The sequence below is a fragment of the Acinetobacter sp. TG2027 genome, assembly GCF_000302435.1.
GTDB lineage: Bacteria > Pseudomonadota > Gammaproteobacteria > Pseudomonadales > Moraxellaceae > Acinetobacter > Acinetobacter pittii.
Genome location: NZ_AMJN01000048.1, coordinates 57,672 through 115,342, shown reverse-complemented (window position 1 = coordinate 115,342; position 57,671 = coordinate 57,672). Strand labels below are relative to the sequence as shown.

Here is a 57,671-nt window from a genome sequence, read left to right as displayed (position 1 = left end):
TTTTAGATGCAGGCGCATTACCCACTTTGCATGATCGATATGGTATTTCAACTGAAGCAGTTAAAGAGAAGATTAAGTCACATTTGAAGTAGATTAATTTCTGTTTAGGATAGAATCCAAAATAGATTATTTAAAATCTCCTAATATTAAAAGTTGGGGGATTTTTTGTTTAAATTCAATAATAAAATATAATAGGTAGCTAAGAATATTTAAAATTTTAATTTTAACAGAATTGAGGTGAATTTTATTTTTATTTAATGTATATTTGTTTGTTAAATACAAATAGAATTTTCAAAATATTAAATATTTATAGGGTTGATTGGAGTATATAGGATTGTTTTATATATATTCTATTATTAAATGAAAATTTTTTATGGTATAAACTTTTATTTTTATAATTATATTAAATGAGGGCGGTCTATTGAGTTTAATTAAAAATATATGCATTTTATTATTAAGTTTTTTATTGGCATCATGCTTATATTCTCCATATACTAAGCCAGACGCAATTTACGTATTTAGTGCTGTCACCAAAACTCCAGAAGGTGTTGTATTTTTTAATAAAAATAAACGTCATCAAGGAATGATTTTTTATAAAAAATCATTATCACTCCTATATAATCTTGGATTATTTTCTAAACTTAATTTTAATTTTAGAGGTTGTTCAGAGTATGTTGAAATTACAAGATGTGTGTGGTCTGCGGATATTGTATTAAATCATTCGGAGGCTGCAAGTTATGGGAGCTTGTTATTGAATGATTATTGGGAAGTAGAAGATAAAGATGGACTATTTTATATACGTACTATAGATGCCGCCAAACGGTTTAAACGATTATTAAATACAAACCAGTCTTATATTAAATTTTTTTATACGGCTCCAGATGGGAATTCTGAGAATGTTGGTAGATTTGTATCTGCCAAGAATATAAAAAATAATTATATTGAAATTATACCTCAGAAAGTTTTAATTTTTAAAAAACCTAGCAGGGTTAGTCGCATACTTCATGTCGATATGAGATAAACATAAAGTAAGAGTTCAATTAAGTTAAATAAATCCATTCATTCCCGAACAAGCGGGAATGAATGGATTTATTTTGATTTTAAACAATCGAATCATCTAAATTCGGCGCTAACCAACGCTTCGCTTCATCCAGTGTCCAACCTTTACGTTTTGCATAATCTTCAAGTTGGTCTTGTGAGATTTTACCCACGTTAAAGTATTCACTTTGTGGATGAGAATAATAGAAACCACTCACCGAAGATGGTGGCATCATTGCAAAGTGTTCAGTCAGTTTAGTACCGATTTTGTCGGTAGAACCTAACCAGTCGAACAACACCGCTTTTTCAGAGTGCTCTGGGCAAGCAGGGTAACCCGGTGCAGGGCGAATACCGACATATTTCTCTTTAATCAGTTCTTCATTGCTAAGCTGTTCATCCGCTTTATAGCCCCAGAACTCTTTACGAATGCGTTCATGTAAGTGTTCGGCAAAAGCTTCAGCAAAACGGTCTGCCAATGACTGAACTAAAATTGCAGAGTAGTCATCACCTTTAGCTTTGTATTCATTTGCCAGTTCTTCTGCACCAAAAATCGATACAGTGAATCCGCCTAAGTAGTCCTGTTGTTCACGGTCAGTACGAATATAATCTGCCAAAGACAAGTTTGGTTTACCTGTCACTTTGTCAGATTGCTGACGTAAGTGCTCAAAAGTATGCGTAACATTTTGACCAGCTTCATCAAATACGCTCACTGTGTCTGCATCAGTGCGCTGTGCAGGGAACATACCGAATACGGCACGAGCATCAAAACGATTGTTGTCGATAATATCTTTCAACATCGCTTGAGCTTGGTTATACAAATCTGTTGCAGCTTCGCCGACCACTTCATCTTCTAAAATTTTCGGGAATTTACCTGCCAAGCTCCAAGAAATGAAGAATGGTGTCCAGTCAAAATACTCTACAATGGTTGCAAGAGGGTAGTTAGTGAGAACTTGTGTTCCTAAAAGATTTGGTTTTGGTGGTACATAGCTTTCGTCAATTTTAAAACCGTTTTCAACTGACTCAGCATAGGTCAATTTTGCAGCTTTTGGCTGTTTGTTGGCTAAGCGCTCGCGAATCTTGGCATATTCAGCACGGTGCTCTGCAATAAAGTTTCCACGCATTTCTTTCGAAAGGAGAGTGGTTGCAACACCCACCGCACGTGAAGCATCGGCAACATAAATCACAGCATCGTTTTGGTACTGAGGATCAATTTTTACTGCAGTGTGTGCTTTAGAAGTAGTCGCACCACCAATTAATAAAGGAATGTTAAAGCCTTTGCGCTGCATTTCTTTCGCAACAAATACCATCTCATCTAAAGATGGAGTAATCAGACCTGACAAGCCGATGATGTCACATTTTTCATCAATTGCAGTTTGTAAGATTTTCTCGCAAGGGACCATCACGCCAAGATCAACAATGTCATAACCATTACAGCCGAGTACTACACCTACAATATTTTTACCAATATCGTGTACGTCGCCCTTAACAGTTGCCATCAGGACTTTACCTTTAGATTGGCTACCTGTTTTTTCAGCTTCAATGTACGGGTTGAGCCAAGCCACAGCTTGCTTCATAACACGTGCAGATTTCACAACTTGTGGTAAGAACATTTTGCCCGAACCGAACAAGTCACCAACCACGTTCATACCGTCCATCAAAGCGCCTTCGATTACATCTAAAGGACGTTTGGCTTTGAGGCGAGCTTCTTCGGTATCTTCATCAATGTAAGTGGTAATACCTTTGACTAACGCATATTCAAGACGTTTTTCTACAGATTCATTACGCCATTCAAGGTTCTCGGCTTCTTTTGTAGCACCGCCTTGGCCACGGTATTTTTCAGCCACTTCAAGCAATTTTTCAGTCGCCGCCTGACCAGACTCACCTTGGTTTTGGTTTAAGATGACATCTTCAACAGCTTCTTTTAGCTCGGCTGGAATATCATCATAAATTGCCATTTGGCCAGCATTCACAATACCCATGGTCATGCCTTGCTTGATGGCATGGTACAAGAACACAGAGTGAATGGCTTCACGAACAGGCTCGTTACCACGGAACGAGAACGAAACATTCGACACACCACCAGAAATCATAGCGTGCGGTAAGTTTTGTTTAATCCAACCTGTGGCCTCAATGAAATCGACGCCATAATTGTTGTGTTCTTCAATACCTGTTGCTACTGCAAATACGTTTGGGTCAAAAATAATATCTTCAGCAGGGAAGCCGACATCATTAACCAAAACATCATAAGAACGTTTACAGATTTCACGTTTACGTTCAGCAGTGTCGGCCTGACCTTTTTCATCAAATGCCATGACAATAATCGCAGCACCATATTGACGGCACAGGCGAGCTTTTTCTACAAACTCGTCATAACCTTCTTTTAAAGAAATCGAGTTAACAACGGGTTTACCTTGTACGCATTTTAAGCCAGCTTCAATGATTTCCCATTTTGATGAGTCAATCATGATTGGCACACGTGAAATATCTGGTTCAGAAGCCACAAGGTTTAAGAAATGCACCATCGCATTTTGCGAATCGAGCATCCCTTCATCCATGTTAATGTCGATAATCTGTGCGCCAGCTTCCACTTGTTGCTGTGCAACTTCTAAAGCTTCAGCAAAGTTTTCTTCACGGATTAAGCGTAAGAATTTTTTCGAACCTGTAACGTTAGTACGTTCACCCACGTTAACGAACAATGAGTCATCATAAATATTAAATGGTTCTAAACCACTCAAACGGCATGCAGGTACAGTTTCAGGAACTTGACGAGGGGCAATGTCTTTTACCGCATTGGCAATCGCACGGATATGGTCTGGTGTTGTACCACAGCAACCACCAGTAATATTAATTAAGCCACTTTCTGCAAATTCTTTTAAGAATGCTGCAGTTTGCTCTGGCGTTTCATCATATTCACCAAAAGCGTTTGGTAAGCCCGCATTTGGGTGCGCTGAAACAAAGGTATCTGCGACATCGGAAATGGTTTTTACGTGAGGACGCATGGCATCTGCACCAAGCGCACAGTTAAAACCAATCGATAGCAAGTCACCATGACGTACAGAGTTCCAGAACGCTTCGGCAGTTTGACCTGTTAAGGTACGACCCGATGCATCGGTAATGGTCCCTGAAATCATAATTGGTAATTCGCGACCAATCTGTTTAAAGACTTCTTTTACCGCAAAAATCGCAGCTTTACAGTTTAATGTGTCAAATACGGTTTCAATCAAAATGATATCTGCACCGCCTTCAATCAACGCATGAGTCGCTTCAATATAGTTTTCTTTTAGCTCATCAAAGGTAATGTTACGAAAGGCAGGGTCATTTACATTAGGTGAAATTGAACAAGTACGTGATGTTGGCCCAAGCACGCCTGCAACAAAACGCGGTTTATCTGGAGTCGAATACTTCTCACACGCTGCTTTGGCCAAACGTGCTGCTTCACGGTTAATCTCTGGAACAAGATCTTCCATGTGGTAATCCGACATAGAAACACGTGTGCCGTTAAAGCTGTTGGTTTCAATAATGTCTGCACCAGCATCAAGATAAGCTTCATGAATACCTTGAATGATTTGAGGTTGTGTCAGAACTAGAAGGTCATTGTTACCTTTTAAGTCATGTGCCCAATCGGCAAAACGCTCACCACGGTAGTCAGCTTCTTCCAATTTATGGCGCTGGATCATAGTTCCCATTGCACCATCAATAATCAGAATGCGTTTAGCAAGAAGCGCTTTTAGGGTGGCAAGCGTAGACATAGAAAACCCCGATCTTTTATATGAATTTAAAAATGCGGCGCTATTGTAACAGAATAGTTGCGCAATTGATGACCTATAACGACCCATCATTCACTGTAATAGATTCATTAAAAAACGGCTTTTATGACAAATGAAGACTGTTTTTTCATCAAATATTCATAAAATGATCATGATATTGAAATATTTTATCTCCAATATTCGGTTTTATGACAGTTTCGGTGTTTAAAAAGTAGTCGTTCAGGTAATTTTTTAGATATTCTTGCTTCAAAAATAGTCATAAAATAGATGGGTGGGGATTTATGTAAATTATTGTATTTAAATAAAAAAATAAAAATCATAGAGGAAAGGTGCATCAAATGAGGTCAAAATGTGAAAAATTGACTTCATCAGGCGCCGCTTTGTCATATAATTGTCATAATTTAATTTAAGAATACAGAGGATTTTTTTATCCTCTTACCGTCTGCATGAATTCTAATCTACCCCCTGTTTCGGATTCAAAACTTGCGGCAAACCTGCAAGTCAAATCGACGAATGTACATGTCCCGACACCTAAATTTTTTATGCCGGTGTTTCTGACGATTATTGTTGCAACACTTATTTATATTGGATTTCAGGTGAGTGCGGATTTAGCGCATGTACCACCTTTGAGTCTTTATTCAGTTATTCTTTTATCAACTGCACTCTTGATTGCTTTAGGCTTTGAGTTTGTAAATGGCTTCCACGATACTGCAAATGCAGTGGCAACAGTGATTTACACCAATGCTTTACCAGCACCGGTTGCAGTCATGTGGGCTGGTTTTTGTAATTTCCTTGGGGTAATGGTTGCAAGCGGCGCAGTCGCTTACGGCATTATTGCATTGTTACCTGTTGAATTGATCATGAATATGGGTAGCGGTGCAGGTTTCGCAATGGTTTTTGCGCTTCTTATTGCTGCGATTCTCTGGAACTTGGGTACTTGGTTCTTAGGTATTCCTGCATCTAGCTCACATACCTTGATTGGTTCAATCTTGGGTGTGGGCATTATGAACCATCTATTGAGTGCATCGACTGGCGTGACGACCAGTGGCGTTGATATGGATCAGGTGATTAAAGTCGGTAAGGCATTATTATTTTCACCTTTAATTGGTTTCGCTTTTGCAGCGATTGTATTCTTGTTGGTTAAAACTATTTTTAAACGCCAATTAGAATTATTCCAGCCACCTGAAGGGAATAAACCACCACCAGCAATCATTCGTGCAATTTTGATCTTTACCTGTACAGGTGTGAGTTTTGCACATGGTTCTAATGACGGTCAAAAGGGTATGGGACTCATCATGCTGATTTTGGTTGGTCTGGTGCCGTTGGCTTATTCATTAAATAAAAATCTTGATACTCAGCAAGTTCAATCATTCCATCAGCTTTCTTCTCAAACTGCCGTATTTTTGAATCAAAATCAGCCAGAATTAACCGATGAAAAAGCACGTGTTATTCTGACTAAATATATTCAAACTAAACAGCAAACTCCGGAAGTTGTGCCTGCATTGGCAAGTATGACTGATCACTTGGGTGAGCGAGTTTCTAGCTATAGCAACTTAAAAGATATTCCTGAAGCTGCAATTAGCGAAATTCGTAATGACATGTATTTAAGCACCACGACGTTTAAGCGTTTGGATAAAGCAGATGCTTTACCAAAAATGGATGACTCACAGAAAAAGCTTGTGAAAGAATACCGTAGTAGCTTAGATTCATTCTTACAATACATTCCGACTTGGGTAAAAGTGGCTGTTGCTTTAGCACTTGGTCTAGGCACAATGGTGGGTTGGAAACGTATCGTTGTGACTGTAGGTGAGCGTATTGGTAAGCATCACATGACTTATGGTCAAGGGATGTCTGCTGAGCTTGTTGCAATGAGTACAATTGCAGCTGCTGATGGTTTAGGTATGCCAGTTTCAACAACACACGTTTTAAACAGTGCTGTTGCGGGTACGATGGTCGCGAATAAATCAGGTTTAAACTTTAATACTGTGAAGACAATTCTCTCTGCATGGGTATTTACTCTTCCTGCAACAATCTGCTTGTCAGGTGGTTTGTACTGGTTATTCTTACAGTTTGTATAAAAGCATTTAAAAAATTAAAGCCACTGTTCACAGTGGCTTTTTTATTTGTTTAGTTTTTAAAGTTGAGACTATTTTTCATATACATTCATCTATAAATTAATAGGTTGTTATAGGCCATCAAACAGCTTTATAGATTGGGCTTAAAATTTTATATCAGGATATATTATGAATGCGGTTCAAATAGATCAGCTAAAACAACAATTTCCACTTATTGAAACACTTCAAGCCTATCAAGAAACATTTTGGTTTACACCTCATCGCTATCCTTTAAAAGAAGCTTTAGAAAAAGTTGGACTAACCGCTAAGGATGTAAGTGAAGCAGAAGCAAGACTAGCGCGTTTCGCACCTTATTTGGCAAAAGTATTTCCTGAAACTCAAGCACAACAGGGAAAAATTGAATCAGATATTGTTGAAATTGCTCATATGCAACAAGCACTTTCTTCAGCAAAACAAGTACAGCTTAATGGAAGATTCTGGCTGAAAAAGGATAGTCATCTACCTATTTCAGGCTCTATCAAAGCACGTGGTGGCATTTATGAAGTGCTCACACATGCTGAAAAACTTGCCATGCAGGCAGGGTTACTCAAACCAGAAGATGATTATAGTAAATTAGATCAAGATTCATTTAGGGCATTCTTTTCTAAGTATCAAATTGCAGTAGGTTCTACAGGCAACCTTGGGCTTTCTATTGGCATTATGAGCGCCAAACTCGGCTTTAGAGTCACTGTTCATATGTCGGCTGATGCTAGACAGTGGAAAAAAGACAAACTACGTTCACTCGGCGTTAACGTTGTAGAATATGCTAGTGATTACGGCGTAGCTGTTGAAGAGGGACGAAAAGCCGCAGAGCAAGATCCACACTGCTTTTTCATTGATGATGAAAACTCAACAACATTATTTTTAGGTTATGCCGTTGCAGGAATACGCTTAAAACAGCAATTTGAGCAAAAACAAATTAAAGTCGATGCTGAACACCCATTATTTGTTTATTTGCCGTGTGGCGTCGGTGGTGGGCCTGGTGGGGTGAGTTTTGGACTAAAACTGGCTTTTGGTGAGCATGTACACTGTATCTTTGCAGAACCAACACATTCGCCGTGTATGTTACTTGGTGTCCACACAGGTTTGCATGATCAGATTTCAGTTAATGACATTGGCATTGATAACGTTACTGCGGCAGACGGACTTGCGGTAGGGCGTGCTTCAGGTTTTGTCGGGCGTGCTATGCAACAATTAATCGATGGCTACTACACCATTCACGATGAACGTTTATATGAGCTTATTGCGCTTTTAAATCAAACTGAGAATATTCAGCTTGAGCCTTCTGCGGTAGCAGGCATGATGGGACCGTATTACGTACAGACGAGTCCTGATTACTTGGCTTTACACCAGTTTACAGCTGAGCAGTTTCAGCAGGTAACTCATGTAATATGGGCTACTGGGGGCGGCATGGTGCCACCTGATGAAATGCAAAAATATCTATCGCACTTTCAAGATAAATAAAGAAACTTTAGAAAAAAGCCCAATTCTAAGATTGGGCTTTAATCAAATTATTTTTTAGATGATTTTCTAAAAGGAAGTTTTTCGGTAGCAAAACCATAAATTGCGGCAAAAGGTAGGGCAGTTCGTGCTAAATAAGCCACACGCCATAATCCACCATGATTGGCACCTTCCATCATAAGTTCAAGCGGATGGTCTAAGACAGTTTCAGGATTCGCCACAGAAGACTCATTTCTTAAGTCATGAATCCAGAGCGCCGCCATAATGGCATTGGTGGTTTCAGGGCTAAATGCTTCTACATCGAAAAGTTCTGCGCCGTTAAAAGCTGCTTTCAATAATGGATTTTTAGTCACTGAATGAGTGGTTGTCGATGGTGCAATATTAATGCTGACACGTTGTCCTTGATGGCGGGCCAAAATAGCACGCCATTGTTGAATACGTTTTGCCAAAGCATAGTTTGGACCTTGTTCAACCACTAAGCAGTCGGCAATACCATAAGTTTTTCCATTTTCACATGTAATCAAGTCTTGGTATGGCGCTTGAAAAAAACGATTGAGCGAAAGAGCAGAAACGCCTTTTATTGCCAATTTTTGCATTTTTCTGCGGGATTTAAATTTCTCTTGAGCAGCCTCTGCAACTTCTTTTGGTACTGCATAAACATCGGTTGGAGTACACATAAACATAAGGCTTGTATCAGGCTTATGCTCGCTCACAAATTGCATAATGCTATCCATTGCCATGGAAACGCGGACATGCTTTTCACCATCTAAATAGGCGATTGCTGCCAAATCTAACTTTTGTGGAAACTGCACCAGCCACTGTGATATTTCTGGTAATTGAGTCAGTAAATTTGCACCCAGCTTATCTTTTAAATCAGAAGCTTTTGCTGACGAATCAACGGCTTCAACACATGGTGCAATGAGTGTTGCATTCCCTTGTTGAATCGTATTTAAGATTTTGCCCCAGACTCGTGAGTTTGGTAAATCTACGGCAACAATATTTGCTTTCCATTTGGCTAACCAAGGCAGTGGTCCTGCTTCTGAGGCTGCACCAAACAGCACCATCGTACGGTCAGACAAATCGAACCATTCAGGATGAGCAATAGCTTCACGCAAAGCCTTTGCATGACTTGGTTCAATAATACCAGCTTCTTCCCAGCGTTGAATTTGGTCCAGTAAGCTTTGTCCACTCAGCTTTTGTCCTTTATAAGGAACATACCACTCTGGTGCTGCGTCACTTTCACCTTTAAGTTTTACTGTATAAAGAGGAGTTGATGAAGCAATATGAACTGCATCTTTTAAAAGGTAGTGTTTACCATCACGATAATAATCAAAAATATGGTGAGCTTTATGCAACCCTTGCTTCGCAATAGTAATTGGGTTGTTGATATTAGAAATCCCTTGTTTAACAAGAGCTTTAAAATATAAAGGATAGTTTTTTCGCCAGTTTTTTTCATTCAACACTTGTTGTGCGGTTTTATTATCTACAATAGATAAGGCCTCTGACAAAATCTCTTGGCCTGTAAGAGATGTACTTTGTTTTTTTGTTGGGGCGTGTACCGGAAATTGTAGACCTTCGACTTGACTTGTGCTGGACATAAAATATCTCGTTTATACGACTGGGTTAATATACATGTGTATACATTATCTATGCCAATGAAAGGAAACGAGTGGCAATAACTGACAAAATAATATTGATTATTTATGTGATGAAACGTGAAAGAGAAAGTTATTATGATAAATTCATCTCATTTTGGCCTTAATTTTTTCACATTTTTAGAACATTTTTATAGACTTACGTTACATAAATGTTTATTTTGTATTAAGCAAATACATCAGTATTAACCTGAAGGTAAAATGTTCAAAATGTATCAATAATAGAGATACAGAAATGATTAAAAACTAGACTTTTTTCTTAAGCGGTAAGAAAAGTCAAACGGAATAAGAAAGAATTGGGGTGAAACTAGATAGAAGACAACGTAAGATTGTCTTTTAAAAATCTTGGGGATATGGTGATTTTTTTACACCATAATTTTCTAGTTTCATCCCATCTATTTTTGGGCTGGAACCCTCCATTTAGTATTCAATTCATCACTTGATTGAAGCCTATTTCTTTAGATTAACTTCAAAATTACTTTAAAAGAGGGTATTTCTAACAACGTCCTTTTTTAGCTTGTCCTGGTGGGCAAAAGCCTCCTGGATGTCCGTAATATGGTGAATCAGGGTCAATCACAATACTACCTTCAGGTGTATGGACCGCACAGGCTGATAGTGACATTGTGAAAATTGCTGCGGCACAAAGAAGTAAAGTTTTCATCTTGTTCTCACTTTTTTATCATTCTCATTTGTACTATAAAAACATTTTGATTATTTTTCGATCTAATTTTGGTTAAAAAATATCTTTAATCAGTCGAATTAAGTAGAAATTAAGGAGACCGTAAAATAGTCCGAAATCCAACATGTGTTGCAGCTAAATCAAAATCTTGTGGATAACGGCTACTGCTACGATAACGTGAACAATAATTTTGTGCACAAAGAAAAGATCCACCTTTAATTACATATTGAGTGCTGGTGATTTCTTGTTGACGTAAATCAGAATAATTTCCCATATGCTGGTCATGAGCACCTTGATAAGGAGAAGATGTCCATTCCCATACATTTCCAATCATATCAAATAGTTTGAATTTATTTGCCGCAAAACATCCAACGGGTGCAACACCTTTAAAGTGATCTTGATTTAGGTTTTGAAAAGGGAATTCGCCTTGCCAGTAATTGGCTTGCGGATGTTGATGTTCATCAGTAGGGGCCTGATGTAAAGGCGTATCAGTTTTTGAATTGGCTTTAGCTGCATATTCCCATTCTAGTTCTGTTGGTAAGTCACGTCCTAGCCACACTGCATAATGTTCAGCATCATTTTTACTCACATACCTTACAGGCTCATTAGGAGTTGCTATAGTACCCGTACTGCCGTTTGGAGTTTTCCATGTATATCCAGATTTTAGTTGCCACCATTGCTGTGGATGATCAGGATCTGGTGAAAAAACAGCAGCCTGTTTTTGTTTTTCGGCATCTGTAATATAGCCAGTTGCTTTTACAAAACTTGCAAATTGAGCGACCGTAACTTCAGTTTGGTCAATCCAAAATCCTTTGACTTCGCGCTGCTTTTTTCCAAAATTAAGTTCATCAGGATAGGCCTTTTCAGAACCAAAGTTAAAATCTCCATCGGCAATTAAAACCATTCCTGCTGTCGTCTGTTTGAGCCAACCCTGAGGCAGACCAGTATAGTTTTGACACTTTTCAATAGATCCTAAATCAGCTAAAGAAGTTTGCTGTTGCATCGAAGGCCTAGATTCAGAAACTTTTGAAGATTGGCTACAGCCCGTCATAATAGACAGGCTGATTGTGGTAACTAAAAATGGCTTCAATTTCATTTGGCGTTATATTCCTGCACACCATTTTTTTCAGTATATTTTTGATAGACCGATAAAAGTTCTTGAACTTTTGCAGGATAAAGCTGAGCAACGTTTTGTCTTTCACCGCGATCTAATTTAATGTTGTATAGCTCCCAAGTCCCTGTGCCTAATTCAGGCCGCCCTTGAAGTGCGATTTTCCATTCACCTTGTTTTGCATATTTGCTGCCATGTAACTCATCGGCAAAGCTAAAATTTGCAGGGCGAATAGTATCGGTTTTGTTTTCAAGCAAAGGTTTCCATGAAATTCCAGATGGCGTATTAATGGCCCGGCCATTATATTGACCTTGTGGTACTGGAATATGAGCATATTCTAGTAAGGTAGGGAAAACATCGAGTACAGATGCAAAGCTATGATTGGTTGCTTCTGCTTTTTTCTGATTTGGTAATTTCACAATAGCAGGGGCAGTCGTTGCGCCTTCGCCCGCCGTATCTTTCCATAAGTGGAAAGGTGCCGCACTGACTTCGGCCCAACGTGGCCCAATATAGTGATATGAAGTAGGTGTGCCAACATTGGCTACCGAGTTATCAAAACCAGATTCACTGCCATATCCGCCACGTACAAAACCTTCTGCGCCATTGTCTGAAACAAAGAAAATTAAAGTATTGTCATAAAGATTATTTTGTTTGAGATATTGAATAATGCGGCCGACATTGGCATCAAGATTTTCTACCATACCCGCATAGATTTCCATCTTACGAGCTTCTAGTGCCTTTTGTTCGGCTGTTAACTCATCCCATTTCCCATATTTTTGTGGAGCATTTTGAGTCGCAATTGGTTCTGCTGCATCAAAGTTTGCAGGAATAATTCCAAGCTGTTTTTGTCTAGAAATGCGGGCATTACGAATTGCATCGTAACCTACATCATAAACTCCGCGATATTTTTCACGATATTCGGCTGGGGCTTGAATTGGCCAGTGAGGCGCCGTATAGGCAGCATAAGCAAAGAACGGTTTGCCACTATTTTTGCCTGAATCTAAGTAGCTGAGTAATTTATCGGTAAAATAGTTGGTAGAGAAAAAGTCATCAGGTAATGCCGAAATTGGAATAATTTGCCCATCTTCTGTATAAGTTGAATTTCGTTTAAAGGCACTTGGAGCTTGTTTAAAATGATGGTCTAAACCTTGTAATAAGGTAAATGAATGATCAAAACCCTTAGCATGTGCATTGCTTTCAGGGGTTAAGCCTAAATGCCATTTACCACTAATATACGTGCGGTAACCATTGTCTTTAAGTACTTGGGCAATCGATAAAGAACGTTCGTTTAAATAGCCTTCATAACCTGGTTGTCCCTTTAAATGCTCTGGGGTGAGTTCCGCCATTGCACCAATACCAGCTAAATGATGATCAGTACCGGAAATAAGTTGAGAGCGTGTTGGCGAACAGGTCGGGGCAGTATGATAATCCGTTAAAAGTCGACCTTCTTGAGCCAGATTATCAATATTAGGGGTGTGAATTTCGCCACCAAAAGCCCCTAAATCTGAATAGCCTAAGTCATCAGCCATAATAAATAAGATATTGGGTTGCTTAGGCGTGCTTACGACATTTTCTTGATTATCGTTGTCATTACATCCAGCCAGAGATAAGCTAAATAAGGCAATGGAAAGGCTAGATAAAATTGCTCTGTACTTCATTGTATCGTCTGAATTATTAAAAGAATTGGCATGAGTTTAATCAGATGGTTTTTGCAAACAAAACAACGAATTGATCAAAGAAAATCAGAAAAAAGACTGAGAATTTATGCAGATAAATAAATCACAAAAAAAGAAAAGCCCATAACGGGCTTTTCTTTGATTTATATCGTTTAGAAAGGAAGACGGGTAAGCTGGTCTAAGAAATGTGGAATAACTTTAGGTTCAAGTAAAATGGTTACGATGATCCCGTAAGCTGCACCCCACAAATGAGCGCTATGGTTGATATTACTATTACCTCGCTTACCAGCCCAAATACTGTACGCCACATATAAAATCGCAAAAATAATAGCGGGTACAGGAATGAAGAATACAAAAATCAGCTTCCATGGCTGAAACAGAATATAAGCAAATAAAACGGCTGAAACAGCACCTGAAGCACCTAGGCTGGCCCAATTCGCATCATTTTTATGTTGTAAATAGCTTGGTAAAATCGCAAAGATTAAGCCACCTAAATAGAACAACACAAAACCCATGTCATAGAAATATTGGCGGTAAAAACTTTCAATGATACTGCCAAAGAAAAACAGGGTAATCATGTTGAACAGTAAATGTGTTCCATCGGCATGGATAAAGCCATGTGTAATGAATCGATCAATTTGTCCACGTTGCATTGCAGGCGGCCAAAAAATCAATCGGTTCATTACATTTTGATTGCTAAAAGCAAGTAAAGAAATAATGACCGTAATAATAATAAGAGTAACTGTATGGTTAAACGGCAAATGCAACATAAGAAATATTTAAAAAATGATCAATACTGAGCTCAATAATGCCATTAAAAACTTAACTTGAAACCCTGTTGTGTATAAATCCGACAAATTTAGTTGATTTTTTTTAAATCCACCTCATCTTCGGTTAATATAAAGGCATCAGCTTGAGGAATATTGTTATGTCGACTGAGAACACCAACACTGCTGTTGCAGAAGAAATTCCAAACCTTTTGATTACACCATCTGCACAAGAGTATTTGCACGATTTACTAACGAAGCAAAATACTCCGGGAATTGGCGTTCGAATTTTTGTTGAGCATCCGGGTACGCCACGTGCGGAATGCTGTATGGCATATAGTGCGCCAGAAGAAGTGATCCCAACGGATTATAAACAGGACTATCCTGATTTTCCTGCATATATTGATGCGCCATCTATTCCTTATCTTTTAGATGCCGTAATCGATTACAACAAGGACCGTTTTGGTGGTCAGCTCACTTTCCGTGCTCCAAATTCTAAAGTTCCACGTGTTGGTCCAGATGCTTCGATTGAAGAACGTATTACTTACATTCTTCAAGCAGAAATTAACCCAGGTCTTGCAGGGCATGGCGGAAATTGTAGCTTGGTAGAAGTACAAGATGATCCAGAACACGGTTTAACTGCTGTATTGAAATTTGGTGGTGGTTGCCAAGGTTGTTCTGCAATTGATGTTACCTTGAAACAAGGTGTAGAAACTACTTTAAGAGAGAACATTCCTGAGCTTCAACGTGTGGTTGACCAAACAGACCATACACAAGCTGAAGGTGCTTACTTCAAATAATTAAATTATTTGAAAAGTGAAATAAAAAAGCCTCGCAATGAGGTTTTTTTATTATTCAATATAAATAATGATAATTATTATCAATATCATTTGTAATTTTATTTATCTTTGTTACAATGCGGAACTGAAAATGAGAGATGTTTAATAAATCAATATATTGGGAATACTTATGTCGAAGCGTATTATCCAGTCAGTGCTTTCTGTTTCAGTACTGGCAAGTATGATGTCTATGGCTTATGCTGCACAAAATGAGCAAGAACAAGCTGAAAAAGCATTAGAAAAGCCTGCTGAACCTGTGAAATTGGAAACAATTTTTGTAACAGCTGAAGAGCAGGTGAAGCAGTCGCTCGGTGTATCAGTAATCACCCAAGAAGATTTAGAAAAACTACCAGTTCGTAATGATATTTCTGATTATGTGCGCCGTATGCCTGGTGTCAACTTAACAGGTAACAGCGCAACAGGTCAGCGTGGCAATAATAGACAAATTGATATCCGTGGAATGGGGCCCGAAAACACGCTTATTTTAGTGGATGGAAAACCAATTAATTCTCGTAATTCAGTCCGTTATGGCTGGAAAGGAGAGCGTGATACACGAGGTGACTCAAACTGGGTGCCAGCAGAAGCAATCGAATCGATTGAGGTTTTACGTGGTCCAGCAGCAGCTCGTTATGGATCTGGTGCGGCAGGTGGTGTGGTTAACATCATTACTAAAAAAGTGACTAATGAAACCCATGGCTCAGTAGAGTTTTATACGTCACAGCCTGAAGACTCTAAAGAAGGTGCATCAAATCGTGTTGGTTTTAACGTAAGTGGGCCACTGATTAAAGACGTTTTGTCTTATCGTTTATATGGTAATTACAATAAAACAGAAGCTGACGATGTTGATATTAATAAATCAATTGGTAGTACCGCAGCTGGGCGTGAAGGCGTTAAAAATAAAGATATTTCAGGTCGTTTAGCTTGGCAGGCAACAGATCAGCAAACTGTTTTGCTTGATGTCTCTTCTAGCAAACAAGGTAATATTTATTCTGGTGACTCTCAGTTAAATGCAAATGCTGAGGCGGATGCGATTCTTTCAGAACTTATTGGTAAAGAAACCAATACTATGTACCGTGATAGCTATGCATTAACACATGAGGGGGATTGGTCTTGGGGTAAGAGTAAACTCGTTGCTCAATATGACAAAACGCATAATAAACGCCTTCCAGAAGGCCTGGGCGGTAGTACAGAAGGAAAAATTAATAACCTTGATGATAAAGCCACTTCACGTTTAGAAACTCTTCGATTTAATGGTGAAGCCAATATTCCTTTTGAATATTATGTACCACATGTATTAACACTTGGTACCGAATGGGTTGAAGACAGATTTAAAGATAATGTGTCGACAAATCAAGGGAAAGACAGTAGTGGTTCAGGCTATGGCGATCAATTGGCTAAAGGCGATCGCAGTAAAATGGAGTCACGTATTGCTTCTGCATATATTGAAGATAACTTGAAACTCACAGAGAGCACAGATGTCGTGTTAGGTCTGCGTTTTGATGACCATAGTAAATCTGGTTCTAACTGGAGTCCAAGCTTAAATATTACCCAAAGACTTAACGATTATTTCACTTTAAAAGGTGGGGTAGCAAAAGCTTATAAAGCACCGAATATGTATCAAAATGCCGAAGGGTATTTATTAAGTACAAATGGGAATGGTTGTCCGGCCAATATTGAGTCACGTTGCTTGTTGCAAGGTAATGGTGATTTAAAACCAGAAACTTCGGTAAACAAAGAGCTTGGTATCCAGTTCCAAAAAGATATCGTGAATGCAAGCTTAACTTGGTTCCGCAATGACTATAAAGATAAAATTGTGGCTGGTACAAATGTGGTTGGAACAGTTGATGGTTCAAGCACGAATGCAAATACAGGAGCTGTGACCAGTACCAAGTGGAATATCTTACGTTGGGAAAATACGCCTAAAGCATTAATTCAAGGTTTTGAAGGAAGCTTAGGATTAGATTTCGGTGATATCCGCTGGACTAATAACTTTACGTATATGATGGATTCAAAAGATAAACAAACAGGTAATCCATTATCTTTAGTTCCAATCTATACAATTAACTCAATTTTTGATTATGACATCACAGATCAGTTAGATGTAAATTTTGTATTTACTCAATATGGTCGTCAAAAATCACGTCAGTTTGCAGAAAGTAGAATCGAATCTGGTATTGGTTCAGGTGGAGCAAATTCTGCGCTTAAACCAAGTACTGTAAAAAGTTATAGTACCGCTGGAATTAATCTCGGTTATAAATTTTCAGACAATATAAGTACACGTGTTGGTGTAAGTAACTTGTTTGATAAACAAATTTTAAGAGATAGTAATTCAATCAGCCAAACTTATAATGAACCAGGTCGAGCTTATTACGCTTCTTTAAAATATTCTTTCTAATCAACATAAATAACAAAGGCGCTCTAAGCGCCTTTGTTATTTAAAATATCTAATGCTTTTTCAGAATAATAAAACTTCTCTAAGTACACACGGGCACGACGTCTTAAATGTCCTGTTGTAATTAACTGCTGTAATACAGGCACAAGTAACGTGGTCAGCTCATGTTGCACTAAGCTTTCATCGATATTGAGGTCACGAAGTAACAAGTCAAAACTACGCTCTTGATTACGTGCATACCAAGTATAGATACCATCATGTACTTGTTGTTTTAAATAATCAGTTTGGCGAATGTGGTCCCAGATTTCATGCCCTAACCCAACCGTTTTTGATAAATCTTGAGTTTCTATATAATTTTTTAAAACAGAAAGTGGCATAGTTTTAACTTTATGCCAAACATTTGCCTGAAAATGGTAGAGCTTATCATTGTCAAAATGTTGGTTTAAAACACGCTCACTCATTTGGCTGAGTTTTAAAATATTCTTTTGCAAATAATGATTAATCGTATCGTCCAGATTTGAATCGGTTACTGTTTCTAAAACAGATTTCCCCATTTTCATAAAACGACCTACACCGGGCACGCGTTTTGACATGGATTCATCTAAATAATCATGCATTGTTTGCTGAATCAGTTGCGTGAGCAGGGCCGAAAAAGCAGGGTTATTCACAATCGTTTTAATCAGTTTTTTACGGTGCTGTTCCTTACTTGCAACGTATTGTGCAATTCGGTCAATCGTTAGAACAGGAATAACATCTTCAACAGTTGCGGTTTCATTTGCAGGATGAATCAATGCAAAGCGAATATGCTCAGCAATTTGTTCAATCAGGAAATCAGAAGCAGACGTATCTAAAATCTGCTTTTGAATGAGCTGTTGAATTTGTTCAAAAGTCCACAGATGTTGTAATTGCCGACTCCCCAACCAATGATAAAATTGCTCAAACTCTTGCTGGATCACCTGAGTCTGAGCAAATTGCTCATCTAAAAAATCTAGATGAGCTTCAATAAGTTTTTCAATAAGTGGTTGGGTAGACATAAGGTCTCACAAGTCCGAAGTTTTATTTAAGGTGTGGTCGTTTTTGACGACTGATTTGTTTCTACTTTAAGTAAAAACGGTAGATATTGTTGCATAACCAACTGTTCAGCTTCCAATATCGGCATATGGCCTACATTTTCTAAAATAACTGGAGGCTGAGCATTCTTTAAAAGTCGTTTTAGTTCACTTGCTACTTCGACATTAATAATCTTATCTTGTTTACCCCATAGAATGAGCGTCGGTGCATCGATCGTTTTGGTAAGTACCGCAAAGGAGTCTGGTGTATAGACTTTATTAAGTGCAATCAATTGATCAACCAGTTTTTGTGTTTGAGGTGCCTGATCAATCATCAACTTTTCTTGAGCTTGAAGAAACTCTTTAGGAATAAACGGAGGATTAAACATGGTTTGTTTTAATAAATAATTAAAGTCACCTTTTTTAGACACTAAAAGTTGTTTGAGGTAAGCAGGATCTTTTAAATAAATTGTATTGGCTGAGCGAAAAATACCGCCGCTATCTACTAAAAATAAACTTTTGGTTTCAAATGGATACTGTCCAGCATAGAGTAGGGCAATAGAGCCACCAAGTGAGTGCCCAGCAATATGAATTGGACCTTTTAAATTTGCAGCCTCAACAAAGCGACGTAATTTTTCAGCAAGATTTGGTACAGAATAATCGAAATCTTGGGAAACGATAGTTTCGCCACTACCCGGCAAATCAGGAATAATGACATGATAATTTGTGGTGAGATAACGAGCCACTCGGTTCCAGTTATCACGGCTACCCGCTAAACCATGAATAAGGAGTAAAGTCGGTTTTGTTGTAGAGCCGCCTTCGCTATATGACCAAGTCACATCACCGACTTTTAAGCTTTTGCTTTGTAGGCCTGCCCAGCTACGTTCTTGCTGTAGTACATTCTGGAATGTCACATCAATATTATCGGCTGCCTGTGTTTGAGAAATACTCATCACTGACAATACGCTACAAGCCAAAGTCAGGGCGGTAGCAGTTTTTTTCATAGAGGCCATAATTGATGTGGACAGCCTTGTCATAGATTTCATCCTTGAAGCTTAAGCGAGTTTGAAAAATTATTGAAAAACTTTGCCAATGAGTCATTTGCCAAATGTTTAGAATGAAGAAAATTATAGTCAATCCGAGAACCAAAGTATGTCTATTTTTTCACTAAACAGTAGCGAATATGCAGTGAGCTCTACATTAAAGCAGGTTAAGTATTTTTAAATTTTTTCATAGAAAAGGATTTATTTTTTGTCAGTGACATTCAAATTTTGACACATTAAAATGATTTCCAACCTTGAAAAAACAATGGAAATATAAAATGCCTACTGCGCAAGAAGTTTTAGATCGTCTGAAAGCCGGTAATCAACGATTTGTAAATGGAAATACTTCCCTTGCAAAAACCTTATCTCATCAGGAACGCGCTGAAATGGCAAAGGATCAAAATCCGTTTGCAATTGTACTTGGCTGCTCAGATTCTCGTGTTCCAGCAGAGATGGTATTTGACCAAGGTCTTGGTGACTTATTCGTAATCCGTGTAGCTGGTAATGTGGTTGCACCTTCACAAGTCGGTAGTGTTGAGTTCGCAGCAGAGCGTTATGACTGCCCAGTTGTAGTTGTATTAGGACACAGCCATTGTGGTGCGATTCAAGCAACAATTGATACGTTAATGAATCCTGATCACCCGCCATCATCTAACCTAATGTCGATTGTGAACCGCGTTCGTCCATCAGTTGAAATTTTAATGCAGACTGACTTAAAAAATGATTTGAAAAAATTATCATGTCATGCGGTGCGTTCAAACGTTTTTGCTTCGGTAAATCAATTACGCCATGGTTCAGCGGTGTTAGAGAGCCTGATTGCAAAAGGTGAATTAATTGTTGTCGGTGCAGAATATTCACTCGAAACTGGTGAAGTTACTTTTTTTGATTTCTGATCATATTAAAAAGAATACTTAAAGATAAAAGGTGCCTATAGGGCACCTTTTATATATGGGTAAGCTAAATTAAGTAGTTTTGACTGCGCTTGAGCATTGGGATGAATTAAATCATTTTGCATAAGCTGTTTTTGACCAGCAACACCATCTAGAAAAAACGGTAGTAGTTTCACCTGATATTTTTGACTTACAACTTTATAATTATTTTCAAAAGCTTTGCTATACGCAGCCCCATAATTTGGCGGAATCTTCATGCCAAAAAGAATAACTTTGGCTTTTTGTTTCTGGCTTAATTGAATGAGCTGATCCAGATTTTTTTGAATCATTTGAGGTGGTTGCCCACGCAAGCCGTCATTTCCACCTAATTCAATCACGACCACATTTGGCTTATAGGTCTGTAATAACTTAGGTAATCGGGCTAAAGCGCCGCTTGTTGTTTCTCCACTAACACTTGCATTGACCACTTTGTGTTGTTTGGGATACTGTTGGTCTAAGCGTTTTTGCAGTAATTGTACCCAACCTTGTTTGGGATCAATTCCGTAACCGGCACTAATACTATCTCCTAAAATTAAAATAGTTTTCGCCGATACAAACATAGGCAGCATACTTAATGAGATGAGCATGATGCTTTTAGAACCAATCAAAAAAGATTTAGACATTTGTACTTCGACCCTGATTCTGAATACATAGGACTTTTCACATCATGCCACAACCCATCATTGCTGCCCATCAAGTTACACAAACTATTCAGATTAACCAAAATCAGTTTACGATTTTAAAAGATATTGATTTAGAGATTTTTGAAGGGGAACAGGTAGCAATTACGGGACGTTCCGGCTCAGGTAAATCAACCTTACTAGGAATTTTGGCGACTTTAGATCAACCGTCTGAAGGAGAAGTCTGGTTGTGTGGTCAAGCTGTTCATCAGTTAACAGAGGAACAACGTGCCCAAATCAGAATGCAGCATATTGGTTTTGTATTTCAGTCTTTTCAACTTCTGCCTCAGTTGAGTGCGCTTGAAAATGTGATGTTACCTTTACGATTACGTAAAGACTTTGATTATAAAACAGCTGAGAAAAAAGCTTTAGATTGGTTGCATCGAGTAGGGCTCAGTCGTCAAGTTGAACAAACGCCTAAAGTCTTATCTGGTGGCGAGCAGCAGCGTGTAGCCATTGCACGCGCTCTCATTGCAGAACCACAAATTATTTTTGCGGATGAACCGACTGGAAACCTAGATGGTCAGACAGCACAAGAAATTGAAAGCTTGCTCTTTGATTTAAACCGAGAGTTAGGTACGACTCTGATTTTAGTCACCCATGATCGTAATTTAGCATCCCTTTGTCAGCGTCATGTTGAGTTAGATGATGGCCGACTAAAGACAGTACAGGGTGGTTAAACTATGCGTAATCTTCTCAAACCACTTTTGCTACAGAGTTTTCGTACGGGTGGATTATATCTACTCATTATTGCTTTATCGCTTGCGATTAGCGCAACGACAGCCCTGAAATTTAGTAATGACCAAGTTAAAAATGCAGTCAGTCTGCAAGCTTCACAAATGCTGGGTGCTGATTTAGTTCTGTCGAATAACGAGCCTATCGAACAGCAGTGGAAAAAGAAAGCTGAGCAGCTTGGTTTAAAGCAAACTAATGTCACTATATTTAGCTCGATGGCACATACCCAAGATCAGTTTGTCATGGTGAATGTAAAGGCAATTGAGCCTTTATTTCCACTCAGAGGACAGTTGGAAATTGAACCAAGCGCTAAAGCGATTCAATCTGGGGAAGTTTGGCTAAGTCAAAGAGCAGCCGATTTACTTAAAGTAAAGCTAGGAGATACTGTTTCTATTGCTGATGGTACCTTCCGTTTTAGTGGCGTGATTGTGCGTGATTCAAATCAGGAACTTGGTTTTTCAGGCTTTTCGCCAACCGTTATTATTCATCAAGCCGATATTGCTAAGACTCATGCGATTCAGACAGGCAGCAGAATTGACTATCGTTTATTAATGGCAGGTAGCCCTGAACAGGTTCAGTCATTTTCAAAGCAACTTAAGCAACAGCATCAACCTTCTAAAGATGTAGATGAAGCGGCTGGCTTGCGTTTACGTGATGCAAGTGAATCGAACAGTAGGTTATTACGTCCGCTTGAAAATTTAGATACCTTTTTGCAATTGGCCAATATTTTAACGATTTTATTGTGTGGTATTGCCATCGCTTTAACGAGTCAAAGATATGTTCAACAAAACCAAGATCACATTGCACTTATTAGATGCTTAGGCGCCAGTAAGTTCCAAATCTTGTGGGCATATATTGGATTGCTTTGTATTGTCAGTGCGATTTCAATTGTGCTAGGAAGCCTATTAGGTTTAATCATGGGGTTTGGTCTGCTGCAACTTATGCTGCAATTGATCCCTCAATTAGAGTTAAGTTTTTCGGTTGTACCTCTTTTAATCGGGCCTTTACCAATTGCGATTTTTACCAGCGTGATTGTGCTGCTTGGTTTTATTTTGCCAAGCATTTGGGAGCTTTTAAATACACCTCCAATTCGTGTTATTCGGGAGCAAGCCAAATCTCGCAAATCTTTATTTTTTATGTTTTTTGCAGGAATCACTAGCCTAGTTGTTTTTAGTTTGGTATTGAGTGAAAACTTAATGCTCAGCATTCTGGTTTTAGCGGCAATTATTATTCTTTGTATTTTGCTTTACACCGTTGTTTGGCTATTGCTTCGTAGCTTAAAAAAGCTGAAAAATCGATTGTCTTTTTATATTCGTTCGCCATCACAAAGCGCCTTACAAATTACTGCATTGGCTTTAGGCTTAAGCCTCATTACGGTACTCAGTGTATTAAGAACAGATTTATTAGAGCGTTGGCAGCAACAACTTCCAGAAGGGACACCGAATCAATTTGTTTATGGATTACCTCCATTTGATTTAAAAGCATTTGAGCAACAATTAAAGCAGAATGGCTGGCAAAGCACGCCGTTATATCCAAATATTCGTGGCCGATTGTTAGCTAAGAATGATGTGCCTTTTTCAGAAGAGGCTATAAAGCAAAACAATTCTTTACGCCGTGAACTGAATTTGACTCAATCAAATCTACTACCAAATGACAATGTCATTACAAGTGGTCAAGCCCAGTTTGATGGTGTGGGACAAGTTTCAGTCGAAAGTAAAACTGCCGAAAGTTTAGGAATTCAAATTGGAGATAAGCTTACTTTTAGTTTGCCCGAAGGCAACTTACAGGCCAAAGTTGTGAACTTCCGGAGTGTAGAGTGGGAAAGTTTTAGCCCTAACTTTTTCTTTATTTTTTCACCTAAAACCTTAGATGAAAATGCTGGAAGTTATTTAGGTAGTTTCTATGTGCCTAAGCAAGATCAACCAAAAATGATTACTATTATTCAGCAGTTCTCAAATACAGTATTTATTGATGTTGACCGGATTTTAGATGAAGTAAAACGCTTAATGAATGTTTTGGTCAAAATAGTAACTGTTCTAGCGGCATTAGTTGGTTTTTCTGGAATACTCGTTTTAATTGCATGTCTAAATTTATTAATGGATGAGCGACGCCGTGAAGTTGCTTTACTACGCTCATTTGGTTTATCTAAAAATAAAATGAAGCAAATGCTCAGTTTTGAGATTGGGTTTTTAGGTTTGTTAGCAGGCATAGTTGCCTGCTGTTTTGCAGAAGTGATTAGTGCGATCGCAAGCTATAAAATGAATATGGCAATACAGTGGCATATTGAAATCTGGCTGATTTTACCTTTTGGCATGATGCTGGTTTGTGCTCTGATTGGTCGTTATCGACTAGGCTATCTCTGTAATTTACCACCTTTACAAAGTTTAAGAGAATTAAACCAATTGTAGTTTAAGGAATAATGTCAGGGTTCTGGATGATGATTTCATGCCATAGTGGAAGTAACGGTGAGTTGATTTGTACACAGTACATATAAAAACCACCTGTAATAATTACTGCGCCTAATAAACCTAAAATTTGAAGTATAGTTTTTAACTTGCTGACATAGCTTAAGTACCAGATTAGTGCAAGGAATGCTCCTATAATCATGCCGCCAATATGCGCGGCATTATTAATACCCGTTGCGACAAAACCAAAAATAAGGTTGATTGCCATAACCATTAATAAAGCTTTTTTATCGAGTATGTAGGCCTGATGCGGAAGCGGGGGAAATAGAGAAAGTACTGTTAACGCAGCACCTAATCCCATCACGGCACCTGAAGCACCTGCACTGACATGAGGAAGTAAGCTCTGATCAAAATGTTGTAGTAATTCATGCCCATTTTGAATGGTCATATAGCTACTAAGAAGGCTACCAAATAAGCCAGCAATTAAATACAGGCATATAAAATAGAAGCGACCAAATAGAGACTCTGCAACATTACCGAAAATATAGAGGGCCCACATGTTAAGCATGAGGTGCACAAGACCAAAATGAAAAAACATGCTGGTAAATAAGCGTTCAGGCTGCCCAGAAAAAGTAAGTGGTGTAAAATCAGCACCCCAATGAATAGCATCTTTCATGGCTGGGTCGCTAATATCGACGCCAGTTGCAATTTGCCAGACAAACAAACCTACATTAATCAAGATCAATAAGGCGGTCAGCCACCAAGTTTGTACATTGAGTTTACGATTAATGTGCGGAGGCTGATATTGAGTCATGCTATGCTTTTGTTATATATGAACATGCTTAACAGCTTAACATGAAAAAAGTTGAATACAGGAGATCAGGACGAACATGAAAGCTTTTATTGTTCGCGTGTTGTTAATTTTTATTGGGGCAATTCTCCTTATTCAACTTTGGATTTTCTCAAGTTTGGTTTGGTGGCGTACACATGAAGTTGATACCACCATGTTTATGCGAATTGATTATTGGTCAGATACTTCAGAGCCGATCATTCATGAATGGCTTGACTATGATGATATTAGCGACAATTTCAAGCATGCGATTTTAGCTGGGGAAGATGCAAAATTTATTCATCACCATGGTTTTGACTGGGATGGCATTCGTTTTGCTCTAGAGCGGAATAATGAAGAAGGAGAGGTTGTTGCGGGTGGTTCTACTGTGTCTCAACAACTGGCAAAGAACTTGTTTTTATACAATAAGCGTTCGTTTATTCGAAAAGGCCAAGAAACTATCGCAACTTGGATGATGGAGCGAATGTGGTCAAAACGCCGAATTCTTGAGGTATATATGAACTCTGTTGAATTTGGCAAAAATCGATATGGTGTAGAAGCAGCCGCGCAATATTATTATGGTAAAAGTGCGAGAAGCTTAACGCGCGAACAAGCTGCTTTTTTGGCCGCATTATTGCCTGATCCGAAATATTATCAAGATCACCGCAACGATCGTAAACTACAATATAGAAAACGCGTTATTCTACGTTATATGAATAGCACCCAGATTCCTGAATAATGATGTTTTAAAGATGTGTAAATTTTTTAGTTTTTACCAAATTGTCATATTTTTGCAGCATACTGTTTTATAGAGATTTTGGCTGGATAGAGAATTGAGTTAGACATGAATACAGCGATTACACCAACGACCCCAACAGAATATAGTTATAATGACCGTTATATAAATCGTGAACTGTCTATTCTTGACTTCCATTTGCGTGTATTGGAGCAAGCGGTAGACCCTTTACATCCATTACTTGAGCGAATGAATTTCTTGCTCATTTTTTCACGTAATCTAGACGAGTTTTTCGAAATTCGTGTTGCGGGGGTGATGGAGCAATTTTCTCTGGGCAATGAGAGTCGTAGCCCTGATGGTTTGACGCCAAGACAAGTCTTACAAAAAATCTCTGAAACTGCTCATGCTGCGATTGAACGTCAATATCGTATTTTAAATGAAGAAATCTTACTTAAGTTACGTGAAGAAGATATTTGCTTCCTCCGTCGTGGTGAACTAACGCCAGCACAGTCAGCTTGGATTAAGAAGTATTTTCAAGAACAAGTTGCACCTGTATTAACCCCAATTAGCTTAGATCCAGCGCATCCGTTCCCACGTCTCGTAAACAAGAGCTTAAACTTTATTATTACCTTAGAAGGTAAAGATGCTTTTGGCCGTCAAATTGATTTAGCCGTGGTTCCAGCCCCACGTTCATTACCTCGCGTTGTACGACTGCCAGATGAGTTAACAGGTGGTAAAGAACATCACGTCATGCTATCTGCAATTATTCATGAACATGTGTCCGATTTGTTCCCTGGCATGACAGCAACAGGATGCTATCAATTCCGTGTTACACGTAATGCTGACTTGGCATTAAATGAAGATGTTGAAGATTTAGCAAAAGCTTTAAAAGGTGAATTAAGTTCTCGACGTTTTGGTCGTGCTGTTCGCTTAGAAGTAACTCATAACTGTCCGCAGCATATTTACGAGTACTTATTAGAAGAATTTGATTTAACCGATGAGCAATTATACAAAGTTGATGGCCCTGTAAACTTGGCTCGTCTGGTTTCAAATTTTAAACGCCCTCATTTGCGTTATGACTCACATACGCCGGTTGTGCCTAAAGTGTTTAAAAAGACCGAGAGCATTTTCTCTGCAATGCAGAAGCAAGATATTTTGCTTCATCATCCGTTTGAATCTTTCGCTCCCGTGATTCAGCTACTTCGTGAAGCTGCTCGCGATCCACAAGTATTGGCAATCAAGCAGACACTTTACCGTAGTGGTGCTGACTCTGAAATTGTACAGATTTTGGCGGAAGCTGCGCGTAATGGAAAAGAAGTGACCGCGGTTATTGAATTACGTGCCCGCTTTGATGAAGAATCAAATATTGAAGTGGCTAACGTTTTACAAGAAGCAGGGGCTGTGGTTGTTTACGGTATTGTTGGTTATAAAACTCACGCCAAAATGATTATGGTGGTACGCCGTGAAAATAACAAACTTGTGCGTTACGTTCATTTAGGCACTGGTAACTACCATGCAATGAATGCTCGAATTTATACCGATTATGGTCTCATGACGACTGATAAAGATCTGTGTGAAGATGTGCACCGTATCTTCCAAGAGTTGACTGGTATGGGCAAAATGGCGAAATTGAAAAAGCTATTACATGCACCATTTACCTTACATGCTCAGCTCATCAACTTTATTGATGAAGAAATTGCCAATGCTAAGGCGGGGCGTAAAGCTCAAATTATTGTGAAAGTGAATGCCTTAACGGAAGTTCAATTAATCAATAAATTATATGAAGCATCTCAAGCGGGTGTTCAGATTGATCTGATTATTCGTTCTATTTGCTGTTTACGTCCAGGTTTACCGAACCTATCGGAAAATATTCGGGTACGTTCAATTGTAGGACGTTTCCTTGAACATACCCGTGTTTATTACTTCAGCAATAATGGCGATGCGCGTATTTACTGCTCAAGCGCAGACTGGATGGATCGTAATTTATTTAACCGTGTTGAAGCATGTTTCCCTGTGGAAGATCCTGCATTGAAAAAGCGTATTTATCAACAAGGACTAGTGAACTATTTGCAAGATAACCAGCAAGCTTGGTTGTTACAGTCAGATGGTACGTGGGTGCGTGCTGAGCCAGCAGAGGGTGAAAAATTGCATAATGCTCAAAGGGCACTATTAGAAATTATTAAATAATAAGTTTTAAATTTAATTAAAAAAGCCGACAGAATGTCGGCTTTTTTAATTCACTGAAATTCAAAATAATTTAATTAGTTTTTCTAAATGGTTGTTGGGTAAACGATAATAATTTGAAACATAGCAAGATGTTTTTAAAATATGTGATTTTTTCCATAAAACATTGAATTTTAAAAATATACAAATCATGTGAAATCTACTTTAATACGCCGCATTAAATATACTTAACTTCGGTAAATGAATAAGATGCAATGCTTTATTAGAAATTTACTTATTAGAATACTTTTGGGGATAATGCCAGTGACCGCCTACGCAGATCAGAAGTGTTATGGGGATATCATCGTATTTCAAAGGTTTGATGATCAAGCGATATATCCTTATTTTGCGCCCATTTCCAATGATAAAACTAAAAAGAGTGAGGTAAGGAATAAAACAATAATCATCCAAAAAAGAAAACAAAAGCAAGATGAGTTTTTAGCGCAAAAGAAAAATGAGGAAGTTCACACAAAAGAAGAAAAGAAAAATTCTGAAAATAAAAAACAACTTGATGCTGCGATCGCTAAAGAAATTTTAGAAAATGGTGAAAAAAAATGGATGGTACAAGTTGCGCTAGCTTCTAATCAAAATAAAGCAAATAGGATTCAGTCACAGCTTGAAGCAAAGGGCTATAAGGTTGTAACCAGCTCAACGACTAAAGGAATACGAGTCATGATAGATCCAGCCAACGACTATGCTATAGCACAGATTATTAGAGAAAAAATTATTTCTGATAATAGTTTGAATATGCAATCTGCTTGGGTGTTTAAGTGGGCATCCCTTACACCTCAATAAAATAAAAAGGAGTCCGAAGACTCCTTTTTTTATTCATGTAGGTTTGTCGTGATTTTCTGCATAATTTGCAGTAACACGTCAAATTCACTTTGTAGCGGCGTACTTTTACGAGTGACTAGTGCTAAAGTGCGACTCGGGGCATCTTCAATTGGTTTTGCAGTAATTTGATCATTAAACTTGATCATACTATTTTCAATTGCAATTTCTGGTAAAAGGGTAAAACCTAAATCAGAAGAAACCATTTCAACTAAAGTTGGTAAAGAGCTTGCTTTTAAACGGTTGTCGTTTTTACGTTCACCGATAGGGCATGCACTTAAAACGTGGTCACGTAAACAGTGGCCTTCTTCAAGCAAAATTAATCTCGATAAATCAAGATCATCTAGTGAGTTTGCTTGCAAAGCATTTGTATCTTGCTTACTACATACAAGGTACAAATTTTCTTTCGAGATTTCAGCGACTTTTAGACCTCTAGTATCAAACGGTAGAGCAAGAACAATCATGTCTAGATTACCGTGTTCTAGACGCTCTACAATTTTTTCACTTTGAGCTTCATGTAGATGCAACTGAATTTTAGGTAACTGCTGATGCACTTCATCAAGTAACCGTGTCAGGATAAAAGGTGCAATGGTTGGGATAACTCCCAAATGCAAATCACCTGTTAACGGTTCACTCATTTCACGGCTCAATCGCATTAAATCTTGAGCATCTGCTAGTAGTACACGGGCACGAGCAACAACTTGTTCACCCAATGGTGTTAAACGCACATTCTGACGGTCACGCTCTACCAGAACGCCACCTAACAATCGTTCAAGCTCCATGATGCCGCCTGATAACGTCGATTGCGTGACAAAAGAGCGGCGTGCTGCTTCAGTAAAATGCAAAGTTTCCGACAACGTAACTAAATATGATAGCTGTCTTAGTGAGGGTAATGCAGCCATAGTGTCCTAGTATGATGATTTAAAATGATGCGCAAATAAACCGCTAAGCTGAGGAATAAAATGTGCAGGGATATCATGCCCCATTCCATCAATTAATTCAAACTTAGCACCGGAAATTGCTTTTGCTACAGCCTTACCATGACTAGGTGGAAGTAAGCGATCACGAGAGCCATGTAAGACTAACGCAGGTTGCTTAATTTCACGGTCCAGTTGAAGTAAGGAGCCTGTACATAATATTGCTAAAAACTGTTGAAGTACACCAGCAGGATAATAGCTACGTTGATAAAGTTTGCGTGCAGTTTGCATTGCTTCAATCTGGTTGACGTAACCAGGTGAACCAATCAATTGAAATAGTTTTAAACTGTGATTAACAATACCTTCTTCGTCACGTGACTCAGGTTTGCCAATTAAACTCAAAAGCTGTTTCGGAAAAGGAGGGGGTAAAAAAGGCTGATTATTACTGGTAAACATGAGCCCCAATTTTTCAACCTTTTCAGGATATTTTGCTGCAAGAATTTGAGCAATCATACCGCCCATTGATGCACCAATGACATGTGTTTTAGTCACGCCTAAGCGGTCAATAAGCATTGATACATCATCTGCCATATCATGCAGAGTGTAAGGCGCCCCTTGGTTACTTAACCCCAGCGCAAAGCGACCCATCAATTTAACCGTATTTAACCGTTTACCTTCATGACGTACTTTTGAAGAAAGGCCAATATCACGGTTATCAAAACGAATAACACGAAAACCTTGATCAATGAGTGATTTACAGAAAAAATCCGGCCAGAAAAGCATTTGAGCCCCAAGACCCATAATCAGCAAAATGGTTGGATGTTCCGGTTTTCCACCTACTTCTACATGTAGCTCAATACCATTGCCTAAGTTGACCTTGGTTTCTTGCATGAAAGATGTGTACGGCGAAATATTAAACTGTAAGGCACTATTCATGTTATTCATTCCTTAAAGGAATACTCACAAAAGAGTATTCCTGATTCAAACCTTATGCTTGGGCTGGAATAAGATCTGGAACAAGCTTTGTTAAAGTTAAGCGTTGTTTACCTGCTGTTGCACCTAACAATACGAAACCACGCAATGTTCCTTCATTGTCAATTGCTTTAGCAAGCATACCATCGTCGAACTCTTCTGTTTCCCAGTTCACTTCTACATCTACTGGAGCTGGTAACACTGTAAGTGGAGCTGCAGGAGTTTTTACTGCAACTGGCATAGCAGGGTAGTGCACCGCAGTTTGTTGTCCGCTGAGGGTTTTTGCAAGAGCACGCGCTTGCTGCATAATTGGCATTACATATGGAAGTAGTGTGCCATTTACTTCTGCACAATCGCCAATCGCATAAATATCGGCTTGATTTGTTTCAAGTAAACTATTAGTAATAATTCCACGGCTTGTTTGAATATCTGCACTTTTAGCAAGTGAAATATTTGGCTGTAAACCAATCGCTGAAAGAACGATGTCGGCTACCAAAGTTTGGCCGTTTGCGAGTGTAATCGCATAATCTTCGCCGTTATTAATTTTGCTGACTTTTTCAACTGTTGTGCCTAATGCAAATTTAACACCAGCCTCTTCGAGATTTTGCTGGAATGCAGAAGCAATATGACCTGGCAATAAGCGACCTAATGGTTGAGGTGCCAAATCAATGACAGTGATGTCATATTCACTGTGAAGTAAGTCATTGGCAAATTCACAACCAATTAAACCAGCACCTAAAATAACAACACGTTTGTCTTTACGTTGAGCTAGATTTTCACGGAAAGCACAGTAATCAATTAGCGAGTTCACTACATGAATGTCATCGCTACCATCGCCTGCAATTGCCAAACGAATTGGGTTAGCACCCACAGCTAAAATCAGTTTTGAATAGGGTTGATTCGAAGTTACCCCATCTTTCTCAAGAACAAGCTCATGACGTTCAGCTAAAATTTCTTTTACAAAAGTGAAAGGCTCAATACGCATATTGAGCTGGGTACCCATTTTAGCAGCATCACCTAAAGCAATCTGTTCAGGTGCTTTTTTACCTGCAAATGCATTTGATAATGTTGGTTTTGCATAATTCACTGCATCATCCGCACAAATCATCACAAGTTCTTGCTCTGGGCTAAGTTTACGAAACTCACGTGCTAAGGTATAACCCGCCATGCCTGATCCGATAATGACGATAGGATGCATTTTTCTCTCCAGAGTTAGAATTGTTTATTTAATACGGTAATAGGTAATATACGTAAAAAAGACCATGTCAATCATGGCCTTTTACTGTAAGTCATTAGATTTCGATCATTTCGAAGTCAGCTTTTGAAACGCCGCAATCAGGGCAAGTCCAGTCATCAGGGATATCTTCCCATTTTGTTCCAGCTGCAATGCCGTCTTGTGGCCAACCTTCTGCTTCATCATAAATCCATCCACAAACGATACATTGATATTTTTTCATGAGACTCTCCGCACTGATAAGTTTGCTCAAAGCTGCCTTTCAGTAAAACTATTCCATCTATTAATAATGTAACCACGATCCGGTCAATAATAACCAATGTGCCTTTGATCGGATATCAAATTTTTACGCAGTTCTACATTTAATGTAAAGCAAATAACGGAGTTTAATCATTCGTAAGCAAAGATGAATGGCAGGTTAGGACAAATAAGTGGTTTTTTAGGCAAAACTTGAGCACAAACTAATAATAACTAATACATTCTTAACGTTAATTTTAAACTTAATCTTGTTTGTGAAATTATTGAGAGATAAAAAGTATCTGATCATTTAAAAGATTTATATAATAAGAAAGCTAAATAACAACAAATAAAGATTCAACAGATGTCATTATTAAACACGAAAATTAAAATTCGACAGTATAAGAACGGAATAAATCAGGGAACTTAAGTATGGAAAATTTAGTATACGAAGTAGAAATTGAGGCGCCTATAGAAAAAGTATGGGAATTACTTTGGAATAAAGAGACATATAATGCTTGGACAAAATTCTTTGCTCCAGATTCCTCAATGCGTACCGATTGGCAAATCGGTGGTAAAACTTATTTCCTAGATGGTGAAGGCAATGGCATGGTCTCCACCATTGAAGAATTGAAAAAGCCAGAAATCTTGATTTTTAAACATTTAGGAATGATTAAGGATGGTAAGGAAGATTTAGAAAGTGAAGAAGTTAAAGGCTGGAGTGGTTCCCAAGAAAAATATTTTTTAAGCCAACACGATAATATAACTACTTTAAGAGTCGAATTGGCCACCTTACCTGAATATATGGGGATGTTGAAAAGTGGCTTCGTTCAAGGATTTGATGTCATCAAGAAATTGGCAGAAGAAAAATAGGCAATCGGCATCAATTTAAGCCAAATATTTTTTATAAATTTTCATAATCAAATCATTGAGGCGAGAAGGATAGGCCAAACGATGATGCCCGCCTTCAAAGGTTTCAATATTCATGTAGGGCGCAAGTGTTTCTTGAACCTGATACATATCAAGTTGCTCATCTCCTAATTCTAAATAAGCCATTTTAGGATTAGAGAGGGTAAGTTCCTCTTCGGAAAGCTGAGGATAATCAGGTCGAAAACTAGGCGTAAGACTTGGATTTGCCACAATCACAGCTAATTTATGTTGAGCGGCAGTTTTTAAGGCCCAATATCCTCCAAGGCTGTGACCAACCAGTAAATCTGGTTTGATCGTCTGAATAGCTTGGTGATAAAAGTACTCAACAGATGCATAACTTAGGTTGCGATAATCAACGTCAATACAAAACTTTTCAGGATGTAAAATGGCGTGGAACTTTGTTGATTCACGAGAAGAATCCAAGCCATGTAAAAATAGAATTTTCATTATTTACGACACAATCTCATTGATAAAATACAAGGCAAAAGGGCCTTTGAATATCGAGGTTATTTGGATTTTTTTCTATTTTACTAAAAGCTTTAAAAAATGATCTTAGCGATTGGTCTAAGTCATTTTGCCTTTAAAAAGTACTGCTCGTTTCTATAAATTGTCTTTTTTCATTTTTGTTTGATTGAAATCATTCGAAAAACTCCTGCAATCTGTTAAGCTATGCCACTTCATTTTTACTTAATCGAGGCAGAGATGACGCAACAAAACGCTCAATCGACTTCTGAACCAACTATTTCCGAAAACGATTTAATTGCACAGCGTCATGCCAAATTAAAGCAAATCCAAGATGTTGCGAAGGAAACTGGAAAGAGTCCTTGGCCAAATACTTTTAAGCGTGAACATTACGCTGCTGATCTACAAGAACAATTTAAAGATCAGTCGAAAGAACAAATTGAAAGCGCTGAGCATGTCTATGTAAAAGTGGCTGGCCGTGTCATGTTAAACCGTGGTTCTTTCATGGTGATTCAAGACATGACAGGTCGTATTCAGTTATATGTTGACCGTAAAGGCTTACCAAAAGATATTCTTGAAACCATTAAAGGTTTAGATCTTGGTGACATTATTGCTGCCGAAGGTTATATCGGACGTTCAGGCAAAGGTGACTTATATGTTCATCTTGAAGGTTTTGAACTTCTTACAAAATCTCTTCGTCCGTTACCAGATAAATTTCATGGCTTAAATGACACAGAAGTTAAGTACCGTAAACGCTACCTTGACTTAATTGTGAATGAAGAAACACGTAAGACTTTTGAAATCCGTGCCAAAGTTGTTGCAGGTATTCGAGCATTCTTAAACAATGAACGTTTCATGGAAGTTGAAACGCCAATGATGCATGTGATTCCGGGTGGTGCTTCTGCACGTCCATTCGAAACACATCATAATGCTTTGGATATGCCTTTATTCTTACGTATTGCGCCTGAACTTTATTTGAAGCGTTTAGTTGTGGGTGGTTTTGAGCGTGTGTTTGAAATCAACCGTAACTTCCGTAATGAAGGGGTATCAACACGTCACAACCCTGAATTCACGATGATCGAGTTTTATCAGGCATATGCTGATTATAAAGACTTAATGGCATTAACTGAAAATATGCTTGAAAAGTTGGCTTTGGATATTCTAGGTACAACTGATGTTCCTTACCAAGGTGAAGTGTTTAGCTTCAAAGGACCATTCAAAAAAATCTCTATGTTCGATGCGATCTTAGAGAATAATCCGCAGTTCACACCTGAAAATGTAGGTGATCGCGAGTTTCTTGCAAAATTTATTCGTGAAGAGTTGAAAGAAGAGGTTAAGCCAGGTTTTGGTTTAGGTAAGCTTCAAACGATCGTATTTGAAGAAACTGTTGAAACTAAACTTCGTCAGCCAACATTTATTACTGATTACCCAGCGGAAACTTCTCCATTGGCGCGTCGTAATGATGACAATCCACACGTTACAGATCGTTTTGAATTCTTCATCGGTGGTCGTGAGTTAGCAAATGGTTTCAGCGAGTTAAATGACCCAATCGATCAAGCTGAGCGTTTCCAAGCGCAAGTTGCTGAAAAAGACGCTGGTGATGATGAAGCAATGCATTACGATGCAGAATTCGTTGAAGCGCTTGAATATGGTTTACCTCCAACAGCAGGTGAAGGTATCGGTATCGACCGTTTAGTAATGTTATTTGCTGACGCACCAAGTATCCGCGATGTAATTTTATTCCCGCATATGCGTCGTAAAGAAGGTTAATCTTCTAAGATGCAAAAAGGCAGTATTTATACTGCCTTTTTTATTACTTTTTATATCTAGAAACTTACCTACTTATACTAATCTTAAGATAGCGTTAAAAAATGTAATTGCACAGTTTAACAATTGCAAAGTTGTGATAAAAAATTTAAGGTGTTGCTCATAAATAACTTTGAGAATTGTGCTGGCATGTTTCTAAGAAAAACACTTTCGATTGCAATATTGGCAACTGCATCATCCGCTATTTTTGCACAAGGTTTAGTGCTAAATAATGAAGACTTACGTACAGATTTAAATTGGTTGAATCAACAAGGTGTTATTAATATTAGCACTTCTACTTGGCCGTTAAGTGGTGATGAAATTCAGCGTGCGCTCTCTCAGGCAAAAGTGTCTCATCCAGCTCAACAAAAAGTTATTAACTCAGTTCTTAATGCATTAAAAGCAGATAATAATACAGTTAAAGTGGGTGCTTTTGCTGAAACTGATATAAAAAATATTCCTCAAGCATTCGGTGATAGCCAAAAAGCTCAATATCAAGGTTCATTAGAGTTTAATGCTGGCGGTGAAAACTGGGATGCTAAAATCCGAGTAAATGCAGAAAAAGATCCTCAAATTGATAATGGACAAGACGTTAATGTTGAAGGCTCATATGTCGCTGGTAAACTTTGGAATCAATGGGTAGTTGCAGGACAAATTCCAACATGGTGGGGACCTGGACACGATGGTAGCTTAATTCGTGGTGATGCTAGTCGACCAGTTTATGGGGTAACTGCACAACGTGCTGTGCAAAATGCTTTTGAGACAAAATGGTTGTCTTGGATTGGACCTTGGCAATACCAAGCATTTGCTGGTCAATTAGATGATTATAAAGCAATACCAGATGCTAAATTATTAGGCTTACGTGTAACTGCAAGACCGTTACCTTATTTAGAACTAGGTGCTTCCCGAACTTTACAATGGGGTGGTGAGGGACGTTCTGAAAGTTGGGATTCTTTATGGAATGCGATTAAAGGTAATGATAATGTTTATGATGCGTCTGAAGACAGGTCTAACCAAATTGCTGGATTTGATGCTCGTTTGAATCTGCAATCTCTTTTAAATGCTCCTGTTGGTATTTATGGACAATACGTGGGTGAAGATGAGGCTGGGTTACTTCCATCTAAAAAGATGTATTTAGCTGGGGTTGATTATTCGTCAAGCTACAATGATATGCCATATCAACTTTATGCAGAATGGGCTGATACTCGCACCAATGGTGATGTAAAAGGTATTTCTTATAACCATTATATTTATAAAGATGGTTATTACCAACATGGTTTCTCATTAGGTCACGCGATGGGTGGTGATGGGCAAATGTACTCAGTGGGGGGCGATATCCGCTTTGATGTCATGAACCGTTTAAGCGGTCGCGCTATGGTGGTTAAAGTTAACCAATCTAACTTGGCAATCAATAAAGCATTCCCTAAAGATGATGAAATTAAAGCACTTGATTTAACTTGGACACATTTCATCAAACCTGATCTTCCATTAAAAATTAATGGATGGGTAAGTGATTCGGATCTTGAGGGTAATGATGCAGGTGCATCTATTGGTATTGAAATTCCATTAGAGCGTAAAATGTTTGGTTTCTAAGAATAGATCATGTTTTAGAAAAGAGAAGCGATTAATGCTTCTCTTTTTTTATGGCTTTTAAAGAAAACTAAAGACTAGAACATGATTTGCTTAAGTTGATTACACAAGCTAGGATTACAAAGTTATACAAGTGAATCAGCATATTACATGTATATGATTAAATCGAATATCAATATGAAAAAACAAGCAAAAGGAATCGGTTTTAAATCACTATAATGCATAACTAATGCTATAAGCCATATAAAGGCTTGTGGTTGGATTATCTATCACGAAAAATTGGAGTTGTTATGGCACTCGTTCCTCCACATGGTCTTCTAGGTGGTGGTTTAATACTACTTCTAGATTTTATGGGCAAAATGGATAGAGAAGGACGTGTTCATGACTGAATCAAGACTCACACATCTCAAGCAACTTGAAGCTGAAAGTATTCACATTATTCGTGAGGTTGCTGCGGAATTTGAAAATCCAGTCATGCTTTACTCGATTGGTAAAGACTCTGCTGTTATGCTTCATCTTGCGTTAAAAGCATTTTATCCAGCTAAACTTCCATTCCCTTTATTGCATGTAGACACGGGTTGGAAATTTAAAGACATGATCGCGTTTCGCGATAACATGGCAAAAACTCATGGTTTTGACTTAATTGTTCATCAGAACAAAGAAGGCCGTGAAGCTGGGATCAACCCATTTGATCATGGTAGTTCAAAATATACCGATATTATGAAAACCCAAGCTTTAAAACAGGCTTTGGATAAATATCAATTTGATGCTGCTTTTGGTGGTGCACGTCGTGATGAAGAAAAATCACGTGCAAAAGAGCGTGTTTACTCATTCCGCGATAGCAAACACCGTTGGGACCCGAAAAACCAACGCCCTGAACTTTGGAATCTTTACAATGGTAAAGTGAACAAAGGTGAAAGTATTCGTGTATTCCCTTTATCTAACTGGACTGAGTTAGATATCTGGCAATATATCTATTTAGAAAATATTCAAATCGTTCCTCTTTATTTCTCTGCTGTTCGTCCCGTAGTAGAGCGTAGCGGTACGCTAATCATGGTTGATGATGAGCGTATGCGTCTAAAAGAGGGTGAAGTTCCACAGATGAAGTCTGTACGTTTCCGTACGCTTGGCTGTTACCCGTTAACTGGTGCAGTTGAGTCTGAAGCAGATACGTTACCTGAAATTATCCAAGAGATGCTTTTAGCCACGAGTTCTGAGCGTCAAGGTCGTATGATTGACCATGATGAAGCGGGCTCAATGGAAAAGAAAAAGCAAGAAGGCTATTTCTAAGACAATTTCTAAATTTGTGGAGTTTGAGCAATGTCTCATCAATCAGAATTAATCAGTCAAGATATCTTGGCCTATTTAAAGCAACATGAACAAAAAGACCTTCTACGCTTTTTGACTTGCGGTAATGTAGACGATGGTAAAAGTACGCTTATTGGACGTTTACTCTACGATTCAAAATTGATTTATGAAGATCAATTGCAAGCAGTAACGCGTGACAGTAAAAAAGTAGGAACTACTGGTGATGCACCAGACTTGGCGTTACTAGTAGATGGTCTTCAAGCAGAACGTGAACAAGGTATTACCATTGACGTGGCTTACCGTTATTTCTCAACAGAAAAGCGTAAGTTTATTATTGCGGATACCCCGGGACATGAGCAATATACTCGTAACATGGCAACAGGTGCGTCAACTGCTGATTTGGCAATCATCCTGATCGATGCGCGCTATGGTGTACAAACTCAAACTCGTCGCCATACGTTTATTGCAAGTTTGCTTGGTATTAAAAATATCGTTGTTGCAATCAATAAGATGGACTTGGTTGAATATTCACCTGAGCGTTTCACTGAAATTCAGATTGAATATGATGCTTTCGTAAGCCAATTAGGTGATCGCCGTCCTGCCAATATTCAGTTTGTACCAATTTCGGCTTTAAATGGCGATAACGTTGTGAATCCGTCAGCTCATACGCCGTGGTACAAGGGTCAAACCTTGATGAGCATTCTTGAGTCGGTGGAAATTAGTCGTGAATCAAACAAACACGAATTCCGTTTCCCTGTTCAGTATGTAAATCGTCCAAACCTTGATTTCCGTGGTTTTGCGGGTACTGTTGCTTTAGGTGAAATCAATGTTGGTGATGAGATTGTTGCACTGCCATCAGGTAAGCGTTCAACAGTTAAAGAAATCGTTACTTTTGATGGAAACCTTGAGCAGGCTGTAGCGGGTCAAGCGGTTACATTGACCCTGAATGATGAAATTGATATTAGCCGTGGTAACGTTTTGGTACGTGCTGGCGAGCAACCGTTAATTTCACGTAGTGTTCGTGCTTCAGTGGTGTGGATGAATGAACATCCGCTCGTGAAAGGTAAGTTATACAACGTTAAGATTGGTACCCAGACTGTTCCTGCTAAAGTCACTAATATTCACTATCGAGTGAATGTGAATACACTTGAACATACTCATGTGGAAGAGCTTGAGTTAAATGCAATTGCAGATGTTGTAGTTGAGTTCGATGCGCCAGTTGTGTTTGATCAATATCAAGATTCTCGTTATACAGGTTCATTCATCTTCATTGACCGCTTAAGCAACGTAACTGTTGGTGCAGGTATGGTTGAGGCTGCTGTTGAATGGACTGCACATAGCAATCCTGTAACAGCTGAAGATCGTGCTGCACGTTTGGGCCAAAAGCCAGCGGTGATTGGGATTTCTGCACAGTTAATCGAGAAAGCTCAAGTTTTAGAAAGTTTATTGATCCAACAAGGTGTAGTTGCGATTGCAAAAGCCAACTTAACTGCTGAACAAATTACTTTATTGCGTGAGACAGGTGTTGTGGTTATCACAACTTCTGTGGAAGGTACGGATACAGAAGTTACTGCTGAAACCGTTGAAGAGGCAGCTGAAAAAGTTGTGGAATTAGTTCGTCTTTAATAGACTGAATTGATTTTGAAAAAACCCGCGTAAGCGGGTTTTTTATTGGGTTTAGAAAATACTTTGAGTTTTTAAAGTTAAATATTCTCTTAAATCTTTGGGATAGCTCTGAATCATCTTTAAAAATATATCTCGATCACCTTGATATAAGGCACGTGTTGCTTCTTCGTAATTTGGCATATTGCCCAACATGGCAGACATAAAACGGTCGATGGCTTGTTTAGCGAGCATAATATTACCTTCAGAATTTGGGTTATTTAACTCTTTATCAATTAACTTACGAATTACTGCTGATGCACTCGCACTTTGTTGATCTAACCAATCCCAATGTTTTTTCTGTAAAGTGATTTCACGAGAAATTACTCCGAGTTTAGGTCGTCCAACTTTTTTAATTTCTTCCGGTTCACCATAACGTTGATGAAATTCTTGTTCCGAACCAGAAAGATCAAGATCAATTTGTTGACCTGTTTGATCATTAAAAATCAGAATATTTTCCGTTGTTTTCGGAAGATCTTTGAGTTTTTTTGCAAGTTCAATAAGGGAGTCACTCGCAATAAGTGTGCTTCCAGTGAAGGCAGTATAGGTGATTTTAGTATTCATTTTAGCCATATATTTTTATCTGGGTAAAATAATATTATCAGGGTAAAATTAATTTGGCAAATAATTAAAATTATAACCAAAGAATTATTTGATTTTATGAGTGTAGTCTATGAAGTTAGGACTATAAAAATAGTCAAGATAATGAGCTATTTAAAATTTTACTCTGCTTTAGTATCGCTTTTATGAGAGAATACGCCTTTAGTTGTATGTATAGAGACTCCTATGTTTGAGCAATCTCCTGAATCTTTAAGCGATATCGAAATTTTAGACATTTTACAGTCGATGAAAAAAGATAAGCTAGATACGGAAGCAAATGAGATCATCCGTAACGGGGGGAAAGCAGGACGTCAGGAAGCACATAAGCAGGCTTTAGTGGCACTGAATACAAATTTTGAAGAAAAGTTTGTAGAGGCAGTTACTCTTGCACTAGGTTTAAATGCAGCTCAAGCTAAAAAAATTCGCTATAAAAAAGATCGAATTCGTATTTTAAAAGCGCGTGGTATTGATTATTTAGCTATTGATGGTGCAGAAACAGCGCAAGTTTTGGCACAAATTTCACAAGCGATTGTTCGAGAAGATGCAATAGTTACTCATGACTTACATGACATCTTCCCATTTTGGAAAGAAGGTTGGCCAATGGTGCAATTTGATAATGCCTATAAAATTTTAGAAGAAGATATTAGCTTGCACTTTCATGCGTTCTTAGACGCCATGATTGAGTATATAAATAAATAAAAATAAAAGCCCCGTTTGGGGCTTTTATTTTTAGGGGAATAATTAAAGTGTGCTAAAGAGCGGGAAAACGCCAATCACTAATGCGGTGCCCATCAAAACCATACATGTTATAAATGCCCACTTAAATGTGAACTTTTGATGGTCAGCAAAGTCAACTTTAGCAAGACCGCATAACAAGTAAGTTGAAGGAACAAGAGGTGATAGCAAGTGTACTGGCTGGCCTACAATTGATGCACGAGCAATAGCTTCTGGGCTAATACCGTAATGTGAAGCCGCTTCAGCAAGAATTGGTAAAACGCCATAGAAGAATGCATCATTTGACATAAAGAATGTCAAAGGCATACTGACTAAAGCGGTAATCGGTGCAAGATATGGACCCATGCTTGGAGGAATCATTGCGACGAATTCTTTAGACATCGCCTCAACCATACCTGTACCAGATAGAATACCTGTGAAAATACCTGCTGCGAAAATTAAACCTACAACAGCTAAAATACTATCTGCATGCATTGCGATACGCTTTTTCTGCATATCAACATCAGGATAGTTAATCAGCATTGCAATACAGAACGCTAGCATGAATAGCACTGACATTGGCAAAATGCCTTTGATTAATGCAATCATGAGAATAATAGTAAGTACCATATTTACTTTGCGTAAATGTGGACGCGTCGCTTCAGGGTCTTTCGACACGGTAATATTGTCACCATGATGACTTTCAAGCTCAATCACGCCTAAACGTTTTTGCTCATAACGGCCATATAAATATGCCAAGAAGAATAACCAACCAATACTAATGATCATTGGAAGGATCATCGGTACGAAAATATGGCTTGGATCAACTTGTAACGCACTTGCAGCACGAGCAGTAGGACCACCCCATGGTGTTAGGTTCATTACACCACTACATAACAGCATAAGTGCAGTCATGATGAGTGTGTTCATTCCTAGACGTTGATAAAGTGGCAACATGGCAGCCACACAGATCATATAGGTGGTTGAGCCATCACCATCTAAAGAAACGAGAGTGGTTAAAAAGACAGTTCCTAGAGTAATTTTTAAAGGATCGCCTTTAACTTTTTTCAAAATCCATTTAACCGGTGGGTCGAAAAGACCTGCATCGATCATTAAGGCAAAATACAAAATTGCGAATAAAAGCATTACGCCAGTTGGCGCTAATTTTTTGATGCCATCCAGCATCATCTCACTGAGACCTTTAAGTTCAATGTGACTTAAACTTTCAAAGTAATGACCTAGGCCCCAAGCAATGAGAGAAAAAATAAACGGGATGAGAATTAAAGCAATAATAGGGCTTAAACGTTTGGACATGATTAAGTACATGAAGCACAAAATCATGCCAACACCAAGTAATGTCAGCATACAATCAATCCTTTGCCTATAGTTTTACTGAACAAGTTTATTCAAAACTCTGACCTTGGTTATTCTTATTAATTTTTATTAAAAAGACAAATAATATATTTAGTTTATTTGGTTAATATATATTCGTTTGAATGGGTATATTTAGATGAAATACTGAACATATATATTAAGGTTATAATGGTTTTATAATAAATGAATACTATTATAAAATAATATAAAGGTATTATAAAAATAAAAATTATATGGCATTTTTTTTAATTATATATATTTTGATGAGTGAAATGAGAAGAAGAAGCATTTAGGGGCTTACTTGAGCTAAACTACATAAGTCTGTTTGCAATGTAAATGGGGCTTAATAACTTTATAAGCAGTTAAGAGGTATAGATTATTTTATTAATTTTCAGTATTTAAGCTTTAATAGAGTTACTAAATAAAATAATAATACTTTTAAATTAAAAGAGCAAATTGAATAAATGAATCTAAAATAATTATTAAATATATTTAAAAAAGTTATTTAGTTTTAAAAAAATACCCCAACTAAATTGTGGGGCATTTAAATTAATAACGATTAGTTTTCATCAATTGATGAGTGTGTTTCGGTTTGTTCTAAAATTCGAGTTACAAGAAGTTGGTCAATTTTAAAATGGTCGACATCGACAACTTCAAATTTATATCCACCAAATTCCACAAAATCTGCTGGACGTGGAATTTTGCGTAGACGGTACATCATGAAACCTGCGAGCGTCTCATAGTTTTCTTCATCAGGCATTTCATCAATTTCAAGAGCATGTCTTAGGTCATCAATTGGTGTGCTGCCATCAATTAACCAAGAGTTATTATCACGTTTAATGATTTGCTGTTCTTCTTCAATAGGAGTAACCCAATCACCCATAACTGTAATCATGATATCGCTTAACGTAATCACTCCTACAACAAGTGCATATTCATTGATAACGACAGCAAATTTCTCTTTTGTAGAACGAAAACGGTCAAGTAATTCAGAGAGTGTGAGGGTGTCGGGAATCATGAGTACAGTACGAATGGTAGACTCATTTAATTGAGTTGGTGATTGATTATTTAAAATGCGTACTAAGAAATCTTTAGCATCAACATAACCAATCACCTGATCAATATTTTCATTACACACTAAAAATTTTGAGTAAGGATATTCTGCTAATTTTTGACGAATACTATCTTCATGTTCGTTTAAGGTGAAATAAACGACGTTCTCGCGTGTCGTCATGCTTGAAGGTACAGTACGTTCTTCTAGTTCAAAAACATTCTCAATAAAGTGGTGTTCTTGTTTTTGAAGTACGCCGGCTTGAGCACCTGCATCCATGACTGCTGAGATATCATCAAAAGTAATGTTATCTTCGCGTGTTGTATTGACTTTAAATAAACGAAATAACAGATTCGCAATAGCATTAATTCCCCAAGCTAAGGGTTTACACACCTTAATAAAAACTTGAATCGGGTTAATAACACTAATTGCAATTTTTTCAGGTGCAATCATTGCCAAGCGTTTTGGCATGAGATCGGCAAATAAAATAAATAGAGAAGTTACTAAAGTGAAGGAGAGGGCAAAACCGATAGTTTGTGTCCAAGGACCTTCATAAAAGCGGTCAACTAAAGTGACAAAAAAGGGACGAAAAGCAGCTTCACCCAAAATACCGCCTAAAATTGCAACTGCATTTAGGCCAATTTGAGAAGCTGCAAAAAAATCGGCAGATTGTTCTTGTAGATCAAGTACTTGTTGGGCACGTTCTTCGCCAGCTTCGGCTAAAATTTTTAACTTTACTTTTCTGGCGCCAGCCAATGCAATTTCAGTTAAAGATAAAAAGCCTGCTGCGATGATGAGCAGTACGATGATAATGATATTTTGAAAGAGACTCACAAATCACCCGAGGTTCATCATTATTATGACTATGTTTTAACACAAAAAAGCGCTGAGGTAATCAGATTGATTGCTCAGCGCTTGAAGATAATGTCTAAAATCGACAATTAAATCAAAATTTACTTAATAGTGAGAAAATTGCGAATTGTTGGTTAGAAATTCACGATTTTCTTCTTCAATCATTTGACGAGCAACAAATAAAATAAGTTGGCGCAACCAGCGATGAGCTGGGTGATGATGTAATAATGGGCACCAAGCCATTTTAAGTTCAAATTCTGGAATATAAAAAGGAGGATCTTTTATAACCAGTTTAGGATTTTGAGTTTGTAAGCGTGCCATTCGAGTTGGAAGCGTGGCAATCAGGTCAACATTTTGAGCAAGTAATGCTGGCATTTGGTAGTGACGAGTAAATACAGAAATTTTACGACGTTGACCAATACGTTCTAATGCCTGATCGATCCAGCCTAAACCGCCTTGTTTATCTGGATTTACACCAAAGCCTACACCCATACCAGTTTTAGAAACCCAGATATGCTGTGCATCTAGATAACTTTTAAGATTCAAATGGGTTACAGCAGGGTGTTTGTCATTAAGAATACAGCTGAAACTATCACGCCAAACTAAAACTTGGTGGAAACTTTGCGGTATTTCATTAAATCTATTAATTGCAAGATCAACTTTACCTTGTTCCATGTCTCTATAAGACACATCACTTGGTGTAAGAAAGTCGAGTACAACATTTGGAGCTTCAGAGCGTAGAGCTTTGACAAGACGAGGAACTAAAGTTGCCTCGGCATAGTCAGATGTCATAATGCGGAAAACGCGATTACTTGTATAAGGGCGGAATTCGGTACGGGGTTCCAAAATCATGGAAAGATCAGAAAGAGCATCTCGAATACGAGGTTGTAATTCAAGTGCACGTTCTGTTGGGGTCATCCCTTCGGAAGAACGGATAAGAAGTGGATCATTAAATAAATTACGTAAGCGACGTAAAATATTACTCATTGCAGGCTGAGTTACCCCAAGCTGTTCGGCTGCGCGCGTAACATTTTTTTCACGAAGAAGTACATCAAGATATATTAATAGATTAAGATCTACTCGCTCCAGATTCATAAAAAAAATACCGAAAATAAAACCCTGAAATTGTTTCAAATTATGCCATATTTAATGATCATTGTGTGAAAAAATGATGAGAAAAGCGACATTTTTTGTAGGAATTAAGTAGGGTGGAAAGACGTTTCAAAGGCACGTTTTTACTGTCTTTGCTCAGTTTTGAATGAAAGAAATCTAAATAGAATATATTTATGAATAACTTCTCAATTTCTAGCATATCAATTGACTTTTTGCATTGGCAAAAATAGCCTAATTTACAATTGACTTTTAGATTTAAAAATGAGTGGAAAATCTCCAAAAATTGTATAAAAATAAGACTTAGTGAGTTTTTAAAATAAAACTCTATACTCCTTTAGGATAATTTTATTTTTATAAACAAAGTGTTAAAGTTTTTGGTTTTATCTATAATATCGATTTATTGGTATATTTTTTAAATAAATACTGAAGATTAACAAAGGATATTGGATTAATTGATTGGCTAAGTCTAAGCTGTGTTCATGAGGAAGCAGCTGGTGTCATAAGAAATTTAAGTAACGTGACTCTAGGCTTCAATCGATGAAATCCTAAAATGAATACAGGACAATATCATGACTACATATCAAACAGCGATTGATGCAGTACGTCAATTAAAAGCAAAATTCGGCAATACTTGGGCAGACATTAGCCCAGAAGATGCTGCTCGTATGCAACTTCAAAACCGTTTCAAAACTGGTTTAGATATTGCTAAGTATACAGCTGCGATTATGCGTCGTGATATGGCTGAATACGATGCTGACTCAAGCAAATACACTCAATCATTAGGTTGCTGGCATGGTTTCATCGCACAACAAAAAATGATTGCGAACAAAAAATATTTCGGTACTACAAGCAAACGTTATATCTACCTTTCTGGTTGGATGGTTGCTGCTCTTCGTTCTGAATTTGGTCCACTTCCTGACCAATCTATGCACGAAAAAACTTCTGTTCCTGCATTGATCGAAGAAATCTATACTTTCTTACGTCAAGCTGACGCAAAAGAATTAAACGATTTATTCCGTGCGCTTAAAAAAGCACAAGAAGCTGGTGATACTGCTAAAGCAGCTGAAATCACAGCTCAAATCGACAACTTTGAAACTCACGTTGTGCCAATTATTGCGGACATCGATGCAGGTTTCGGTAACGAAGAAGCAACTTACTTACTTGCTAAGAAAATGATCGAAGCTGGTGCTTGTGCGCTTCAAATCGAAAACCAAGTATCTGATGCTAAACAATGTGGTCACCAAGCTGGTAAAGTAACTGTTCCACACGAAGACTTCATCGCTAAGATCCATGCATTACGTTATGCGTTCTTAGAAATGGGTCTTGAAGAAGGTATCATTGTTGCGCGTACTGACTCTGAAGGCGCTGACTTGACTCAAAAAATCCCAGTGGTTAAAGAGCCAGGTGACATCGCTTCTCAATACATCAGCTACTTAGATACTCAAGAAATTGACATTGCTGATGCTCAAGAAGATGAAATCTTAATCAAGCGTGATGGTAAATTACACCGTCCTAAGCGTTTACCTTCTGGCTTATATCAGTTCCGTGCTGACACGCAAATTGACCGTGTTGTACTTGACTGTGTGTCTAGCTTACAAAATGGTGCTGACCTTCTTTGGATCGAAACTGCGACTCCAAACGTAGAAGAAATCGCACACATGGTTAACCGTGTTAAAGAAGTTGTTCCAAATGCTAAGCTTGTTTATAACAACAGCCCATCATTCAACTGGACTTTAAACTTCCGTCAACAAGCTTACGATCGTTGGGTTGCTGAAGGTAAAGACGTTTCTGCATATGACCGCGCTAAATTAATGAGTGCTGAATATGACAACACTGAATTAGCTGCTGATGCTGATGACAAGATCCGTACTTTCCAAGCAGATGCTTCTCGTGAAGCGGGTGTGTTCCATCACTTGATCACACTTCCAACTTACCACACTGCTGCTCTTTCTACTCATGAGCTTGCACAAGGTTACTTCGGTTCTGAAGGTATGTTGGCTTATGTTGCTGGCGTACAACGTAAAGAAATCCGCGGTGGTATCGCTTGTGTTAAACACCAAGCAATGGCGGGTTCTGACATCGGTGATGATCACAAAGAAATCTTCTCTGGTGACAACGCTCTTAAAGCACATGACGATGCTAAAAACACAATGAACCAATTCGCAGCTCACTAAAAATTGATTCATAAAAAAACCCGCTCAAATGAGCGGGTTTTTTAATTATTAAAAATTATTTTTTCAAAACATAGTGTTCAGCTAAAGAGCCTTCAACTTTTTTACCTTCCATATCTAAAGCAGTTGCAGTGTTTTCACCGATAAAGAATTTACGGTTTTGACCTTTATCATCTAACGTAATAATTGAAGTATTATCTTTGTCGAAAGTAAAGGTACCATGGGTTTCAAATGGGTTGGTGTCACCTTTACCAAGATAAGTTTCGGTTAGCTCGTAGGTTTTATCATCTTTAAGTTCTAATTCAGTTTTAATACCTTCACAGTCCGCACATGGGAGAGTGCCTTTATATGTGCCGTCCCAATCGAGTGAGTTTTCAGCTGTGTGTGCGGTATCTACAGCATTATTATTTGCTTCAGTAGTTTGCGCTGGAGCAGATGCTTGAGTTGTCGTGTCGGCTTTATTTTCATTTTTGCTACAAGCGGCAAGAAGGATACTTAAGAGTGCTACTGATAATAATGTTTTTTTCATGATGATCTAAACCTCGGAAAATAAATAAAAAACAAGTAAACAGGCTATGAAATATAAGAGCCTAATAAAAGTTTAAGTATGTAATTTAATTTTAACAAAAGGTAAAGTGAGTAAAAATTAATCAAAAAGAAAGATATAAAATTAAAAAAGGTATCCACTAAAAAATTAAGTGAATACCTTTATATATTAAGGTTGAGAAGAAACCCCACCTAAAGAATCACAAGCCGATTTATAAAGTTGATATTGTTGCTTTAAAACTTCATCGAGCGGCATGTCAAATAACTCTTCACCATTTTTATAACTCTCTACATATGAAGTCGCCTTTTCTTTGCTTACCGCTAAAGACTGTTGGTAGTAAGAATTAATTGAGCTTGTTGCAATCTGACTTGTCTCAACATTTTTACATTCAAAATTATGGAGAATTTTCTCTGCACGTTTGACCTCACTAGATTGGCCAAAAATACACCCAGTTAAAAAGACAAGTGGCGTTAACACGAAAAAAAGTTTCATGGAGAGCAAGTATGGAAGCAACGGTGGGCGCTATTGTATAAATAATTCCATGAGTTACTGTGGTTTTATGTTAGACATTGATTGTTTTTTAACTCATTAAAATCAAAAAATTGTATCTAATTTTATCATTTTGCTTATTTTTATATTTGGTGCGTATTTTGCTTATAACTTTAAGCACTTATTTTGAACATATGAACCAGAATGAATCAGGTACAAACGTTTTCAAAAAACTCTTTAGCACCATTTTGGTATGCGCGATTAGAGCTCGGATTTTGTTTTGAAAATTCGCGCACCATAATGAGTCATAGAAAGCACCATGGCCCTGTAAGGGTGCAAAAAATGCTCTGGCCTGAAAAAACAGGTGTATGTCATGCGATTATTGTACATCCTCCAGCAGGAATTGCAGGAGGAGATCATCTTACTTTTCAAATTGAAACCAAAGATCAAGCTCATGCGGTTGTAACGACTCCTGGTGCTGGAAAATGGTACAAAACCAATGGAAAGCAAGCCTTTCAGCATATTCATCTTCATGTGCGAGATCAGTCTATTTTGGAGTGGGTTCCACAAGAAACGATGCTGTTTGACGGAGCTCTAGCACACTCAGAAACTCATATTCATCTTGACCATGCTGCCAGTTTTATTGGCTGGGATATGTTGGTACTCGGGCGGCAGGCACGCGCTGAACGTTTTGTGCAGGGAAGTTATCACAACCAGTTTAAGTTGTGGCGAGAACAAAAATTATTGGTTGCAGATACATTGTTTTTTGAGGGTGAAGACCGTTGGCTGAGTTCGTGTTTAGGTATGAATAATCAAGCAGTAATGGGAAGTTTTTGGGCCGTAGCACCTGAGAAATATCGCTCAGCTTTTTATTTAGAACAACAGCTCGAACTCATTCGCGAATTGATGATGCGTATGCAAGCACCTGTCACATTAACATTATTGGATGATGTGGTTTCGGCCCGTTTTCTAGGAAATGATGTCCGACATTGTCATGATGCTTTTGCAGCCATAAGAGCAAGATTAAGACGTTATTGGTTTGATTTAGATGAAGAATTCCCAAGAATCTGGAGAACCTAACTTACGTTAAATTGCGTATTTAAAAAACGATTAAAACAAGTATGCTGCATTTGAGCACGTATTTTGCTTAAAGAAAATTAGATGCTATTTAGGAAAGAGATATGGAACTCAATCCAACAGAAAAAGATAAATTACTTATTTTTACCGCAGGGCTAGTCGCTGAGCGTCGTAAAGCTCGTGGCTTAAAGCTAAATTATCCGGAAGCTATCGCTTTTATTTCTGCTGCTTTGCTTGAAGGGGCACGGGATGGTATGACGGTGAGTGACTTGATGCATTACGGAACAACTTTATTAAAGCGTGAAGATGTGATGGATGGTGTGCCAGAAATGATTGCTGAGGTTCAGGTCGAAGCAACTTTTCCTGATGGCTCGAAGTTAGTCACTGTTCATCAGCCAATCGTATAAAAGGAGCGTTTATGATCCCTGGTGAAATCATTACTCCAGATACAGACATTGAGCTGAATGTTGGACGGCAAACTTTAAAGATTGTAGTTGCTAATATTGGCGATCGGCCTATTCAGGTAGGTTCCCATTTTCATTTTTATGAAGCAAATGATGCGCTACAGTTTGATCGTGAAACAGCGAAAGGCTTTCGATTAAATATCGCGGCAGGCACGGCAATACGTTTTGAACCAGGACAAAGTCGGGAAGTGGAGCTTGTTGCTTTAGCGGGTAAGCGAGAAGTTTATGGTTTTGCAGGCCGAGTCATGGGCAAGCTGGACTAGACATAACAACGATAATGAAAGAGATGAGTAATAAGTTATGAAAATGTCACGTCGTGCATATGCTGAAATGTTTGGTCCAACGGTTGGTGATCGTATTCGCTTGGCTGATACAGAGCTTTTTATTGAGGTTGAGCAAGATTTAACGACTTATGGTGAAGAAGTTAAGTTTGGCGGTGGCAAAGTCATTCGTGATGGAATGGGGCAATCCCAACTTTTAGCTGATGAAGTTGCCGACACTGTGATTACCAATGCTTTGATTGTCGATTGGTGGGGGATTGTAAAGGCGGATGTTGGTTTAAAAAATGGTCGAATCTGGAAAATAGGGAAAGCAGGAAATCCTGATATTCAACCTGACATTACCATTCCTTTAGGTGCTGCAACAGAAGTGATTGCGGGTGAAGGGCAAATTTTAACGGCAGGTGGTATTGATACTCACATTCACTGGATTTGCCCACAGCAAGTTGAAACTGCACTTATGTCGGGTACAACAACAATGGTGGGTGGCGGAACAGGACCTGCGGCAGGTACTTCGGCAACGACAGTGACACCGGGGCCTTGGCATATTGCAACCATGTTGCAAGCCATTGATGATTTACCTATGAATATTGGCCTGCTAGGTAAAGGTAATTTGAGTTTACCAAATCCAATTCGAGAGCAAATTAAAGCTGGGGTAATTGGCTTAAAGCTGCATGAAGACTGGGGCTCAACACCAGCAGCCATTGATAACTGCTTGAGTGTGGCAGACGAGTTTGATGTGCAGGTCGCTATTCATACAGATACCTTAAATGAAGGTGGGTTTTTAGAAGAAACTTTAGCTGCATTTAAAGATCGCACGATTCATACGTACCATACCGAAGGCGCGGGTGGTGGGCATGCACCTGACATTTTAAAGGCAATTGGACAAAGTAATGTCTTGCCGTCTTCAACTAATCCAACACGTCCTTATACGATTAATACTATTGATGAGCATTTAGATATGCTCATGGTTTGCCATCATTTAGATCCGGCAATTGCTGAAGATATCGCTTTTGCTGAAAGTCGTATTCGGCGTGAAACCATTGCCGCTGAAGATATTCTGCAAGACTTAGGGGCAATTGCCATGATGTCTTCTGACTCTCAGGCGATGGGTCGTGTGGGTGAAGTGATTTTACGTACTTGGCAAACTGCTCATAAAATGAAAATTCAACGTGGTCCTTTAGAGGGTGACAATGAGTTTCATGATAATAATCGCGTTAAACGCTATATTGCCAAATATACGATTAACCCAGCCATTACCCATGGTCTAAGCCATGAAATTGGTTCGGTTGAGGTCGGAAAACTTGCTGATTTAGTGCTATGGAAGCCTGCATTTTTTGGTGTAAAACCTTCCATGATTATTAAAGGTGGCATGATTGCAGCGGCACCAATGGGTGACATTAATGCTTCAATTCCGACACCTCAACCCGTGCATTATCGCCCAATGTTTGGGGCTTATCCGCGTGGTGTACATAACACCTGTATTACCTTTTTATCTCAAGTGGCAATTGATGAAAAAGTTGCTGAGAAACTAAATCTTAAAAAGTTAATTAGCCCATGTAAAAACACGCGTGCAATTACTAAAGCTGATATGAAGCACAACACATATTGTCCAGTCATGCATGTTCATCCTGAAACTTACGAGGTGCGGGCTGATGGTGAATTATTAACGTGTGAACCTGCAGACGTATTACCCATGGCTCAGCGTTATTTCTTATTTTGATGAATTTTATAGAGATGATATGTCTCATTACTCTAGATATGAAAGAAATAAATAAGGAGAGAGAAGCTAAATGAAAATTTACACCCAACGACTTGAAGATATTTCTCCTGATCAGGCATTTGAAACGGTTGAGCTGACTTTTGATACCCGCCAAAAATCACGGTTTCGAGCAGCTTTAGCGAGTGGCATCGATATTGGTGCGGATTTACCGCGTACTGGCATTTTGCGTAGTGGCTCATATATTGCAACGCAAGAGGGTGATGTATTACGTGTCGATGCCAAGCCTGAGCGATTAATGCAAGTCACTGCTCAAACCGATTTTGATTTGCTTAAAGCTGCCTATCACTTAGGTAATAGACATGTACCATTAATGTTGACCCCTACAGCTTTGTATTTTGAGCCTGATCATGTGCTTGCAGAAATGGTAGAAGGTTTAGGACTTACGGTGACTGAAACCGATCATCCGTTTGAACCTGAAAGCGGTGCCTATGCACAGCATAGCCATGACCATCGTTTAAGCCCAATCAAAGCTTTACATCATGTCCATTCATAGCGCCGCGCAATTATTGCAATTACTGACACTGTCTTCTACGGCATTGCCAGTTGGAGCGTATTGTTATTCGCAAGGTGTAGAAACGGCGATTGATATTGGCCTAATACATGACGAAACCTCGGCAATTGCTTACTTTGAAGAAGTACTTGAGATGTTATTGGTGAGGTTTGAGTTGCCCGTACTAAAGCGTCTTATGCAGCATCATGATGACTCAGAAGAGTTCTTGGTTTGGGCAAATTTGTATAAGGCCAGCAGAGAAAGTAAAGAACTTTTGGCAGAATCTCAACAGCTGGCATTTTCTTTAAATGCGTGGATTAAAGATGTTTTAAAAAAAACAGTTGAGGTTAAAAAGCAGTTTGGTTTCGTGCCGGTCTATGCACAGCTGTGTGGTCGTTTAGAACTTAAAGAAGAGGATGTACTTACGGCTTATACCTTTACTGTTTTAGAAAATCAGGTTTTAGCCGCAGTAAAAACTGTTCCTTTAGGACAAATGGCAGGACAAAGAATTTTGTGGCACTTACATGGTTTAGTACCACAAGCGGTAGAGAAAGCTTTGAAGCTTAATGACGAGCAATTGAGCAGCGCTTTACCTCGTTATGCCATGCTGAGCATGAAACACGAAACACAATATTCACGGTTATTCAGATCTTAAGTTTAGGAAAAAGGATAAAAATCATGACAGAGCGTAGTCCATTACGAGTTGGAATTGGCGGACCAGTGGGTTCGGGTAAAACAGCACTTACACTTAATTTATGTTTAGCCTTGCGTAATAAATACAATATGGCTGTGGTGACAAATGATATTTACACCAAAGAAGATTCAAACTTCTTAACCCGTAATGAGGCGATGTCACCAGATCGTATTGTGGGGGTAGAAACTGGTGGTTGCCCGCATACAGCTATTCGTGAAGATGCTTCAATTAACTTGGCTGCAATTGATGATTTGTGTGAAAAATTCGAAGGCTTAGAACTTATTATCATTGAAAGCGGTGGGGATAATTTGGCAGCGACATTTAGTCCTGAACTCTCTGATTTAACTTTATATGTCATTGATGTGGCTGGTGGTGAAAAAATTCCTCGTAAAGGTGGCCCGGGTATTACCAAGTCAGATTTACTCATTATTAATAAAACTGACCTTGCGCCAATGGTAGGTGCAAACCTTGATGTAATGGACCAAGATGCGAAACGCATGCGCGGAGAAAAGCCATTCTTATTTTCAAATATGAAAACACAACATGGTCTTGAAGAAATTATTCAGTTTATTGAGAAACAAGGGCTGTTTAAAGCTTAAGGAGAGATTATGGACTTCATGAAAAAATGGAGTGTAGCGCTCCTTTCATTATTGCCAGCACTTGCAATGGCTCATCCGGGACATGACCATGCACATTCTGGTTTTATGGCAGGTTTTATTCATCCGTTTACCGGTCTAGATCATTTAGTCATGGCTTTAGGTTTTGGTGTCTTGTTGTGGTCAGCTGCTAAACAGTGGAAAATTGCTGGAGTCATTGCCTTAAGTACTACCTTAATTGTAGGCTTTTTAATAGGTGCTCAAGGTTTGGTACCAGTTAATATGGCTGAATACGGCATTGTTGCTTCTTTAGTTATTACAGCAATTGCCCTATGGACAAAATCCAATAAAGTTTTACCAATTGCCGCGGCATTACTTGCAAGCTTCCATGGCATGGCTCATGGTGTTGAGTTAGCACATGCAGGGCATATTGTTGCATTAGTAACTGGTATGGTTGCTGGTATGGTGCTCATCTATTTGGGGGGATTGGTGTTGGGTGCTGTGCTTACCCGATATGTGCCATATGGCAAAAAAATTGTTGGCGCCTGTGCAGCAGTTGTTGCAGTGATTGGCTTAAGCTAACTAAAACTTTGCAAAGAAAAAGGTAGCTTTAAGCTACCTTTTTTATTCGTTTACTTTCTGGTAAAGCCCCGCGTGAACTGTACCCGCTTTAGTGGTTTTAACTTGTTGCCATGTTGCTGGAAGATGAAGCTGGGATAAATCTCGGTCAGCTTCAACATAAATATATCCATTTTTTTTAATATGAGGCTCGGCCAAGTTCGAGAGTTCTTGCCATAAATCAAGACTATAAGGTGGATCTAAAAAAACCACATCGAACTGTTCTTTTAAGCGGGGTAGGGCTTGTTGAGCCGTTGTATTAATTAGATGACAGTTTTGGGCTTTTAATAGTTCAATATTATCTTTTAAAAATCGTGCCTGAGCTTTGTCAGGCTCAATCATATAAACAGATGCAGCACCACGTGACAGAGCCTCAAAACCTAATGCACCAGAGCCTGTACAGATGTCGAGAACTTGAGCATTTTGAATATCCCACATGAGCCAGTTAAATAGAGTTTCGCGTACTCTATCTGGGGTTGGGCGTAAGCCATCAATGCTAGCGAAAGGCAGTACTCGTCTTTTCCATTCGCCGCCAATTATACGTAATTGATTTTTCATTATTCATCGGCCTCATTGGTAGCAGGACGAGCAGGAGCAGCTTGCGGTGTTGATGCTGCTGGTTTGTTGGTGGTAGCTGTAGCCGATGCTGGACCAGAACTTTCACCGCCGCTTGGAAGTTCACCTGGTTTAATACCTGCTGTCATTAACCCGCCATTGACTTGGTGATTTGCTGGACGAATCGGGTTTTTCTTACGAGTTAATAGCCAGTAATCAAAGACAGGTCTTGCAAGTTGAGCAGCTGAACCACCATGACGACCATTTTCCCAAATGACTGCAATCGCAATTTCAGGTTTTTCAGCAGGGGCAAATCCAACGAATAAACCATGGTCAAGTTGACGTTCACTCAAGGCTGCTTCGTTATAGCGTTTACCCTGTGCAATACTCTTAACCTGTGCTGTACCTGTTTTCCCTGCAATTTGGTAGAGGGGAGTACGAATACCGCGGCCAGTACCTGATTGAATTACATCAATCATGGCATCACGCATTTGAATCCAGTCTTCATCAGTGCCGTTGAATTTGATTTTGCCATCAGGTGCATTACGTACTGTAAATGGTTTTGCACCATGCGTTGCGCGTAAAACATGAGGCGTTACATGAGAACCATGATTTGCCGTAATTGCTGTTGCCATCGCAAGCTGTAATGGAGTGGCTGTAAACGCGCCTTGACCAATACTGACAGAAATAGTTTCACCCTTCATCCATTTCGCTTTACGCGTACGCATTTTCCATTCAGGACTTGGATAAAGGCCTTCACTTTCACTTGGTAAATCGACACCTGTTTTTTGACCAAATCCAAATTGGCGCATCCATTGGTTCATTTGATCAATACCCATTTGATGGGCAAGAATATAAAAATAGGTATCACATGACATAATGATGGCTTTATGCATGTTCACGATGCCATGACCAGATTTTTTCCAGTCACGGAATTTATGTGAATCACCTGGTAGATGGAAATAACCAGGGTCAGAAATTGCTGTTGACCAGTCTACAATACCGTAGTGTAGGCCACCCATTGCTTCCATTGGTTTAATGGTAGAACCCGGGGGGTATACACCCTGCACAGCACGGTTATAAAGAGGTTGGTCTAAATTGTCACGTAGTGAACTGTAGTCAGTATGACTAATTCCAGTCACAAACAAATTAGGGTTAAAACTTGGACTAGACACTAAAGCTAGAATTTCACCTGTACGAGGATCAATAGCGACAATAGCTCCACGACGACCTGCAAGCTGCTGAGAAGCGACAACTTGTAAACCGTAATCTAAAGATAAATAGAGGTCGTTACCGCGAGTAGGGTCTTTACGCCCTAAATGACGTAATACATTACTATGTGCATCTGCTTCAACAGATTCATAACCGGGTGTTCCGTGCAATAGGTCTTCATAGCTTTTCTCAACACCAATTTTTCCAATTAGGTTGGTCCCAGCATATAAGTCTTTATCAATACTTTTTAATTCTTTATCGTTGATACGCCCGACATAGCCAATCACATGAGCAAATAACTCACCGTGTGGATAATAGCGAGTCATTTGTGTCTCGATTCTAACACCCGGAAACTTATATTTGGCTTCACTAAATTTAGCAATATTGGCTTCAGTTAGATTAAGTTTAATCGCGACGCGTTCAGTTTTACGGGCAGTTTTTATACGGCTTTTAAAACGGTCAATATCTTCTTGTGTTAAATCTAAAATAGGTTGTAATTGCTCAATGACACTATCAACATCTTCTACATCTGTTTTACTTAAAGTTGCTGTAAAAACAGGATAGTTATCTGCTAGTAATACACCGTTTCTGTCATAGATATAACCACGAGCAGGCGGAAGTGGTTGCAAGCGAATTCGGTTTTTGTCAGATGCAGTCGAGAATTCGTCGTAGTGAAAAATTTGTAGATAAGCGTATCGGCTAATTAAGACTAATAAGCAGATGGTCACGATCCCTACGGCAAAAAAGATACGACCTCGATAAATGCGCTTTTCTTGCTGGATATCTTTTAAAGGAAAGTGCTGTTTCATAAGGATCGACTTAATGACATAGGGTAGAAAAATAGCTGCTTATTCTAACGCAAGAGCACTTAAAATATTGCACAATTTTCAAAGTTTCATTGCATTTTAATAAGATA

52 protein-coding genes (1 of these 52 only partly in view) are annotated in these 57,671 nt (G+C 38.5%); 28 read left to right on the top strand and 24 right to left on the bottom strand.

What is annotated here, in order from left to right:
* Positions 1 to 92, top strand: the 3' end of a protein-coding gene (locus B806_RS0113460) for a transketolase C-terminal domain-containing protein (RefSeq protein ID WP_017387127.1). Its footprint begins 913 nt before the window's first position; 92 of the gene's 1,005 nt are visible here — the last part of the coding sequence; its start codon lies off the left edge, out of view; its stop codon occupies positions 90 to 92.
* Between the two features lie 329 nt (positions 93 to 421).
* Positions 422 to 1,021 (top strand): hypothetical protein, encoded by a 600-nt coding sequence (locus B806_RS0113455; protein WP_017387128.1) that lies wholly within the window; start codon positions 422 to 424, stop codon positions 1,019 to 1,021.
* A 79-nt stretch (positions 1,022 to 1,100) separates the two neighbouring features.
* Here the strand turns inward: B806_RS0113455 and metH are convergent, their stop codons facing one another.
* Positions 1,101 to 4,787, bottom strand: a complete 3,687-nt coding sequence (gene metH / locus B806_RS0113450; protein WP_017387129.1) for a methionine synthase — start codon at positions 4,785 to 4,787, stop codon at positions 1,101 to 1,103.
* Between the two features lie 464 nt (positions 4,788 to 5,251).
* Between metH and B806_RS0113445 the strand changes: the two genes are divergently transcribed.
* Together B806_RS0113445 and B806_RS0113440 are read left to right on the top strand one after the other, a co-directional pair.
* The gene (locus B806_RS0113445; RefSeq protein ID WP_005070664.1) at positions 5,252 to 6,883 is read left to right on the top strand and encodes an inorganic phosphate transporter; all 1,632 of its coding nucleotides are present in this window, start codon (positions 5,252 to 5,254) and stop codon (positions 6,881 to 6,883) included.
* A 165-nt stretch (positions 6,884 to 7,048) separates the two neighbouring features.
* Positions 7,049 to 8,383 carry a D-serine ammonia-lyase gene (locus tag B806_RS0113440; RefSeq protein WP_017403153.1) on the top strand — a complete coding sequence of 445 codons (1,335 nt, stop codon included), beginning with the start codon at positions 7,049 to 7,051 and terminating at the stop codon, positions 8,381 to 8,383.
* A gap of 47 nt (positions 8,384 to 8,430) precedes the next feature.
* Here the strand turns inward: B806_RS0113440 and B806_RS0113435 are convergent, their stop codons facing one another.
* From B806_RS0113435 to B806_RS0113415, 5 genes are all read right to left on the bottom strand, one after another.
* Positions 8,431 to 9,978 carry a hypothetical protein gene (locus B806_RS0113435; RefSeq protein WP_017387131.1) on the bottom strand — a complete coding sequence of 516 codons (1,548 nt, stop codon included), beginning with the start codon at positions 9,976 to 9,978 and terminating at the stop codon, positions 8,431 to 8,433.
* Positions 9,979 to 10,531: 553 nt separating this feature from the next.
* Complete coding sequence (locus B806_RS0113430) at positions 10,532 to 10,696, bottom strand: hypothetical protein (protein ID WP_000854552.1); 165 nt, start codon at positions 10,694 to 10,696, stop codon at positions 10,532 to 10,534.
* Between the two features lie 109 nt (positions 10,697 to 10,805).
* A complete protein-coding gene (locus tag B806_RS0113425) occupies positions 10,806 to 11,810 on the bottom strand; it encodes a formylglycine-generating enzyme family protein (protein ID WP_017387132.1) in 1,005 nt (334 codons plus the stop codon).
* Positions 11,807 to 13,483, bottom strand: a complete 1,677-nt coding sequence (locus B806_RS0113420) for a sulfatase-like hydrolase/transferase (RefSeq protein ID WP_017387133.1) — start codon at positions 13,481 to 13,483, stop codon at positions 11,807 to 11,809. The genes B806_RS0113425 and B806_RS0113420 overlap by 4 nt, the downstream gene beginning before the upstream one ends.
* A gap of 170 nt (positions 13,484 to 13,653) precedes the next feature.
* The gene (locus B806_RS0113415) at positions 13,654 to 14,271 is read right to left on the bottom strand and encodes a rhomboid family intramembrane serine protease (RefSeq protein ID WP_017387134.1); all 618 of its coding nucleotides are present in this window, start codon (positions 14,269 to 14,271) and stop codon (positions 13,654 to 13,656) included.
* 158 nt (positions 14,272 to 14,429) lie between these two features.
* Between B806_RS0113415 and nfuA the strand changes: the two genes are divergently transcribed.
* Both nfuA and B806_RS0113405 read left to right on the top strand, forming a co-directional pair.
* Complete coding sequence (gene nfuA / locus B806_RS0113410; RefSeq protein ID WP_002117617.1) at positions 14,430 to 15,068, top strand: Fe-S biogenesis protein NfuA; 639 nt, start codon at positions 14,430 to 14,432, stop codon at positions 15,066 to 15,068.
* Between the two features lie 169 nt (positions 15,069 to 15,237).
* Positions 15,238 to 17,502, top strand: coding sequence for a TonB-dependent siderophore receptor (locus tag B806_RS0113405; protein ID WP_017387135.1), 2,265 nt, complete (start codon positions 15,238 to 15,240; stop codon positions 17,500 to 17,502).
* 23 nt (positions 17,503 to 17,525) lie between these two features.
* Here the strand turns inward: B806_RS0113405 and B806_RS0113400 are convergent, their stop codons facing one another.
* Both B806_RS0113400 and B806_RS0113395 read right to left on the bottom strand, forming a co-directional pair.
* Positions 17,526 to 18,533, bottom strand: coding sequence for a hypothetical protein (locus B806_RS0113400; RefSeq protein WP_017387136.1), 1,008 nt, complete (start codon positions 18,531 to 18,533; stop codon positions 17,526 to 17,528).
* A 26-nt stretch (positions 18,534 to 18,559) separates the two neighbouring features.
* Positions 18,560 to 19,585, bottom strand: coding sequence for an alpha/beta hydrolase (locus B806_RS0113395; RefSeq protein ID WP_017398678.1), 1,026 nt, complete (start codon positions 19,583 to 19,585; stop codon positions 18,560 to 18,562).
* Positions 19,586 to 19,869: 284 nt separating this feature from the next.
* On the opposite strand from B806_RS0113395, the gene B806_RS0113390 reads away from it, so the two are divergent.
* Complete coding sequence (locus tag B806_RS0113390) at positions 19,870 to 20,484, top strand: carbonic anhydrase (RefSeq protein WP_002117769.1); 615 nt, start codon at positions 19,870 to 19,872, stop codon at positions 20,482 to 20,484.
* Between the two features lie 35 nt (positions 20,485 to 20,519).
* Here the strand turns inward: B806_RS0113390 and B806_RS0113385 are convergent, their stop codons facing one another.
* On the bottom strand, positions 20,520 to 21,143 hold the full coding sequence (locus B806_RS0113385; protein ID WP_017387138.1) for an arylesterase: 624 nt from the start codon (positions 21,141 to 21,143) through the stop codon (positions 20,520 to 20,522).
* A gap of 44 nt (positions 21,144 to 21,187) precedes the next feature.
* Here B806_RS0113385 and B806_RS0113380 point away from each other — a divergent pair, with 44 nt between their 5' ends.
* Together B806_RS0113380 and B806_RS0113375 are read left to right on the top strand one after the other, a co-directional pair.
* Positions 21,188 to 21,880, top strand: a complete 693-nt coding sequence (locus B806_RS0113380; RefSeq protein ID WP_005070633.1) for an ABC transporter ATP-binding protein — start codon at positions 21,188 to 21,190, stop codon at positions 21,878 to 21,880.
* A 3-nt stretch (positions 21,881 to 21,883) separates the two neighbouring features.
* Positions 21,884 to 24,343, top strand: a complete 2,460-nt coding sequence (locus B806_RS0113375; RefSeq protein WP_017387139.1) for an FtsX-like permease family protein — start codon at positions 21,884 to 21,886, stop codon at positions 24,341 to 24,343.
* 1 nt (position 24,344) lies between these two features.
* Here the strand turns inward: B806_RS0113375 and B806_RS0113370 are convergent, their stop codons facing one another.
* Complete coding sequence (locus B806_RS0113370) at positions 24,345 to 25,154, bottom strand: rhomboid family intramembrane serine protease (RefSeq protein WP_017387140.1); 810 nt, start codon at positions 25,152 to 25,154, stop codon at positions 24,345 to 24,347.
* A gap of 76 nt (positions 25,155 to 25,230) precedes the next feature.
* Here B806_RS0113370 and mtgA point away from each other — a divergent pair, with 76 nt between their 5' ends.
* The gene (gene mtgA, locus B806_RS0113365; protein ID WP_002117784.1) at positions 25,231 to 25,908 is read left to right on the top strand and encodes a monofunctional biosynthetic peptidoglycan transglycosylase; all 678 of its coding nucleotides are present in this window, start codon (positions 25,231 to 25,233) and stop codon (positions 25,906 to 25,908) included.
* Positions 25,909 to 26,013: 105 nt separating this feature from the next.
* The gene (gene ppk1 / locus B806_RS0113360) at positions 26,014 to 28,092 is read left to right on the top strand and encodes a polyphosphate kinase 1 (protein ID WP_017387141.1); all 2,079 of its coding nucleotides are present in this window, start codon (positions 26,014 to 26,016) and stop codon (positions 28,090 to 28,092) included.
* 60 nt (positions 28,093 to 28,152) lie between these two features.
* Here ppk1 and B806_RS19525 read toward each other — a convergent pair whose 3' ends face one another.
* The gene (locus B806_RS19525) at positions 28,153 to 28,281 is read right to left on the bottom strand and encodes a hypothetical protein (protein ID WP_079381016.1); all 129 of its coding nucleotides are present in this window, start codon (positions 28,279 to 28,281) and stop codon (positions 28,153 to 28,155) included.
* Positions 28,282 to 28,338: 57 nt separating this feature from the next.
* Between B806_RS19525 and B806_RS0113355 the strand changes: the two genes are divergently transcribed.
* The gene (locus tag B806_RS0113355; RefSeq protein ID WP_017387142.1) at positions 28,339 to 28,923 is read left to right on the top strand and encodes an SPOR domain-containing protein; all 585 of its coding nucleotides are present in this window, start codon (positions 28,339 to 28,341) and stop codon (positions 28,921 to 28,923) included.
* A 29-nt stretch (positions 28,924 to 28,952) separates the two neighbouring features.
* Here B806_RS0113355 and oxyR read toward each other — a convergent pair whose 3' ends face one another.
* The 4 genes from oxyR to rubA form a co-directional block, all read right to left on the bottom strand.
* Positions 28,953 to 29,861: a LysR family transcriptional regulator OxyR gene (gene oxyR / locus B806_RS0113350; protein WP_002117503.1), complete on the bottom strand. Its 909-nt coding sequence runs from the start codon at positions 29,859 to 29,861 to the stop codon at positions 28,953 to 28,955.
* A gap of 6 nt (positions 29,862 to 29,867) precedes the next feature.
* Positions 29,868 to 30,812, bottom strand: coding sequence for an esterase EstB (gene estB / locus B806_RS0113345; protein WP_017403152.1), 945 nt, complete (start codon positions 30,810 to 30,812; stop codon positions 29,868 to 29,870).
* A 52-nt stretch (positions 30,813 to 30,864) separates the two neighbouring features.
* Positions 30,865 to 32,046 (bottom strand): rubredoxin reductase RubB, encoded by a 1,182-nt coding sequence (gene rubB / locus B806_RS0113340; protein ID WP_017403151.1) that lies wholly within the window; start codon positions 32,044 to 32,046, stop codon positions 30,865 to 30,867.
* Between the two features lie 94 nt (positions 32,047 to 32,140).
* A complete protein-coding gene (gene rubA, locus B806_RS0113335; protein ID WP_000760495.1) occupies positions 32,141 to 32,305 on the bottom strand; it encodes a rubredoxin RubA in 165 nt (54 codons plus the stop codon).
* Positions 32,306 to 32,751: 446 nt separating this feature from the next.
* Between rubA and B806_RS0113330 the strand changes: the two genes are divergently transcribed.
* Positions 32,752 to 33,192, top strand: coding sequence for an SRPBCC domain-containing protein (locus B806_RS0113330; RefSeq protein WP_017403150.1), 441 nt, complete (start codon positions 32,752 to 32,754; stop codon positions 33,190 to 33,192).
* A 15-nt stretch (positions 33,193 to 33,207) separates the two neighbouring features.
* Here B806_RS0113330 and B806_RS0113325 read toward each other — a convergent pair whose 3' ends face one another.
* Positions 33,208 to 33,696, bottom strand: a complete 489-nt coding sequence (locus B806_RS0113325; RefSeq protein WP_017403149.1) for a YqiA/YcfP family alpha/beta fold hydrolase — start codon at positions 33,694 to 33,696, stop codon at positions 33,208 to 33,210.
* 255 nt (positions 33,697 to 33,951) lie between these two features.
* Between B806_RS0113325 and lysS the strand changes: the two genes are divergently transcribed.
* The 5 genes from lysS to cysN all read left to right on the top strand — a co-directional run bounded on the left by lysS (position 33,952) and on the right by cysN (position 40,041).
* The gene (lysS, locus tag B806_RS0113320) at positions 33,952 to 35,481 is read left to right on the top strand and encodes a lysine--tRNA ligase (RefSeq protein WP_002117806.1); all 1,530 of its coding nucleotides are present in this window, start codon (positions 33,952 to 33,954) and stop codon (positions 35,479 to 35,481) included.
* 186 nt (positions 35,482 to 35,667) lie between these two features.
* Positions 35,668 to 37,110 (top strand): capsule assembly Wzi family protein, encoded by a 1,443-nt coding sequence (locus tag B806_RS0113315; RefSeq protein WP_014206075.1) that lies wholly within the window; start codon positions 35,668 to 35,670, stop codon positions 37,108 to 37,110.
* Between the two features lie 254 nt (positions 37,111 to 37,364).
* Positions 37,365 to 37,496 (top strand): hypothetical protein, encoded by a 132-nt coding sequence (locus B806_RS19520; RefSeq protein ID WP_002117520.1) that lies wholly within the window; start codon positions 37,365 to 37,367, stop codon positions 37,494 to 37,496.
* Positions 37,489 to 38,397 (top strand): sulfate adenylyltransferase subunit CysD, encoded by a 909-nt coding sequence (gene cysD, locus B806_RS0113305; RefSeq protein ID WP_000140408.1) that lies wholly within the window; start codon positions 37,489 to 37,491, stop codon positions 38,395 to 38,397. The genes B806_RS19520 and cysD overlap by 8 nt, the downstream gene beginning before the upstream one ends.
* Positions 38,398 to 38,427: 30 nt before the next feature.
* Complete coding sequence (gene cysN / locus B806_RS0113300) at positions 38,428 to 40,041, top strand: sulfate adenylyltransferase subunit CysN (protein WP_002117513.1); 1,614 nt, start codon at positions 38,428 to 38,430, stop codon at positions 40,039 to 40,041.
* Positions 40,042 to 40,092: 51 nt separating this feature from the next.
* Here the strand turns inward: cysN and B806_RS0113295 are convergent, their stop codons facing one another.
* Complete coding sequence (locus tag B806_RS0113295; RefSeq protein WP_014206078.1) at positions 40,093 to 40,650, bottom strand: DUF2239 family protein; 558 nt, start codon at positions 40,648 to 40,650, stop codon at positions 40,093 to 40,095.
* Positions 40,651 to 40,863: 213 nt separating this feature from the next.
* On the opposite strand from B806_RS0113295, the gene B806_RS0113290 reads away from it, so the two are divergent.
* Positions 40,864 to 41,376, top strand: a complete 513-nt coding sequence (locus tag B806_RS0113290; RefSeq protein WP_002117749.1) for a hypothetical protein — start codon at positions 40,864 to 40,866, stop codon at positions 41,374 to 41,376.
* 42 nt (positions 41,377 to 41,418) lie between these two features.
* On the opposite strand, the gene B806_RS0113285 is transcribed toward B806_RS0113290, so the two are convergent.
* The 3 genes from B806_RS0113285 to B806_RS0113275 all read right to left on the bottom strand — a co-directional run bounded on the left by B806_RS0113285 (position 41,419) and on the right by B806_RS0113275 (position 45,763).
* Positions 41,419 to 42,756 carry a CitMHS family transporter gene (locus B806_RS0113285; protein WP_002117607.1) on the bottom strand — a complete coding sequence of 446 codons (1,338 nt, stop codon included), beginning with the start codon at positions 42,754 to 42,756 and terminating at the stop codon, positions 41,419 to 41,421.
* A 568-nt stretch (positions 42,757 to 43,324) separates the two neighbouring features.
* Positions 43,325 to 44,650 (bottom strand): hemolysin family protein, encoded by a 1,326-nt coding sequence (locus B806_RS0113280; RefSeq protein WP_002117726.1) that lies wholly within the window; start codon positions 44,648 to 44,650, stop codon positions 43,325 to 43,327.
* A 123-nt stretch (positions 44,651 to 44,773) separates the two neighbouring features.
* The gene (locus B806_RS0113275; RefSeq protein ID WP_004703082.1) at positions 44,774 to 45,763 is read right to left on the bottom strand and encodes a LysR family transcriptional regulator; all 990 of its coding nucleotides are present in this window, start codon (positions 45,761 to 45,763) and stop codon (positions 44,774 to 44,776) included.
* A gap of 587 nt (positions 45,764 to 46,350) precedes the next feature.
* Here B806_RS0113275 and B806_RS0113270 point away from each other — a divergent pair.
* Positions 46,351 to 47,955, top strand: coding sequence for an isocitrate lyase (locus tag B806_RS0113270; RefSeq protein WP_002117581.1), 1,605 nt, complete (start codon positions 46,351 to 46,353; stop codon positions 47,953 to 47,955).
* 55 nt (positions 47,956 to 48,010) lie between these two features.
* Here the strand turns inward: B806_RS0113270 and B806_RS0113265 are convergent, their stop codons facing one another.
* Positions 48,011 to 48,481, bottom strand: coding sequence for a copper resistance protein NlpE N-terminal domain-containing protein (locus B806_RS0113265; protein ID WP_002117559.1), 471 nt, complete (start codon positions 48,479 to 48,481; stop codon positions 48,011 to 48,013).
* Positions 48,482 to 48,667: 186 nt separating this feature from the next.
* On the bottom strand, positions 48,668 to 48,991 hold the full coding sequence (locus B806_RS0113260) for a hypothetical protein (RefSeq protein ID WP_005070594.1): 324 nt from the start codon (positions 48,989 to 48,991) through the stop codon (positions 48,668 to 48,670).
* 201 nt (positions 48,992 to 49,192) lie between these two features.
* On the opposite strand from B806_RS0113260, the gene B806_RS0113255 reads away from it, so the two are divergent.
* The 8 genes from B806_RS0113255 (at position 49,193) to B806_RS0113220 (ending at position 54,952) form a co-directional block, all read left to right on the top strand.
* Entirely contained in the window at positions 49,193 to 50,068 is an 876-nt protein-coding gene (locus tag B806_RS0113255) for an urease accessory protein UreD (protein WP_017387147.1), read from the top strand.
* A 101-nt stretch (positions 50,069 to 50,169) separates the two neighbouring features.
* The gene (ureA, locus tag B806_RS0113250) at positions 50,170 to 50,472 is read left to right on the top strand and encodes an urease subunit gamma (protein WP_002117495.1); all 303 of its coding nucleotides are present in this window, start codon (positions 50,170 to 50,172) and stop codon (positions 50,470 to 50,472) included.
* 11 nt (positions 50,473 to 50,483) lie between these two features.
* Positions 50,484 to 50,792 carry an urease subunit beta gene (locus tag B806_RS0113245; RefSeq protein WP_017387148.1) on the top strand — a complete coding sequence of 103 codons (309 nt, stop codon included), beginning with the start codon at positions 50,484 to 50,486 and terminating at the stop codon, positions 50,790 to 50,792.
* Between the two features lie 37 nt (positions 50,793 to 50,829).
* Positions 50,830 to 52,530 carry an urease subunit alpha gene (ureC, locus tag B806_RS0113240; RefSeq protein WP_017387149.1) on the top strand — a complete coding sequence of 567 codons (1,701 nt, stop codon included), beginning with the start codon at positions 50,830 to 50,832 and terminating at the stop codon, positions 52,528 to 52,530.
* Positions 52,531 to 52,600: 70 nt separating this feature from the next.
* A complete protein-coding gene (gene ureE, locus B806_RS0113235; protein WP_017387150.1) occupies positions 52,601 to 53,083 on the top strand; it encodes an urease accessory protein UreE in 483 nt (160 codons plus the stop codon).
* The gene (locus B806_RS0113230; protein WP_017387151.1) at positions 53,070 to 53,735 is read left to right on the top strand and encodes an urease accessory UreF family protein; all 666 of its coding nucleotides are present in this window, start codon (positions 53,070 to 53,072) and stop codon (positions 53,733 to 53,735) included. Before ureE ends, B806_RS0113230 begins: the two co-directional genes overlap by 14 nt.
* 23 nt (positions 53,736 to 53,758) lie before the next feature.
* Positions 53,759 to 54,373, top strand: coding sequence for an urease accessory protein UreG (gene ureG / locus B806_RS0113225; protein WP_017403148.1), 615 nt, complete (start codon positions 53,759 to 53,761; stop codon positions 54,371 to 54,373).
* A gap of 9 nt (positions 54,374 to 54,382) precedes the next feature.
* Entirely contained in the window at positions 54,383 to 54,952 is a 570-nt protein-coding gene (locus tag B806_RS0113220; protein WP_017387152.1) for a HupE/UreJ family protein, read from the top strand.
* Positions 54,953 to 54,994: 42 nt separating this feature from the next.
* Here B806_RS0113220 and rsmD read toward each other — a convergent pair whose 3' ends face one another.
* Both rsmD and mrdA read right to left on the bottom strand, forming a co-directional pair.
* The gene (gene rsmD, locus B806_RS0113215) at positions 54,995 to 55,546 is read right to left on the bottom strand and encodes a 16S rRNA (guanine(966)-N(2))-methyltransferase RsmD (RefSeq protein WP_017387153.1); all 552 of its coding nucleotides are present in this window, start codon (positions 55,544 to 55,546) and stop codon (positions 54,995 to 54,997) included.
* Complete coding sequence (gene mrdA / locus B806_RS0113210; protein ID WP_005802923.1) at positions 55,546 to 57,564, bottom strand: penicillin-binding protein 2; 2,019 nt, start codon at positions 57,562 to 57,564, stop codon at positions 55,546 to 55,548. Before mrdA ends, rsmD begins: the two co-directional genes overlap by 1 nt.
* Between the last annotated feature and the right edge of the window lie 107 nt (positions 57,565 to 57,671).

Excerpts from the sequence above, each read along its gene's own strand:
- metH (WP_017387129.1), bottom strand. The coding sequence starts at position 4,787 with ATGTCTACGCTTGCCACCCTAAAAGCGCTTCTTGCTAAACGCATTCTG.
- B806_RS0113445 (WP_005070664.1), top strand. The coding sequence starts at position 5,252 with ATGAATTCTAATCTACCCCCTGTTTCGGATTCAAAACTTGCGGCAAAC.
- B806_RS0113440 (WP_017403153.1), top strand. The coding sequence starts at position 7,049 with ATGAATGCGGTTCAAATAGATCAGCTAAAACAACAATTTCCACTTATT.
- B806_RS0113435 (WP_017387131.1), bottom strand. The coding sequence starts at position 9,978 with ATGTCCAGCACAAGTCAAGTCGAAGGTCTACAATTTCCGGTACACGCC.
- B806_RS0113430 (WP_000854552.1), bottom strand. The coding sequence starts at position 10,696 with ATGAAAACTTTACTTCTTTGTGCCGCAGCAATTTTCACAATGTCACTA.
- B806_RS0113425 (WP_017387132.1), bottom strand. The coding sequence starts at position 11,810 with ATGAAATTGAAGCCATTTTTAGTTACCACAATCAGCCTGTCTATTATG.
- B806_RS0113420 (WP_017387133.1), bottom strand. The coding sequence starts at position 13,483 with ATGAAGTACAGAGCAATTTTATCTAGCCTTTCCATTGCCTTATTTAGC.
- B806_RS0113415 (WP_017387134.1), bottom strand. The coding sequence starts at position 14,271 with ATGTTGCATTTGCCGTTTAACCATACAGTTACTCTTATTATTATTACG.
- nfuA (WP_002117617.1), top strand. The coding sequence starts at position 14,430 with ATGTCGACTGAGAACACCAACACTGCTGTTGCAGAAGAAATTCCAAAC.
- B806_RS0113405 (WP_017387135.1), top strand. The coding sequence starts at position 15,238 with ATGTCGAAGCGTATTATCCAGTCAGTGCTTTCTGTTTCAGTACTGGCA.
- B806_RS0113400 (WP_017387136.1), bottom strand. The coding sequence starts at position 18,533 with ATGTCTACCCAACCACTTATTGAAAAACTTATTGAAGCTCATCTAGAT.
- B806_RS0113395 (WP_017398678.1), bottom strand. The coding sequence starts at position 19,585 with ATGACAAGGCTGTCCACATCAATTATGGCCTCTATGAAAAAAACTGCT.
- B806_RS0113390 (WP_002117769.1), top strand. The coding sequence starts at position 19,870 with ATGCCTACTGCGCAAGAAGTTTTAGATCGTCTGAAAGCCGGTAATCAA.
- B806_RS0113385 (WP_017387138.1), bottom strand. The coding sequence starts at position 21,143 with ATGTCTAAATCTTTTTTGATTGGTTCTAAAAGCATCATGCTCATCTCA.
- B806_RS0113380 (WP_005070633.1), top strand. The coding sequence starts at position 21,188 with ATGCCACAACCCATCATTGCTGCCCATCAAGTTACACAAACTATTCAG.
- B806_RS0113375 (WP_017387139.1), top strand. The coding sequence starts at position 21,884 with ATGCGTAATCTTCTCAAACCACTTTTGCTACAGAGTTTTCGTACGGGT.
- B806_RS0113370 (WP_017387140.1), bottom strand. The coding sequence starts at position 25,154 with ATGACTCAATATCAGCCTCCGCACATTAATCGTAAACTCAATGTACAA.
- mtgA (WP_002117784.1), top strand. The coding sequence starts at position 25,231 with ATGAAAGCTTTTATTGTTCGCGTGTTGTTAATTTTTATTGGGGCAATT.
- ppk1 (WP_017387141.1), top strand. The coding sequence starts at position 26,014 with ATGAATACAGCGATTACACCAACGACCCCAACAGAATATAGTTATAAT.
- B806_RS19525 (WP_079381016.1), bottom strand. The coding sequence starts at position 28,281 with ATGATTTGTATATTTTTAAAATTCAATGTTTTATGGAAAAAATCACAT.
- B806_RS0113355 (WP_017387142.1), top strand. The coding sequence starts at position 28,339 with ATGCAATGCTTTATTAGAAATTTACTTATTAGAATACTTTTGGGGATA.
- oxyR (WP_002117503.1), bottom strand. The coding sequence starts at position 29,861 with ATGGCTGCATTACCCTCACTAAGACAGCTATCATATTTAGTTACGTTG.
- estB (WP_017403152.1), bottom strand. The coding sequence starts at position 30,812 with ATGAATAGTGCCTTACAGTTTAATATTTCGCCGTACACATCTTTCATG.
- rubB (WP_017403151.1), bottom strand. The coding sequence starts at position 32,046 with ATGCATCCTATCGTCATTATCGGATCAGGCATGGCGGGTTATACCTTA.
- rubA (WP_000760495.1), bottom strand. The coding sequence starts at position 32,305 with ATGAAAAAATATCAATGTATCGTTTGTGGATGGATTTATGATGAAGCA.
- B806_RS0113330 (WP_017403150.1), top strand. The coding sequence starts at position 32,752 with ATGGAAAATTTAGTATACGAAGTAGAAATTGAGGCGCCTATAGAAAAA.
- B806_RS0113325 (WP_017403149.1), bottom strand. The coding sequence starts at position 33,696 with ATGAAAATTCTATTTTTACATGGCTTGGATTCTTCTCGTGAATCAACA.
- lysS (WP_002117806.1), top strand. The coding sequence starts at position 33,952 with ATGACGCAACAAAACGCTCAATCGACTTCTGAACCAACTATTTCCGAA.
- B806_RS0113315 (WP_014206075.1), top strand. The coding sequence starts at position 35,668 with ATGTTTCTAAGAAAAACACTTTCGATTGCAATATTGGCAACTGCATCA.
- cysD (WP_000140408.1), top strand. The coding sequence starts at position 37,489 with ATGACTGAATCAAGACTCACACATCTCAAGCAACTTGAAGCTGAAAGT.
- cysN (WP_002117513.1), top strand. The coding sequence starts at position 38,428 with ATGTCTCATCAATCAGAATTAATCAGTCAAGATATCTTGGCCTATTTA.
- B806_RS0113295 (WP_014206078.1), bottom strand. The coding sequence starts at position 40,650 with ATGGCTAAAATGAATACTAAAATCACCTATACTGCCTTCACTGGAAGC.
- B806_RS0113290 (WP_002117749.1), top strand. The coding sequence starts at position 40,864 with ATGTTTGAGCAATCTCCTGAATCTTTAAGCGATATCGAAATTTTAGAC.
- B806_RS0113285 (WP_002117607.1), bottom strand. The coding sequence starts at position 42,756 with ATGCTGACATTACTTGGTGTTGGCATGATTTTGTGCTTCATGTACTTA.
- B806_RS0113275 (WP_004703082.1), bottom strand. The coding sequence starts at position 45,763 with ATGAATCTGGAGCGAGTAGATCTTAATCTATTAATATATCTTGATGTA.
- B806_RS0113270 (WP_002117581.1), top strand. The coding sequence starts at position 46,351 with ATGACTACATATCAAACAGCGATTGATGCAGTACGTCAATTAAAAGCA.
- B806_RS0113265 (WP_002117559.1), bottom strand. The coding sequence starts at position 48,481 with ATGAAAAAAACATTATTATCAGTAGCACTCTTAAGTATCCTTCTTGCC.
- B806_RS0113260 (WP_005070594.1), bottom strand. The coding sequence starts at position 48,991 with ATGAAACTTTTTTTCGTGTTAACGCCACTTGTCTTTTTAACTGGGTGT.
- B806_RS0113255 (WP_017387147.1), top strand. The coding sequence starts at position 49,193 with ATGAATCAGGTACAAACGTTTTCAAAAAACTCTTTAGCACCATTTTGG.
- ureA (WP_002117495.1), top strand. The coding sequence starts at position 50,170 with ATGGAACTCAATCCAACAGAAAAAGATAAATTACTTATTTTTACCGCA.
- B806_RS0113245 (WP_017387148.1), top strand. The coding sequence starts at position 50,484 with ATGATCCCTGGTGAAATCATTACTCCAGATACAGACATTGAGCTGAAT.
- ureC (WP_017387149.1), top strand. The coding sequence starts at position 50,830 with ATGAAAATGTCACGTCGTGCATATGCTGAAATGTTTGGTCCAACGGTT.
- ureE (WP_017387150.1), top strand. The coding sequence starts at position 52,601 with ATGAAAATTTACACCCAACGACTTGAAGATATTTCTCCTGATCAGGCA.
- B806_RS0113230 (WP_017387151.1), top strand. The coding sequence starts at position 53,070 with ATGTCCATTCATAGCGCCGCGCAATTATTGCAATTACTGACACTGTCT.
- ureG (WP_017403148.1), top strand. The coding sequence starts at position 53,759 with ATGACAGAGCGTAGTCCATTACGAGTTGGAATTGGCGGACCAGTGGGT.
- B806_RS0113220 (WP_017387152.1), top strand. The coding sequence starts at position 54,383 with ATGGACTTCATGAAAAAATGGAGTGTAGCGCTCCTTTCATTATTGCCA.
- rsmD (WP_017387153.1), bottom strand. The coding sequence starts at position 55,546 with ATGAAAAATCAATTACGTATAATTGGCGGCGAATGGAAAAGACGAGTA.
- mrdA (WP_005802923.1), bottom strand. The coding sequence starts at position 57,564 with ATGAAACAGCACTTTCCTTTAAAAGATATCCAGCAAGAAAAGCGCATT.